The sequence below is a fragment of the Salinivibrio kushneri genome (assembly GCF_005280275.1).
Classification (GTDB): Bacteria; Pseudomonadota; Gammaproteobacteria; order Enterobacterales; family Vibrionaceae; genus Salinivibrio; species Salinivibrio kushneri.
Window position 1 is genome coordinate 2,614,391 of record NZ_CP040021.1, and the last position, 57,671, is coordinate 2,672,061.

The 57,671-nt window shown below is 51.1% G+C and carries 48 protein-coding genes (2 of these 48 running past the window's edge); 27 read left to right on the forward strand and 21 right to left on the reverse strand.

What is annotated here, in order from left to right:
• Positions 1–1,273: the 3' portion of an aspartate ammonia-lyase gene (gene aspA, locus FCN78_RS12035; protein WP_069361516.1), read on the forward strand. Its footprint begins 191 nt before the window's first position; 1,273 of the gene's 1,464 nt are visible here — the last part of the coding sequence; its start codon lies off the left edge, out of view; the stop codon is at positions 1,271–1,273.
• Between the two features lie 98 nt (positions 1,274–1,371).
• Here the strand turns inward: aspA and FCN78_RS12040 are convergent, their stop codons facing one another.
• Positions 1,372–2,682: an anaerobic C4-dicarboxylate transporter family protein gene (locus tag FCN78_RS12040; RefSeq protein ID WP_069361517.1), complete on the reverse strand. Its 1,311-nt coding sequence runs from the start codon at positions 2,680–2,682 to the stop codon at positions 1,372–1,374.
• Between the two features lie 355 nt (positions 2,683–3,037).
• Here FCN78_RS12040 and FCN78_RS12045 point away from each other — a divergent pair, with 355 nt between their 5' ends.
• Both FCN78_RS12045 and ykgO read left to right on the forward strand, forming a co-directional pair.
• Positions 3,038–3,307: a type B 50S ribosomal protein L31 gene (locus FCN78_RS12045; protein WP_069361518.1), complete on the forward strand. Its 270-nt coding sequence runs from the start codon at positions 3,038–3,040 to the stop codon at positions 3,305–3,307.
• Positions 3,304–3,447 carry a type B 50S ribosomal protein L36 gene (gene ykgO / locus FCN78_RS12050; protein WP_069361519.1) on the forward strand — a complete coding sequence of 48 codons (144 nt, stop codon included), beginning with the start codon at positions 3,304–3,306 and terminating at the stop codon, positions 3,445–3,447. The genes FCN78_RS12045 and ykgO overlap by 4 nt, the downstream gene beginning before the upstream one ends.
• Here ykgO and FCN78_RS12055 read toward each other — a convergent pair.
• Entirely contained in the window at positions 3,444–3,737 is a 294-nt protein-coding gene (locus FCN78_RS12055) for a DUF2218 domain-containing protein (protein ID WP_069361520.1), read from the reverse strand. The genes ykgO and FCN78_RS12055 overlap by 4 nt on opposite strands.
• Before the next feature lie 44 nt (positions 3,738–3,781).
• Positions 3,782–5,797, reverse strand: a complete 2,016-nt coding sequence (locus tag FCN78_RS12060) for a TonB-dependent receptor domain-containing protein (protein ID WP_077651198.1) — start codon at positions 5,795–5,797, stop codon at positions 3,782–3,784.
• A gap of 170 nt (positions 5,798–5,967) precedes the next feature.
• On the opposite strand from FCN78_RS12060, the gene FCN78_RS12065 reads away from it, so the two are divergent.
• The 7 genes from FCN78_RS12065 to FCN78_RS12095 all read left to right on the forward strand — a co-directional run bounded on the left by FCN78_RS12065 (position 5,968) and on the right by FCN78_RS12095 (position 11,634).
• A complete protein-coding gene (locus tag FCN78_RS12065; protein ID WP_069361522.1) occupies positions 5,968–6,942 on the forward strand; it encodes a helix-turn-helix transcriptional regulator in 975 nt (324 codons plus the stop codon).
• Between the two features lie 48 nt (positions 6,943–6,990).
• On the forward strand, positions 6,991–7,476 hold the full coding sequence (locus FCN78_RS12070) for a thioredoxin fold domain-containing protein (RefSeq protein ID WP_077659660.1): 486 nt from the start codon (positions 6,991–6,993) through the stop codon (positions 7,474–7,476).
• Between the two features lie 87 nt (positions 7,477–7,563).
• Positions 7,564–8,196: a response regulator gene (locus FCN78_RS12075; RefSeq protein ID WP_069361524.1), complete on the forward strand. Its 633-nt coding sequence runs from the start codon at positions 7,564–7,566 to the stop codon at positions 8,194–8,196.
• 36 nt (positions 8,197–8,232) lie between these two features.
• Complete coding sequence (locus FCN78_RS12080) at positions 8,233–8,865, forward strand: MarC family protein (RefSeq protein ID WP_077600591.1); 633 nt, start codon at positions 8,233–8,235, stop codon at positions 8,863–8,865.
• Between the two features lie 180 nt (positions 8,866–9,045).
• Positions 9,046–9,312 (forward strand): DUF4212 domain-containing protein, encoded by a 267-nt coding sequence (locus FCN78_RS12085; protein WP_046074540.1) that lies wholly within the window; start codon positions 9,046–9,048, stop codon positions 9,310–9,312.
• 12 nt (positions 9,313–9,324) lie between these two features.
• Entirely contained in the window at positions 9,325–11,052 is a 1,728-nt protein-coding gene (locus tag FCN78_RS12090) for a sodium:solute symporter family protein (protein WP_069361526.1), read from the forward strand.
• 69 nt (positions 11,053–11,121) lie between these two features.
• Positions 11,122–11,634 (forward strand): hypothetical protein, encoded by a 513-nt coding sequence (locus FCN78_RS12095; protein WP_235607603.1) that lies wholly within the window; start codon positions 11,122–11,124, stop codon positions 11,632–11,634.
• Positions 11,635–11,675: 41 nt separating this feature from the next.
• Here FCN78_RS12095 and FCN78_RS12100 read toward each other — a convergent pair whose 3' ends face one another.
• The 3 genes from FCN78_RS12100 to FCN78_RS12110 form a co-directional block, all read right to left on the reverse strand.
• Positions 11,676–11,900, reverse strand: a complete 225-nt coding sequence (locus FCN78_RS12100) for a hypothetical protein (protein ID WP_069361528.1) — start codon at positions 11,898–11,900, stop codon at positions 11,676–11,678.
• Positions 11,897–15,343: a PAS domain-containing hybrid sensor histidine kinase/response regulator gene (locus FCN78_RS12105; RefSeq protein WP_077659662.1), complete on the reverse strand. Its 3,447-nt coding sequence runs from the start codon at positions 15,341–15,343 to the stop codon at positions 11,897–11,899. The genes FCN78_RS12100 and FCN78_RS12105 overlap by 4 nt, the downstream gene beginning before the upstream one ends.
• 150 nt (positions 15,344–15,493) lie before the next feature.
• Positions 15,494–16,669, reverse strand: coding sequence for a 3-phenylpropionate MFS transporter (locus tag FCN78_RS12110; protein ID WP_069361530.1), 1,176 nt, complete (start codon positions 16,667–16,669; stop codon positions 15,494–15,496).
• 195 nt (positions 16,670–16,864) lie between these two features.
• Between FCN78_RS12110 and FCN78_RS12115 the strand changes: the two genes are divergently transcribed.
• The 10 genes from FCN78_RS12115 (at position 16,865) to FCN78_RS12160 (ending at position 29,291) form a co-directional block, all read left to right on the forward strand.
• Positions 16,865–18,661, forward strand: coding sequence for a DUF294 nucleotidyltransferase-like domain-containing protein (locus FCN78_RS12115; RefSeq protein ID WP_137317906.1), 1,797 nt, complete (start codon positions 16,865–16,867; stop codon positions 18,659–18,661).
• Position 18,662: 1 nt separating this feature from the next.
• Entirely contained in the window at positions 18,663–19,286 is a 624-nt protein-coding gene (locus FCN78_RS12120; protein ID WP_069361532.1) for a 3'-5' exonuclease, read from the forward strand.
• A 243-nt stretch (positions 19,287–19,529) separates the two neighbouring features.
• Positions 19,530–21,479: an acetate--CoA ligase gene (gene acs / locus FCN78_RS12125; RefSeq protein ID WP_077600597.1), complete on the forward strand. Its 1,950-nt coding sequence runs from the start codon at positions 19,530–19,532 to the stop codon at positions 21,477–21,479.
• Between the two features lie 340 nt (positions 21,480–21,819).
• Complete coding sequence (aroQ, locus tag FCN78_RS12130; protein ID WP_069361534.1) at positions 21,820–22,275, forward strand: type II 3-dehydroquinate dehydratase; 456 nt, start codon at positions 21,820–21,822, stop codon at positions 22,273–22,275.
• 26 nt (positions 22,276–22,301) lie between these two features.
• A complete protein-coding gene (accB, locus tag FCN78_RS12135) occupies positions 22,302–22,754 on the forward strand; it encodes an acetyl-CoA carboxylase biotin carboxyl carrier protein (protein ID WP_069361535.1) in 453 nt (150 codons plus the stop codon).
• A gap of 10 nt (positions 22,755–22,764) precedes the next feature.
• The gene (gene accC / locus FCN78_RS12140; RefSeq protein ID WP_069361536.1) at positions 22,765–24,108 is read left to right on the forward strand and encodes an acetyl-CoA carboxylase biotin carboxylase subunit; all 1,344 of its coding nucleotides are present in this window, start codon (positions 22,765–22,767) and stop codon (positions 24,106–24,108) included.
• A gap of 206 nt (positions 24,109–24,314) precedes the next feature.
• Entirely contained in the window at positions 24,315–25,202 is an 888-nt protein-coding gene (prmA, locus tag FCN78_RS12145) for a 50S ribosomal protein L11 methyltransferase (RefSeq protein WP_077651213.1), read from the forward strand.
• A 228-nt stretch (positions 25,203–25,430) separates the two neighbouring features.
• Entirely contained in the window at positions 25,431–26,396 is a 966-nt protein-coding gene (gene dusB, locus FCN78_RS12150) for a tRNA dihydrouridine synthase DusB (RefSeq protein ID WP_077459474.1), read from the forward strand.
• A gap of 22 nt (positions 26,397–26,418) precedes the next feature.
• Entirely contained in the window at positions 26,419–26,715 is a 297-nt protein-coding gene (gene fis, locus FCN78_RS12155; protein WP_021024113.1) for a DNA-binding transcriptional regulator Fis, read from the forward strand.
• 566 nt (positions 26,716–27,281) lie between these two features.
• Positions 27,282–29,291 carry an RNA-binding domain-containing protein gene (locus FCN78_RS12160; protein WP_077651204.1) on the forward strand — a complete coding sequence of 670 codons (2,010 nt, stop codon included), beginning with the start codon at positions 27,282–27,284 and terminating at the stop codon, positions 29,289–29,291.
• Between the two features lie 138 nt (positions 29,292–29,429).
• Here the strand turns inward: FCN78_RS12160 and zntR are convergent, their stop codons facing one another.
• Positions 29,430–29,864 (reverse strand): Zn(2+)-responsive transcriptional regulator, encoded by a 435-nt coding sequence (gene zntR / locus FCN78_RS12165; protein ID WP_077459473.1) that lies wholly within the window; start codon positions 29,862–29,864, stop codon positions 29,430–29,432.
• Positions 29,865–30,125: 261 nt separating this feature from the next.
• Here zntR and purH point away from each other — a divergent pair, with 261 nt between their 5' ends.
• Both purH and purD read left to right on the forward strand, forming a co-directional pair.
• Positions 30,126–31,715 carry a bifunctional phosphoribosylaminoimidazolecarboxamide formyltransferase/IMP cyclohydrolase gene (gene purH / locus FCN78_RS12170; RefSeq protein WP_077659663.1) on the forward strand — a complete coding sequence of 530 codons (1,590 nt, stop codon included), beginning with the start codon at positions 30,126–30,128 and terminating at the stop codon, positions 31,713–31,715.
• Between the two features lie 21 nt (positions 31,716–31,736).
• Positions 31,737–33,023, forward strand: a complete 1,287-nt coding sequence (gene purD, locus FCN78_RS12175) for a phosphoribosylamine--glycine ligase (protein WP_077659664.1) — start codon at positions 31,737–31,739, stop codon at positions 33,021–33,023.
• A 44-nt stretch (positions 33,024–33,067) separates the two neighbouring features.
• On the opposite strand, the gene FCN78_RS12180 is transcribed toward purD, so the two are convergent.
• Together FCN78_RS12180 and hupA are read right to left on the reverse strand one after the other, a co-directional pair.
• Positions 33,068–33,742 carry a DUF1481 domain-containing protein gene (locus FCN78_RS12180; RefSeq protein ID WP_077659665.1) on the reverse strand — a complete coding sequence of 225 codons (675 nt, stop codon included), beginning with the start codon at positions 33,740–33,742 and terminating at the stop codon, positions 33,068–33,070.
• 59 nt (positions 33,743–33,801) lie between these two features.
• Positions 33,802–34,074: a nucleoid-associated protein HU-alpha gene (hupA, locus tag FCN78_RS12185; RefSeq protein ID WP_046074522.1), complete on the reverse strand. Its 273-nt coding sequence runs from the start codon at positions 34,072–34,074 to the stop codon at positions 33,802–33,804.
• A 223-nt stretch (positions 34,075–34,297) separates the two neighbouring features.
• Between hupA and FCN78_RS12190 the strand changes: the two genes are divergently transcribed.
• Complete coding sequence (locus tag FCN78_RS12190; protein ID WP_077486498.1) at positions 34,298–35,386, forward strand: CNNM domain-containing protein; 1,089 nt, start codon at positions 34,298–34,300, stop codon at positions 35,384–35,386.
• 45 nt (positions 35,387–35,431) lie between these two features.
• On the opposite strand, the gene FCN78_RS12195 is transcribed toward FCN78_RS12190, so the two are convergent.
• Positions 35,432–36,022, reverse strand: a complete 591-nt coding sequence (locus FCN78_RS12195; protein WP_077659666.1) for a YjaG family protein — start codon at positions 36,020–36,022, stop codon at positions 35,432–35,434.
• Between the two features lie 91 nt (positions 36,023–36,113).
• Here FCN78_RS12195 and FCN78_RS12200 point away from each other — a divergent pair, with 91 nt between their 5' ends.
• Positions 36,114–37,019, forward strand: a complete 906-nt coding sequence (locus tag FCN78_RS12200; protein ID WP_077659667.1) for a D-2-hydroxyacid dehydrogenase — start codon at positions 36,114–36,116, stop codon at positions 37,017–37,019.
• Complete coding sequence (locus FCN78_RS12205; RefSeq protein WP_069361546.1) at positions 37,020–37,607, forward strand: uracil-DNA glycosylase family protein; 588 nt, start codon at positions 37,020–37,022, stop codon at positions 37,605–37,607.
• A gap of 42 nt (positions 37,608–37,649) precedes the next feature.
• Here the strand turns inward: FCN78_RS12205 and hemE are convergent, their stop codons facing one another.
• The 6 genes from hemE to FCN78_RS12235 all read right to left on the reverse strand — a co-directional run bounded on the left by hemE (position 37,650) and on the right by FCN78_RS12235 (position 45,244).
• Positions 37,650–38,714 carry a uroporphyrinogen decarboxylase gene (hemE, locus tag FCN78_RS12210; RefSeq protein ID WP_077659668.1) on the reverse strand — a complete coding sequence of 355 codons (1,065 nt, stop codon included), beginning with the start codon at positions 38,712–38,714 and terminating at the stop codon, positions 37,650–37,652.
• A 378-nt stretch (positions 38,715–39,092) separates the two neighbouring features.
• Entirely contained in the window at positions 39,093–40,103 is a 1,011-nt protein-coding gene (locus FCN78_RS12215) for a GlxA family transcriptional regulator (protein WP_077659669.1), read from the reverse strand.
• A gap of 7 nt (positions 40,104–40,110) precedes the next feature.
• Positions 40,111–40,851: a class II aldolase/adducin family protein gene (locus FCN78_RS12220; protein WP_077659670.1), complete on the reverse strand. Its 741-nt coding sequence runs from the start codon at positions 40,849–40,851 to the stop codon at positions 40,111–40,113.
• A gap of 17 nt (positions 40,852–40,868) precedes the next feature.
• Entirely contained in the window at positions 40,869–42,353 is a 1,485-nt protein-coding gene (locus FCN78_RS12225) for an aldehyde dehydrogenase family protein (RefSeq protein ID WP_077659671.1), read from the reverse strand.
• 60 nt (positions 42,354–42,413) lie between these two features.
• Positions 42,414–44,078 (reverse strand): choline dehydrogenase, encoded by a 1,665-nt coding sequence (locus FCN78_RS12230; protein ID WP_077459465.1) that lies wholly within the window; start codon positions 44,076–44,078, stop codon positions 42,414–42,416.
• Between the two features lie 17 nt (positions 44,079–44,095).
• Positions 44,096–45,244: an aromatic ring-hydroxylating oxygenase subunit alpha gene (locus FCN78_RS12235; RefSeq protein ID WP_069361552.1), complete on the reverse strand. Its 1,149-nt coding sequence runs from the start codon at positions 45,242–45,244 to the stop codon at positions 44,096–44,098.
• A 541-nt stretch (positions 45,245–45,785) separates the two neighbouring features.
• Here FCN78_RS12235 and FCN78_RS12240 point away from each other — a divergent pair.
• Complete coding sequence (locus FCN78_RS12240; RefSeq protein ID WP_069361553.1) at positions 45,786–46,712, forward strand: choline ABC transporter substrate-binding protein; 927 nt, start codon at positions 45,786–45,788, stop codon at positions 46,710–46,712.
• Positions 46,713–46,907: 195 nt separating this feature from the next.
• On the opposite strand, the gene FCN78_RS12245 is transcribed toward FCN78_RS12240, so the two are convergent.
• From FCN78_RS12245 to nudC, 3 genes are all read right to left on the reverse strand, one after another.
• On the reverse strand, positions 46,908–48,065 hold the full coding sequence (locus FCN78_RS12245) for an FAD-dependent oxidoreductase (protein WP_077459377.1): 1,158 nt from the start codon (positions 48,063–48,065) through the stop codon (positions 46,908–46,910).
• A gap of 43 nt (positions 48,066–48,108) precedes the next feature.
• Positions 48,109–48,276 (reverse strand): rubredoxin, encoded by a 168-nt coding sequence (locus FCN78_RS12250; protein WP_069361555.1) that lies wholly within the window; start codon positions 48,274–48,276, stop codon positions 48,109–48,111.
• Between the two features lie 212 nt (positions 48,277–48,488).
• The gene (gene nudC / locus FCN78_RS12255) at positions 48,489–49,259 is read right to left on the reverse strand and encodes an NAD(+) diphosphatase (RefSeq protein ID WP_077659672.1); all 771 of its coding nucleotides are present in this window, start codon (positions 49,257–49,259) and stop codon (positions 48,489–48,491) included.
• 144 nt (positions 49,260–49,403) lie between these two features.
• On the opposite strand from nudC, the gene FCN78_RS12260 reads away from it, so the two are divergent.
• Positions 49,404–49,889: an Rsd/AlgQ family anti-sigma factor gene (locus FCN78_RS12260; RefSeq protein WP_069361557.1), complete on the forward strand. Its 486-nt coding sequence runs from the start codon at positions 49,404–49,406 to the stop codon at positions 49,887–49,889.
• A gap of 157 nt (positions 49,890–50,046) precedes the next feature.
• On the opposite strand, the gene rpoC is transcribed toward FCN78_RS12260, so the two are convergent.
• On the reverse strand, positions 50,047–54,261 hold the full coding sequence (gene rpoC / locus FCN78_RS12265; RefSeq protein ID WP_069361558.1) for a DNA-directed RNA polymerase subunit beta': 4,215 nt from the start codon (positions 54,259–54,261) through the stop codon (positions 50,047–50,049).
• A gap of 83 nt (positions 54,262–54,344) precedes the next feature.
• Positions 54,345–57,671: the 3' portion of a DNA-directed RNA polymerase subunit beta gene (rpoB, locus tag FCN78_RS12270; RefSeq protein WP_069361559.1), read on the reverse strand. The gene runs 699 nt beyond the window's last position; 3,327 of the gene's 4,026 nt are visible here — the last part of the coding sequence; the start codon falls outside the window, past its right edge — the gene reads right to left on this strand; it ends in the stop codon at positions 54,345–54,347.

A 57,671-nucleotide genomic window follows, 5' to 3' on the forward strand; every position in this document is an offset into this window, starting at 1 on the left:
GGTTTACACCAAAAAAGCCGCTGCGATGGCAAACCAAGAGCTTGGTGTTATTCCTGCCGATGTCGGTGATTACATCATCAAAGCCTGTGACCAGATTTTAGAAACCGGCAAATGCATGGATCAGTTCCCCTCGGATGTCTTCCAAGGCGGCGCAGGCACCTCTGTCAACATGAATGCCAACGAGGTGATTGCCAACCTTGCGCTTGAACTGATGGGGCATGAGAAAGGTGACTATGATGTGATTAACCCCAACGATCACGTCAATAAGAGCCAATCCACCAACTGTGCGTACCCAACAGGCTTCCGTATTGCCGTTTACAACAGCATTCTCAAGCTGATGGATGCGATTGATTACCTGCAAAAAGAATTCGATGCCAAAGCTGAAGCCTATGCGCATGTCATCAAAATGGGCCGCACCCAGCTGCAAGACGCGGTACCGATGACGGTCGGGCAAGAATTCAAAGCGTTTTCAGTGCTACTGCGCGAAGAAATCAAAAACATTAAATATACCGCCGCGCTACTGTTAGAGGTCAACCTCGGCGCCACCGCGATTGGCACCAAACTGAATGCCGCAGAAGGCTATCAGCAACTGGCGGTGAAACGCCTAGCTGAAATCACAGGCTTGCCGTGTATCCCAGCAGAAGATTTGATTGAAGCCACGTCAGACTGTGGATCGTATGTGATGGTCCATGGCTCGCTAAAACGCCTGGCGGTGAAACTGTCGAAGATTTGTAACGACCTCCGACTGCTCTCCTCGGGCCCACGTGCCGGGCTCAATGAAATTAACCTACCTGAAATGCAGGCCGGTTCATCCATCATGCCCGCTAAGGTTAACCCGGTGATCCCAGAAGTGGTGAACCAGGTTTGCTATCGCGTGATGGGGAATGACACCACCATCACCTTTGCTGCCGAAGCCGGTCAATTGCAACTTAACGTGATGGAGCCGGTGATTGGCCAGGCGCTGTTTGAGTCTATCTCCATTCTGGCGAATGGCTGCCGGAACTTGGGTGAGAAGTGCGTGAGTGGGATCACCGTTAACCAAGCAGTGTGCGAACACTACGTGCTTAACTCGATTGGGATTATCACTTATCTTAACCCCTTTATCGGCCACCATGAAGGCGATATTGTCGGCAAGATTTGCGCCGAAACGGGCAAGAGCGTCAAAGAGGTGGTGCTCGAGCGTGGTTTAATGACCGAGGCGGAGCTGGACGAGATCTTCTCGGTGGAGAACCTGATGCATCCTAAGTATCGCGGTAAACGCTTTAACGCCTAGTGGGTCAGTCATCAGTGGGTCACTCACAACAGACACCAACCACCTACAGAGACAACAAGGGCGCTGATAGCGCCCTTCTTTTATACCTTCAATTGCCGTTACAACACCTGGGTAATCAGCAAACCACAAGCGATACTGAACACCATACTCAGCAAGCCTGGTGCCATAAAGCTGTGATTAAAAATATACTTACCAATCCGCGTGGTGCCGGTTCGGTCAAAGTCGATGGAGGCAATGATCGGCCCGTAGTTAGGAATAAAGAAGTAGCCATTCACCGCTACAAAGGTCGCAATAATCATCGAAGGCGGCAGCCCCAAGGTAATCGCCACAGGCACCAACACCGCTGTCGTCGCACCTTGGCTGTTCACCATGACTGACAAAGCGAACAGCGCAAATGCAAATGTCCACGGTGCCATCTCAACCAAGCCAGACACCGCCTCTTTGACCATCTCGCCATGGCCACCAATCAAGGTATCACCGAGCCAAGCAATACCAAAGATTGCGACAATCGCACGCATCCCGGCATGGAATACCGAACCTTGGCTAATCGCATTGCCGTCCGGCTTACAGGTCAAAATGATCAGTGCCCCCACTGACAACATCACGATTTCAATGGTATGCGCCATCCCCATTGGCTCGCCATCAAAGGCCGGTCGCAGGGTTGGGAATGCCCCCATTATGACCACGGCTAAGGCACCAAATAAGAACAAGCCAACCGATTTCTTCGCCTCCGGCGTGACTTCGATATCTTCAACGGCCAAATCCGCTTCCATTTCTCGACGAAAGTCGGGATCTTGTAAGCGGCGTTGATATTCAGGATCGTCTTTAAGCTCTTTACCCAGCTTATTAACAATCACACATGCCAAGGCAAGGCCAATAAAGGTGCTGGGAATGGTAACCGACAGCACATCAGTAAGGGTAATCCCTTGCGGCTCTAAAAAGGCCACACACGCCACCACCGCAGCGGCGATGGGGCTGGCCACAATCGCAAATTGCGAGGCAATGACCGCCATCCCTAACGGACGAGCCGGACGAATGCCACTTTTACGACTGACTTCAGCAATCACCGGCAATACCGAATAGGCAACGTGTCCGGTTCCCGCCATCATGGTGAATACATAAGTCACTAAAGGGGCAACAAAGGTAATGTGACGCGGGTTTTTACGTAATATATTGGTGGCAATTTTAATTAAAAAATCCAAGCCACCTGCTGCTTGCATCGTGGCTGCCGCGGCGACCACCGCCATGATCATTAATAAAACATCAATCGGCGGATGCGTGGGCTGTAAACCAAACCCAAAACTTAAGACAGCGAGCCCGACCCCGCCCATCACACCTAAACCAATGCCGCCGATACGGGCACCAATTAAGATGCAGCTGAGTACCACTAATAACTCAACCAAGAACATAACTTTCTCCTACTTTGGATAGACGTCCCCACGCGTCCGTTCACATGCATTCATTGTCTATGGCACGCCCATGGCGTATTGGGGGTAGATACGATATGACGGCTCCTCCGTCGGCCTATCGCCACTAATAAGCACCATCCTTGGTGGGAGATGTGAGCAACCGCGCTCAGCACCATGGCCAAATCCTAACCAGGTGCCGTCACGCGCATGTTGATTCAGGTAAGAAAAAGTAACACTTTTCGCGAACTGACAACAAAAAGTTCGGGAAATGAGATCTTTAACCTGGACGCTGATGGACTTTTCATTCCTTCCCCATGATGTTATGTTATATCATAACAAACAACGGAGAGTCGTTATGAAAGCCAATATCCATCCCGAATACCGTTCTGTCGTTTTTCATGACACCAGTGTTGACGCCTATTTTATTGTCGGCTCAACCTTGCAAACATCACGTACCATCGAGTGGCAAGATGGCAAAACCTATCCTTACTACCCACTGGATATCTCGAGCGCCTCACACCCGGTATATACCGGGAAGGCACGAGCGACGAACAAAGAAGGGCGCGCGGCACACTTCGCGCGTAAGTTTGGCCAAGTCGGCCGCCGCAAAAAGGCGTCGTCATGAAGGTCGTTAACTCACTAAAAAGCGCCCGCCAGCGCCATCCTGATTGTCAGGTTGTCCGTCGTCGCGGGCGCATGTTCGTCATTTGCAAAACCAATCCACGTTTTAAGGCGGTGCAAGGGCGCGCGAAAAAACACGCCTAAGCGTCGGCGACGCACTGCCACTGATGGGGCAGTGCTTCTCGGCGTGCAAACATCTTGATGTGGCTACTGACCGTCTCAGTCACCAAGGTTAAGCTCGCTTCATCATCGGCATGGCATGTAACACGCAACTGGGTTCCTTGCACCTGCATATCACACACTCCCGCAGGGAAATGTACGCGTCCTGTTTGCTCATCCCAGCTCGCCTCGACTTTGCGACCAAAGTGACGACACAAGGTCTGCAAGTAACGTGGGGCATGCTCGGAGTCAATCATCGTCGTCATACTAGGCATCAATGCTCCTTGATAGGTGGGCGCAAGCGCCCACCTCTTTGCGATTAAAATTGATAGGATGCCGTCAATTTAATATTGCGACCGGGCTCGTAATCGAGGATTTCTGCGCCTCGTTTACCTGAGGTTGACGCATGCGAGCGATAGCGACTGTCAAACAGGTTGTCGACCCCTGCCGTCAAAGTGAACCCGTCTACTGCCATCGGTTGCCACTGAGCGAACACGTTGTGGACTGTGTAGCCCGGCTTAGTCAAGTTGCTATCAGGAACGGTGGTCGATCGCTGAATTTGAGTGTTCCACCCCAGCAAAACATCCCAACGGGTCAACGCGTAATCCGCATTCAAAGCTACGGTATCGCCGAGGTGGCGGGCGCGACCAAAAATCTGATCCAGTTGATACGCCTCTGAATAACTCACATCCGTGCGACTGTAACTGGCTGACGCCGTCCACTGCTGCCATGCCCAATAGGCACTGGCTTCAAAGCCACGATAGGTGACATCGCCACGGTTGGTGGTTTCATAAGCCCAGTTGCCACCGCCATCTTTGTAGCTGCGCACCACAATTTCATCATCGAGTTCAGTGCGAAACACCGTCAAATTGGCGGTCAACAAGTAGTCTTTTTGCGCCGCTGCATTAGACAGGCGCACGCCAGTCTCATCGGTCCGGCCATGCTCGGCTTTCAAGTCTTTATCCGCGCTTTCACTCAGTGCTGTGGTGGTAAATGACTCGTTCAATGGTGGCGCTTTGTGCAGCTCCCGGCTATTGGCAAACACGGTGAGATAGTCGTTAGCGACAAACTCGGCCCCCAATGCCAACGACACATCATCATAACGCTGACTCGAGCTGGTCGCTCGGCGATCAAAGCTGTCATAACGCGCCGCGGGCGTCACCGAAAAACGTGGGGTCAGCGCTATCTTGTCTTCCACATACAGCGCAATCTTGTCGGCCGATTCCAAAATCTGTACACCCGGTTTGGCAAATTGGGTGTCGTTGTCTTGATTTTCATAGTGCGCACCGTACGCGAGTTGGTGATCGCCAATACGCTGTGACACACTGAGTTTTACCCCAAGGTTCGTGTCTTCCGCCACGTTGACGCCTTTGCGGTCAGCCAGAAATGGGTGGGTGGCAAATTCGGTTTCATCACGGGTGAGTGACAGCTGGTTATAATAGGCCAGCGCTTTCAATTCGATAGCTTGTGACGGGGTGTATTCGTAATTGATCGTGGCGGTATCGCGATCGTAGGTCACTGGCAGTATCATTTCACCGGTACGATTGCGGTTGAAGCTTACACCCATATCAGGACGCGGCAGATAGTCGCCCTTATCGCGATACTTATCATAACTGAGTTCAAAGCGATGCCCACTTGCAGGCTCCCAGCCTACTTTTACTAAGCCATTAGTGATCTCTCCCTCACCGCCAAAGGTGCGATTACCGTCACCATCTTTAAAGTTGTCCCGATCAAAACGGCTAATATATGCCATCGCATCCCATTCATCACTCAACAACCCATAAACGGTCAACGAGCCTTGTTGGGAGTCATTACTGCCCCAACCAGCACTTAGGCGTGCTCCAAATGTCTCATTAGCACGCAAGAGATCGTAGGGATCTTTGGTTTCAAACGCGACCGCACCCCCTAGCTCGCTGGTGAGAATCGACGAGGCGCCCACCGCGACATCAACACGCTGCAAAATGTCAGGACTTAAAGTGAGGTTGCTGATGTGGTGGAACATTTTACCGCCTTGAGAGGCGCCATCGACGGTGATATCCAGATCTTGTTCGGTAAAACCACGGATATTAATGCGCTGGGTGAGCGAGTGCGTGCCCCCCACATCCACACCGGGGATATCACGCAATAGATCAGAGAGGTGATCCGGTTGCTTGACGGTGAGATCCGTTTCTCCCAGGTAACGGGATGAGCTGGACACTTGCGTCCCCCATACTGAGACCGTTTCTATGCTTTCATCCTCAAGATTATCAGCAGCCACCGCAGGGGCACATAGAGCACTGGCTATACTAAGCGTCAGCAAGCCCAGACGTGCTGGGACAGGTAGTAACAACGTCATACTTCATTTCCTTCGTGGATAACCCAAACAACTAAATGATACTAATTCGCATTTATGTTACTATTTCAGTGCTTTTCAGGAAGAAAAAACAATTATGCGCACGCATCAAGCTTTTATGCGCAGAGCGTTTATGCATAGCACGTTTATGCGGCGTGTTACGGAGGAATACGATGGCAGCACCCGTCTCTGTTGTTTGCACACAGCGAGAGTCCAGCGCAGATGGTCACGCCGAGATCATGGCTAATCACTCAAAACGGACGCAATCCTTGGTACGGGGACAGTTTTCACATACTTCATGTCCGGGTGGGTTGCATATCGATAGCGGGATCACCGATGAATTATGTGATGCCAATGTCCTCCACCGTGCCCATCAGGGGATCATGCTAGTGATAGTCCTCGAGGGCGTGCTGGAGTTTGCCTACGATGACCACACGTATCGGTGCAATGCATGCCACCAGCCCCAAGCACTTGCCGTCTCCGTGTGCCGTGACAGCACTTTTCGTCGTCGCTTAATTGCAGGGAATCACCTTAAAAAAGTGAATATATTGCTTCCGCCCGAGTGGCTTGATGGGTATGCAGACGAGCAAGCCTTGCCACTGCTTAGTGCCTTGCATCGTCATCATTTAGGCTGTGTACGCTGGCAACCTAGTACCGCCATATTCGACCCCATTCACGCCTTATTACCCCGCTTTAGTAGGCAAAACGAGGCTGATCCCCTGACCCAGCACCTCCATGCACTCACCATCATCAAGCACCTGTGTGAGCAAGCCTCTCATCTCACCATTGAGTCTGTTACCGAACTCATCCCTGCCACCTATGAGCCACAAATCGCAAAAGCCGTCGCGTATATTGAAACTAAGCTGCACACCGCATTAACCTTATCGACCATTGCACACGCATGCGGCCTGAGTCGCAGCACACTGCAGCGCCGTTTTCGTACCCATCTAGGCGTGCCCGTTTCAGATTACATCCGTCGTCGTCGGTTGGTGGTGGTCAAAGAAAAGTTACTGCATGAGGCGATTTCAATTGGCGAAGCGGCTTACTGGGCGGGCTACCATCATCCCTCTAATTTTGTTACCGCCTTTAAGCGTCAGTTTGGCATGACCCCCGGCCAATTGATTCAATCGCAAACCCATACAATGTGATCATGGTATGCGTGTATACTCATCCTATTGGCATGAAAAGGAAAAAGTATGAGACAGGGTCGCCGCTTTGCACTAACGGCTGGGTTATTGATTGCCGCACTGGGTGCTGGTGCGCTTTACATCGTTCGCTCGCAACAAGTCACCGCACCGGCATTTATCACCGTCAACTCGCAAGCCGCGCTTGATGCAGAGCTCGCCAGCGCCGCGGCTAATCAACAAATCGCTTTGGTTGATTACTACGCCGATTGGTGCATCCCGTGTAAACAATTCGCGCAAAAAACCTTCACTGACCCGGCAGTGGCTCAGCAGCTTAGCCACATGCACCGGATTAAAGTGAACCTGAGTGATAATCGTCCGGAAGATTTTGCGTTAATGCGCAGCCAAGACGTGGCCGGGCTACCCACACTCGACTTTTGGTTAGCCAATGGAGAGCGTCATGCGACCGCCCGCATTACCGGCTTTTTAGCCCCTCAAGCTTTCATGGCGCACCTACGTCAGCATGGATTGCAGCATGAAGTAAAAAGCGAGCACTGATCAATCTCTTAGTTCTCTTGTTACAAAATTGATAAACCCCATATCTGGTGGTAGTTTTATTGAAAACAAAGGGAAGATAGCCGCATTATGGAAGCGCAACACACCATCGTTATCGCCGACGATCATCCACTGTTTCGGAATGCCCTCTTTCAATCCGTGCATATGGCGATAAGCGGTGCCAATCTGCTAGAGGCAGACAGCTTAGACAGTCTAAATCAGATCTTAGCGCGAGAGGCTGAGGTCGACTTGGTGCTACTGGATCTAAAAATGCCGGGCGCCAATGGCATGTCGGGCTTAATTGCGCTGCGTCACCATTATCCTACCCTGCCGATTGTGGTGATCTCTGCCAGTGAAGAGCCGAGCGTGATCCGCCAGGTACGCGCTCATGGTGCCTTTGGCTTTATTCCTAAATCCAGCGATATGCGTGCATTGGTACAATCGTTAACCCAAGTGCTCGAAGGCACCCCCTGCTTTCCTGATGATCTCGGCGAAGACGATGAAAGCGAGCGCTTATCTGACAAACTCGCCACACTGACGCCACAGCAGTACAAGGTGTTGCGGATGCTATGCGATGGGCTTCTGAACAAACAGATCGCCTACGACCTGTCGGTTTCCGAGGCGACTATTAAAGCGCACATGACGGCCATCTTTCGTAAGCTAGGAGTAAAAAACCGCACTCAAGCGGTGATTTTATTGCAGCAATCTAATATCGAACTTTGATACGCTAGCGCCCCAGACACCGACTTTGGAGCGCTTATGTTAAGTATTCTTGCTACGCAATTCGTGATTTTATGGGCCGTGATCGACCCTGTCGGTAGCGTGCCCATTTATCTCTCACAAACCAGCCACATGTCCACCAAACAAAAACGCCGTGTCGCGGTGAAAGCCGTGGCAATTGCCTTTGCTATTTTGCTGTTCTTTTTAATTGTCGGTCAGATTTTGCTCGAAGCCATGCAAATCCCCTTGCCCGCGTTCCAAGCAGCTGGTGGTTTGGTATTACTGTTGTTTTCGTTAACCATGATTTTCGGTGAAGGAAAACCCGGCCAAGAAGCCAAAATGCTGAGTGAAAACGTGGATAAAGCCGAAATTGCCGCCACCGCTGTTTATCCGCTCGCCGTCCCTTCCATTGCTTCCCCTGGTGCCATGATGGCGGTGGTCATGCTCACAGATAACAATCGGTACGCCATTGCTGAACAAGCGGTGACCGCTGGGGTGATGTTTTTTGTATTGGTCGCGACCTTGGTCTTACTCCTCGGGGCCAATGTGATTCACAAAGTCATTGGCAACGTCGGCGCGTCGATTATCAGCCGCGTCATGGGGCTGATACTTGCCTCGGTCGCCGTTGCTAATTTGCTCGAAGGGATCCAAAAGTTTTACCACTTAACTTAGACCTTTGGCGCAAATCTTGGCTGGCTCAACCCGAGCCAGCCGTACCTAGCTCACAAAAACCCTGCTTTTTCCGATCATTATCACTTACTGCGCTCGACTAAAGTTGCAATGTCGCGCTGTTCATCCCCTGCTATCGTCTTCAAGTAACATTCCATTAACGTGCTAAACAAGGAGAAGGCGATGGCGTTTCAAAGCAAGGAACACGCGAAAGCCTACTGGGACAGAAACGTAAAACTGATGATCAGTCTGCTGATTGTCTGGTTTGTTGTCTCATTCGGCTGTGGGATCTTATTCGTGGATGCCCTCAATACCATTCAAATTGGTGGCTATAAACTTGGATTCTGGTTTGCTCAGCAGGGATCGATTTATACCTTCCTCGGCATCATATTTGTGTATGCCAAACAAATGCGCAAACTCGATCGCGAGTTCGGCGTGGACGACGAGTAAGAGGACTAACACATGGATTTAAGAACCATTACTTATATTGTTGTCGGGTTCACGTTCGCCCTCTATATCGGGATTGCGATCTGGGCACGCGCAGGCTCCACCAAAGAGTTTTATGTCGCCGGTGGCGGGGTTAACCCTGTGGCCAACGGGATGGCAACCGCTGCCGACTGGATGTCAGCCGCGTCCTTTATCTCTATGGCTGGCTTGATCTCATTCATGGGCTATGGCGGTTCGGTGTTTTTGATGGGCTGGACCGGCGGTTTCGTGCTTCTCGCACTGTTGCTCGCCCCTTATCTACGTAAATTTGGCAAATTTACCGTGCCAGAGTTTGTCGGTGAACGCTTCTACTCAAAAACCGCGCGCATTGTTGCTGTCGTTTGCTTGATCATCGCCTCTGTCACCTATGTTATCGGCCAGATGAAAGGGGTCGGGGTGGCTTTTGGTCGCTTCCTAGAAGTGGACTATTCCACTGGGCTTTTAATCGGGATGGTGATTGTGTTTATGTATTCCGTGATGGGCGGGATGAAGGGCATTACCTACACCCAAATTGCTCAGTATTGCGTACTCATTTTGGCTTACACTATTCCCGCAATCTTCATCTCCCTCAAACTGACAGGTAACCCATTCCCACAGCTTGGTCTAGGCAGCACCATGGCAGGCACGGATCAGTACTTGCTCGACCGGCTTGATCAGGTGGTGACCGAACTCGGCTTTGTCGAATACACCACCGCGGTGCGCGGCAGTACACTCAACATGTTTGCCTACACCATGTCACTGATGATAGGTACCGCCGGTTTGCCCCACGTTATTATCCGCTTCTTTACGGTTCCTAAAGTGCGTGATGCACGGACATCCGCCGGTTGGGCGCTGTTCTTTATCGCGATTTTATACACCTCAGCACCTGCGGTGGCGGCGATGGCGCGCTTGAACTTAATGGACACCGTCAATCTGCCTAATGGCGACAACCTTGTCTATGACGAGCGTCCAGACTGGTTTAAAAACTGGGAAACCACCGGGCTTTTGGGCTTTGAAGACAAAAACGGTGACGACAAGATCCAATACACTTCGAACCCAGACACCAATGAGCTACGTGTTGACCGCGATATCATGGTGCTGGCAAACCCAGAGATTGCCAAACTCCCTAACTGGGTGATTGCCCTGGTCGCCGCCGGGGGCTTAGCCGCTGCCTTGTCGACCGCGGCTGGGCTGTTACTCGCGATCTCGTCAGCGATATCCCATGACTTGATTAAGGGGGTCGTCAATCCGAATATCAGTGAAAAAGGCGAGCTACTGGCAAGCCGGATATCCATGGCATTAGCGATAGCGGGTGCAGGCTACTTGGGGCTCAATCCACCAGGCTTTGCGGCCGGGACAGTGGCCCTGGCGTTCGGCTTGGCCGCATCATCGATTTTCCCGGTGCTGATGATGGGGATCTTCACCAAAACCATTAACAAGGAAGGGGCGATTGCAGGTATGGTCGCGGGGATCAGCGTCACCCTGTTCTATGTATTCCAGCATAAAGGGATTCTGTTTGTCGCTGATTGGACCTACTTAGAAAGCCTGGGTAGCAACTGGATACTGGGTATCGAGCCAAATGCCTTTGGCGCGGTGGGCGCTGTATGTAACTTTGTGGTGGCAATCATTGTTTCACGCCTGACCAAAGAAACACCGCAAGAGGTACAAGATTTGGTCGAGCACGTTCGTATGCCATCTGGAGCCGGTGATGCGCAATCACACTAATCCGGTGTTCATCTATCAAGCCCCTTCGGGGGCTTTTACACGGTTTGTAACTTCCAGCCAAGGAGAGGCATGATGTCAACGGTCACGCGTTTACTCACCAATAAACATGTGGTTATTGCGATGCTGGTTGCGCCAGTATTAGCGGTGATCACCTATTTTGCCGTCGATGCCAGTGTGTCTGAGCCGCCTAAAGCCGCTCAGCCAGGGCAGAGTTACCCGCTGGCGGTCCGTTCTAACTGTCGCTATACCAGTGGCTTCTGTCAGCTCGAAAATGGTGATATGAAACTCAAACTGGAATCGCAGGGGGTTGATAACAACCGGCTAACGCTGCGGTTAGTCAGCGAGCTGCCGTTGGAGGGCGCACAAATTGGCCTGACAGACATCACATCGCAAACCATGCAAATCCGCGATGAAACAGGCACGACCTGGACGGTTACCCTCCCTGCTCCAAGCAGTGAGGAGACGCAAATTCGTCTAGCCGTCAGTATGAAGGGGAGCCACTATTACGCAGAAACGCCAGTGACATTTATCGAGCATAAAACATTTTATACCGAGCACCAACAATCTCAGGACGCTTCATAGCGTCAGCCTCGGCATACGGCGTCAGTACGTTAGGTAACCACTTACGCATCAGGCGACATCAAGGATGCTCGGATCGCCGCCACGATGGTGGCGATTTTGTTTTCATACGCTTGCTCCGTGAGCCAATGACTGACATCCGCCCAGCCATCACCGTCCAGGTGAGCGAGCTCATCAAGGTCAATATGTCCATCAACCGGATTAAAGTGCCCTGCCACTTTAACGATGCCAACATCGGTTTCTAAACGGGGTAACGAAAAAGGGGTCATGATTTTCCTCGCTGTTGTAGTAACGCACGCAACTTGAGCGGCTTTACCGGTTTGGAGAGATACATAAAGCCTAGTCCAGTCACGGTCTGTTGTGTCTCGGCACTGCGGTCAGCACTGATGATCACTCCCTGAAAGCAACACCCTAGTTTTAATTGGCATTGTTGAAGCACTTGCAGCCCGGTTTGCTGGTTCGCCAAATGGTAATCGCTCAGCACAAACTCAGGCTGCCATTGGTCACCGATCGTCTTGATCGCGCCACTCACATCGGGGGCGCAGCGAACGTCGCATCCCCACCGTGATAAAAGCTGCGCCATTCCATCTAAGATCTCTTGTTCATTGTCTACACATAAGACACGGCAACCTTCGAGCTCTCGCGCCGAAGCGGTGGCAGGCACCACCGGGCTTAACTCAATCTTTTCCGCTTGGCTCGCATTCACTGTCATTGAGAACACCGTGCCCCGACCCGGCCAGGACTGCAATGCCAGAGGCTGAGAGAGGATTTGGCTAATGCCCTTCGCGATCGCCAACCCTAAGCCCAGCCCTTGCTCGGCCCCTTCGCGGTCAATGCGGGTGAACTCTTGAAAGATATCTTGCTGACGCTCAAGGGGGATCCCATCACCGTCGTCCCATACCTCAATACGGTAGTCGCGTCCTGCCCGTCGCACACCTAACACCACTCGGCCCTCAGGATTGTAGCGAAAGGCATTGGTCAAAAAGTTTTGTAGTACTCGGCGCAGCAAGTTCTTATCAGACTGAACCCAAACCTGGCTGGTCACAACGCGAAAGTCCAATCCTTGGCGACGCGCTAACACCCCAAATTCCGCTTCAAGCGCATCAAAGACTTCACACAATGGAAAGGATTCAATCCGTGCTTTCATTTTACCCGACTCCAGGCGCGAGATATCGAGCAAGTCACCAATCAACACTTCCGCACTTTCTAGTGCGCTCTCTATATGCTGAGCAACGGCTTCGGTATCTCGATTGGCCGCCATTTCACTGAGTGATGAAGCAAACAAACGTGCCGCGTTAAGTGGCTGCATCAAGTCGTGACTGACGGCGGCTAAAAAGCGACTCTTCGACTGTGAGGCGGATTCGGCCTTGCGGGTGGCATCAATCAACTGGCTATTCAGTCGCTCCAATTCCCGCGTTCGCGCTGTCACCCGCGCTTCAAGGGTTTCATTAGACTGCTTGAGCGCCGCTTCCGCATCCCGAAACGCGGTAATATCGGTGAAGGTCATGACAAACCCCCCGCCTGGCATCGGATTGCCCTGCAACTCAATGACCCGTCCGTCTGGATGCACACGCGAAGAGGTATGCGGCTTTCGTCGTGTTAAGTGCAGGACCCGCTTGCTGACATGTTCTTCCGGATCACCCGGCCCACAGAGTCCGCGCTGGGCATTGAATCGAATTAAGTCCGCGACCGGTCGCCCGACCTGGATAAGCCCGGGTGGAAACTGAAACATATCAATGTAGCGCTGATTCCATGCCACCAGCCGCAGTTGCTTATCCACCACAGAGATCCCTTGGTTGATATGCTCAATCGCCCCTTGCAGTAATCCCCGCGAGAAATCGAACAACTCAGAGGCTTCATCAACAATGGTGGCAATTTCTTCCAATTGCATGTTGCGCCCCTGCAGGGCTGATGAAAGGACTAAGCGTGCCGATGACGAGCCAAATACCCCAGCCAACACCCGCTCGGTGTGACGGATCAGCGGTGCACTGGCTTGTTGCTGGGGCATCAGCTCTTCACCACGCTGCTCGGCAAATTGGCTAAACGCCTGACGCATACGCCGACGGCCAACAAAGCGTGCCGCGAGCATTTCCAGCTCCGCCACGGTGACTCGGCTTTGATACAAGCGCGCGTCATCGTTTTCCGGCAGTGGCATGCCAACAAACGCAGCGGCCTGTAAACGCTCACTGAGTGAGGGGCGCGTGAGTAAAGACACCACCACAAAGCCAAGAGCATTCATTAACACACTGAAGGCCAGCCCCCAATCCACGGTATTTAGGTGAGTAAAAGGTGCAAAGTCGGGAGGGGTAATAAGCCAAATCAATAGATTAGATTGCCCATCCCCTGCCAGCATGCCGGTTTGAGTCATCATGGTCACCAGCCATAGTGAAAACCCTATCAGTAAGCCCGCATACACGCCTTTTTTGTTGCCTTGACGCCAGTACAAGGCACCAATCATCGCAGGGGCAAACTGCGCAATGGCCGCGAAGGAGAGAAAGCCGATTTCCGACAACGTGGGCACAGTGAGGATGAGGTGATAGAAGCCCCACGCTGCAATTAAGATCAAAAAGATCAGCGCACGGCGAACATTGAGTAACAGCCCAGAGAACTGCGCAAAGTTACGTGATTTCAGTTTCATGCGCCGCAACAACAGGGGCATCACCAAGTCATTGGATACCATTATCGCCAGCGCAATGGTGGAAACAATCACCATCCCGCTGGCAGCCGATGCCCCACCCATAAACGCCAGTAGCGCCACTCCCTCAGCTCCTACCGATAGCGGCAACCGAATCACGTGAGTATCGGCAGGCGCCCCAGGTAACAACGCTTGCCCCGCATAGGCGAGCGGCAGGACAAAAATCAACATCAGCAACAAGTAGGTCGGGAAGACTTTACGCGCGGTATTCAAATCACTCGCGCGCGTGTTCTCCACCACCATGGTGTGAAACTGGCGCGGCAAGCAAATGATCGCCGCGCCCGTCAAAAACGTGTGGATGATTAAGCTACCCACATCCGGGCGACCAATCACGCCTGAGTCCTCCAAACTCACAGGCAGGCTCGGCGCTTGAAATAACAGCCACACCACAAAGATCCCCACCCCCAGAAATGCGACCAGCTTGACGATCGACTCGAACGCGACTGCCATCATCATCCCTCGGTGGTGCTCCGTACTGTCGATATGCCGCGTACCAAATAACACGGTAAATACGGCCAAGGAGATACACACGAGCCAGGCGATTTGGGGTTGAGCCAAGCCAACGCTTTGCCCTAGCTCTGGGGAAAGCACATCAAGTCCCATGGCGATCCCGCGCAGTTGCAACGCGATATAAGGCAACACGCCCACCACGGCAATCAAGGTCACCATCACCGCCAAGCCCTGCGATTTGCCATATCGCGCCGCGATAAAGTCGGCAATAGAGGTAATGTGCTCGCGCTTGGCGATCAAAATCATGCGGGCAAGAAAACGCCACCCAAGGGTAAACACCAGAATAGGGGCAAGATAAATCGGCAGAAATGACCATGGCGAGCTGGACGCTTGCCCAACTGTGCCGAAAAAGGTCCAAGAGGTGCAATACACCGCGATAGAAAGGCTATAAATCCACGGACGCCATGAGCGTAACCAGCGCGGCTGACGATCACCATACCAAGCAATCGCAAACAGTGCGCCCATATAAAGCAGTGAAACAGAGACAATTACCCAGCCTTGTGTCATGGCTCCCTTCCTGACGCAATCCTTTGCCGAACCCTTGAGCTGGGTGTAACACGGTACCGGCGCCCACTCAATCGTCTCGTATTCGCTTTGTGGGCACCCTAGCTAACTTTACTGCAAGCCTAACCGTGCTTTATTACAGTTTAGGTCTGCCTATGCCACCTTAGCTTGCTTGGCACGCCAAAAGGCCGGTTCACGCAGCGGTAAAACAAAAACAGGCAGCGCGAGCAGTGCCATGGTATAGAAGGTGCCAGAGGGCGATACGGCATAAATCCACCCGCTTGCCGTGGTCAGCGCCGCCACCACTGCGCCCATTGGCAACGCATTGTACGCCGCTTGTGTGGCCACCAATCGCGCCCCACACTCGCGCTGAATATACTGCATCGCGCCCAGGTGCGCGCCGGCAAACGTAATGCCGTGGAGCAGTTGCACCAGGATCACTGGCACCGCGGCGGTCGTCGTCCCTGTGATCCCCCAACGCAGCAATACACCCACAGCCGCCAATTGGAACAAGGCTTTGGATGACCAGCCATTAAAAAGCCGCGCGCCTAAGGCAAAGACGGCTACTTCCGCCACCACCCCGAGGCTCCACAAATAGCCGACAATGCTCTCGCTATATCCAGCCTGCTTCCAGTAGATCGCACTAAAACTGTAATACGCTGCGTGGCTGCCTTGCAGCAGGGAGGCGATTAACAAGAACACGACCACCTGACGGTCGCGGAAAAGCTGACGCATCGAGACTTTGCTATTGGTCATATCGCGCTCGCTTTGTGGCATCAATGTCGGCCGACGCAACGTCAGCAACAAACAGGCAGACAAGCCGCCAATCGCGACCCAAGGAATAATCGCCGCCGATTGCTCGGTCACCAGCCACCCGGTCAAACTCGACCCAACAATAAAGGCGATCGATCCCCAAAGACGGGTTCGACCATAGTCGATAACTTTATGGCGCGCATAATAGTTGGCAAGCGCATCTGACAGCGGGACGGAGGGACCAATGGCAAGATTAAACAACACAGTCACCAACGCCAGCCACCACACATTGGCTCCCATTAAGGGGTGCAATACACACGTCACTAACGCCATGAGCGTCAATGCCCTCAGAGCGGGCAGCAAGGCTTCAACCTGTTGCACACGCGGTGTAAAGACTAAATTAGCCACACAACGGGTCGCGAAACCGAGTCCTATCAAGGTGCCGATCACACCTGAATTTAGGCCTAGGTACTCAAACCATACCGCCCAAAACGGCAGATACACACCATAGGAAAAAAAGAAGCCACCAAAGTATTCTGACAGCCAGCGAAACGGAGAACATTGGGTTACGGTCATCTCATTACTTCACATTAAGATAGATACTCGCTAAGTGTCGCAGCTCTGTGCGAGGAAAAAAAGACACGTGCACCACGAATGTCGACAAATGCGTGGGGGTGGCCAATCCGTATACGTCCTTGGCTAGACTAAAGTCGGCTAGCGAGATCGAAAAGGGTGAGACACACTGTGAATACCACAGTGAGGAGTTCGACTATGCCTGAACCTTTTGACACCTCTCATGCGCCCTTTGACTGCCTAACCGCATCACAAGTCAAACAATGCCGCCAAGCACTCGACGTTGCCTACTTTCGCCGTGGCGACACCCTGATCCAACCCGGTGATACGGGCGAGCAGCTCTTTATCATTATTAAAGGCAGCGTGGAAGAAGTGTCAGAAGACGGTAAGGAAGTATTTTCTCATTATACCACCGACGACTTATTTGACGTGCCAGCGCTGCTTAATGGCACCGCCAAACATCGATACCGTGCGCTAGAAGATACCCTCTGTCATTTATTGCCTGCTGAGGTGTTTCTCGCCATTTATCATCATAATCACGCGTTTCGAGGCTACTTTGATACCAACCTTCAGCGCCGACAAACGCTGATGGTGCAAGCGCGTCAGCAGCAAAACCTCGCCGAGTTTATGCTCACTCGGATTGATGACAGCAATATTCAACCTGCCTTGTGTGTCGCCTCCGACGTACCCCTGCATGTTGCCACCGCCCAGATGAAAGCCGAGCGCTGCGACTGCGCCTTGGTAGATGATGAAAAGGGCGACTGCGGCATTATCACCCGCACCAATTTGCTTCATGCGCTCGTGCTAGAGGGCTACGATCAATCCGTGCCTGTTGGCGAGGTGGCCACACGTCCGGTGATCAGTGTCGAACGCGGCGACTTTCTCTTTCACGCCATGATTAAGATGACACGCCAGCGCGTAAAACGTGTCCGGGTCGTCAATGAACACGGAAACACTGCAGGGATGCTCGATCTTCCTCAGGTACTGAGCCTCTTTTCCACTCACTCTCACGTACTTAACTTACAGATTGCCCGCGCACAAACCATTGACGAACTGGTGATCGCCGCAAACAGCCAGAGCAAGCTGGTACACACCTTATTTAATAATGGCATTCACACCCGCTTTGTAATGCAGCTTATCGCCACCGTGAATGAGCAAATCATGGAAAAAGCCTTCCGCTTGTTAGTGCCCGAGGCTTACCAAAGCCAGTGCTGCTTGGTGGTAATGGGCTCTGAAGGACGCGGCGAGCAAGTGCTTAAAACCGACCAAGACAACGCCTTGATTCTCGCCGACGATCTCAACTGGCCCGATTGCCAACAAGTGATGGAGACCTTTTCACACACGCTCTATCAACTCGGTTACCCGCCCTGTCCGGGTCACGTGATGGTCAGTAACCCCAAATGGGTGAAAACCGCCACGCAATGGCAGCAAACCGTGCGTAATCTGGCACAAAGTGCCAATCATCAAAGTGTCATGGACTTGGCGATCCTCGCTGACAGCCAGCCGATCGCCGGCGATCTGAGTCTGATTGATGCGATCCACCCCCCCCTCAACGACACCTTGACCGACAATATGTTGACGCTCAACACCTTTGTCCGCCCTGCACTCGCCTTTCGCGTCCCTCTCACCGTGTTTGGCTCGCTCAAAAGCAGTAAAGAAGGGCTAGATATCAAAAAAGGCGGGATTTTCCCCATCGTCCATGGCGTGAGAACCATGAGTTTAGAAAAGGGCGTGCGCCACACCAACACCTTTGAGCGGCTGGAGCAGCTTGCCAACCTAGGGGCACTGGCGGAAGAAACGGCGGAAAACCTCTCCGAGGCCTTGAAGCTGTTTATCCGATTACGTTTAAGGCAACAATTGAGTGGCGAGCCACAAAGCAATTACCTCGACGTGGCACACCTCCCTTCGAGCGAACGCGACTTGCTACGCCACGGGCTGCATGTGGTGAAAAAGTTTAAAGAGTCACTCGCTTTCCATTATCACGTGAGGGACTAATTTGAATTGGCTGACTCGGCATTGGTACCGTCATCGTCTACGACACTCACCCTATCGGGACTTATTTTTGCCCCCCGACTCAAACACGCTGATTTCACTGGACTGTGAGACCACCAGCTTGGATCCGCATCGTGCAGAGTTGGTTACGATTGCGGCCACCCCGATCAAAGGCAACCGGATCCTCACCAGTCACGCCCTCACCTTGACGCTGGCCGCGCCAGAAAGTCTGAGCGCCGGCTCGGTCAGAATTCACCAACTCCGCCACCAAGATCTCACCCATGGAGTCAGTGGGGAACAGGCGATCACTGCGCTGGTCGACTTTATTGGTAACCACCCCTTAGTTGGTTACCATATCCGTTACGATAAATGCATTCTTGATCGTTACGCGCGCCAGTACCTTGGCTTTCCACTGCCCAATCCTCTGATTGAAGTCAGTGATATTTATCAACGCAAACTCGAGCGCCTGCTCCCTAATGCCTATCACGACATCAGCATGGAAGCCATTAGTCGTCACCTCGATGTCCCTTTGCCGGCCCGGCATGATGCGTTGGATGATGCGCTCGCCGCGGCATTGATTTACGTCCGCCTCACCCAAGGTGAGATGCCCATGCTGCAATCCAAATAACGCATCGAAGCCGCAACTGGCGCACAAACGCAAAGACAAAGTGGGATCCAGCCCCCACTATCTGGCCTGACAACTGCGCAAATCGCTTAAAAATCAATGGGGTCATCCTAAAGTCTAATTGTCGGACGACCCGATATGTCACACCTTTACTGCATGGTTTTCGTTTGCCAGGCAGCGGTAACGCCTGACATCTCATGACATGGAAGCGCCGCGTGGAGCATCGCGGACACGAGGAGAAACAGGATGAGCGATAGTCACGTATACCCCGTCATGCCTTCAATTGCACAAAAGGCACACGCGGATGAAGCCAAGTATCAAGCACTCTATCAGCAGTCAGTGACCGACCCGGAAGGCTTTTGGCGCGAGCACGGGCAAATTCTGGATTGGATGGCGCCTTATACCAAAGTCAAACACACCTCGTTTGATACCGGCCATGTGGATATCCGCTGGTTTGAAGATGGTACCTTGAACGTGGCAGCCAACTGTATTGACCGTCATCTTAAAGACAAAGGCGACCAGGTTGCCTTAATTTGGGAAGGCGACGATCCAAAGGACGATGCCACGCTCACTTATCACCAACTCCACCAGCAAGTATGCCAATTTGCCAATGTCTTAAAAGACAACGGTGTCAGAAAAGGCGATGTGGTGTGTCTGTACATGCCAATGGTGATGGAAGCGGCGGTGGCGATGCTGGCCTGTGCCCGTATTGGTGCCGTGCATACCGTGGTGTTTGGCGGCTTTTCTCCCGAAGCACTGGCAGGCCGGATTATTGATTCCAATGCCAAGGTAGTGGTGACCGCCGATGAAGGAATACGTGGTGGCCGTGCGGTGCCCCTGAAGAAAAACGTCGATGATGCCCTCGCCAATCCCAATGTGAAGTCGATTGAAAAAGTGGTGGTCTACCAACGCACCGGCGGCGATATTGACTGGCACAATCATCGTGATGTCTGGTGGCACGAGGCCACTGCGAAGGTGTCTGATAACTGCCCTGCTGAAGAGATGAAAGCCGAAGATCCTTTGTTTATTCTCTATACATCTGGCTCCACAGGCACGCCAAAAGGGGTACTGCATACGACCGGTGGCTATCTGGTGTATGCGGCGATGACCTTTAAGTATGTCTTCGACTATCAAGAGGGAGACGTGTTCTGGTGTACAGCGGATGTTGGTTGGATCACCGGCCACAGCTACTTGGTATACGGGCCGCTGGCCAACGGCGCGAAAACAATCTTATTTGAAGGCGTCCCCACTTATCCAAGCACCGCACGAATGAGTGAAGTCGTCGATAAGCACCAAGTGAATATTCTTTACACCGCGCCGACCGCCATCCGTGCATTGATGGCCAAAGGCAATGAAGCCGTCGCTGGCACCCAACGCGACTCACTGCGGATCATGGGCTCGGTGGGTGAACCCATTAACCCAGAGGCATGGGAGTGGTATCACAGCACCATTGGCAACCAAGCCTGTCCGATTGTCGACACCTGGTGGCAAACGGAAACCGGTGGGATCTTGATCACCCCACTGCCCGGTGCCACCGCACTAAAACCGGGCTCGGCAACGCGTCCTTTCTTTGGCGTACAGCCGGCCTTGGTGGATAACATGGGCCATATACTCGAGGGCGCCACCGAGGGTAACCTCGTGATGCTCGACTCGTGGCCAGGACAGATGCGTACCGTCTTTGGCGATCACGACCGCTTCGAGCAAACTTATTTCTCCACCTTTAAAGGCATGTACTTTACCGGTGACGGGGCGCGTCGTGATGAAGACGGCTATTACTGGATCACCGGGCGCGTCGATGATGTCCTCAATATCTCGGGTCACCGAATGGGTACCGCCGAAGTCGAATCCGCGCTCGTCGCATTCGATAAAATTGCCGAAGCCGCGATTGTTGGTGTGCCACACGATATCAAAGGCCAAGCGATCTATGCCTATATCACCCTTAATGCCGGTGAAGTGCCCAGTGCCGAACTCCACAAGGAAGTCAAAGAGTGGGTGCGCAAAGAAATTGGCCCGATTGCGACGCCCGACTTCATCCACTGGACGGATGCACTGCCTAAAACCCGTTCAGGCAAAATCATGCGTCGCATTCTGCGCAAAATCGCCACCGGTGATACCGGTAGTCTGGGCGATACCTCGACATTGGCCGATCCCAGTGTGGTGGATAAGCTTATCGCAGAAAAAGAAAGTGTGGTCTAACCCTCACGAAAGATTGCTTAGCAACCTTTGCCGCCTGCGGGCGGCTTTTTTGATCCCCAGCACACGGGAAACGGAACTCTTTCCCTCCCTCGCAATCACACAAAAAGTAGGGGCATGAGGGGTCACCTCGCGTCAAACCGCCCGTCACTCACCATTTTTTGATAGCAAAAGGACAAAGTGTGCTGATTAGACCAGTATTTTGCTGCGATTTGCGCTGAAGTCTCTATAATTGCTGTCAGTAAGGACAAATTTGCATGGTATGCGCCGTCATAACATGCCCACCGGCTGGAATCCGCATTAAGCTGCACAATAACAGCGAATAGGAGAAGTAAGCGTCAAGATGTCTACAAAAAACCAAGTTTTAGTTTTAAATGGCCCAAACCTTAATTTGCTTGGCAAGCGTGAGCCCGAGCATTACGGCGCCCAGACCCTTAGCCAAATCATGGCGGGCTTAGAGGCACAAGCCGCTACCTTGGGTCTCAGTCTTGAACACTTTCAATCCAATAGCGAAGCTAGCCTCATCGATAAAGTCCACCAAGCCATGGAGACCGTAGACTTTATCATTATCAACCCAGCAGCGCTGACCCATACCTCTGTCGCCCTGCGTGACGCCCTATTAGGGGTCGACATCCCTTTTATCGAAGTGCACTTGTCGAATGTCTACGCACGTGAGTCCTTCCGGCATCACTCGTACTTTTCGGATAAAGCCGTCGGGGTGCTCAGCGGCTTTGGTGCTGATGGTTATGAATTCGCCTTAACAGCGGCCGCGCGTCATTTGGCGTTTGCGGCTGAGTAAAACAAAACATAAAGAAGAGACCTATCATGGATATCCGTAAGATTAAGAAACTGATCGAGCTTGTTGAAGAGTCAGGCATCTCTGAGCTAGAGATTGCCGAAGGCGAAGAGTCAGTTCGTATCAGCCGCTCTTCCCCAGCGGCGCCTGCGCAAATGGCTGCGCCACAATACGCACCGGCACCCGCCCCGGCACCCGCCGCGCCTGAAGCGCCGGCCGCCGAACCTGCAAGCGCACCGCAACCGAGCGGGCATCAAGTGCTTTCACCGATGGTCGGTACCTTCTATCGTGCACCAAGCCCAGAATCGGCCGCATTTGTCGAAGTCGGTAGCCACGTGCAAGAAGGCGACGCCTTGTGTATTGTCGAAGCGATGAAGATGATGAACCAAATCCAAGCCGACAAGAGCGGTGTGGTCAAAGCGATTCTCTGTGAAGACGGTCAGCCCGTTGAATTCGACGAACCACTCGTGATCATCGAATAAGCGAGGGCGCATGTTAGATAAAATTGTAATTGCTAACCGCGGTGAAATTGCATTGCGCATTTTGCGTGCGTGCAAAGAGCTGGGGATTAAAACCGTCGCGGTACACTCGACCGCTGACCGCGATCTTAAACACGTGTTGCTCGCCGATGAAACCGTCTGTATCGGCCCTGCACCGAGTAACCAAAGCTATCTGAATATTCCTCGCATCATCAGCGCCGCTGAAATTACCGGCGCGGTGGCCATTCACCCCGGTTACGGCTTCCTATCCGAAAACGCTGATTTTGCCGAGCAGGTTGAGCGTTCAGGGTTTGTCTTTGTCGGCCCCAAAGCCGAGACCATCCGCCTGATGGGCGATAAGGTATCGGCGATTGAAGCGATGAAGAAAGCAGGGGTGCCCTGTGTCCCCGGTTCAGATGGCCCGCTGGGTAGCGATCAGGAAAAAAACAAAACCATTGCCAAACGTATTGGCTATCCGGTGATCATCAAAGCATCCGGTGGCGGCGGTGGCCGGGGGATGCGCGTGGTGCGCTCTGAAGCGGAGCTTATCGATGCGATTGCCATGACCCGCGCCGAAGCCAAATCTGCATTTAGCAACGACATGGTTTACATGGAAAAATTCCTTGAGAACCCTCGCCATGTTGAAGTGCAAGTCTTGGCCGACGGTCAAGGCGGGGCGATTCACCTGGGTGAACGCGATTGCTCAATGCAGCGCCGTCACCAAAAAGTGGTTGAAGAAGCGCCAGCCCCTGGAATTACCGCAGAGATGCGTAAATTCATTGGCGAGCGCTGCTGCCGCGCATGTGTTGAGATTGGTTATCGCGGCGCAGGTACCTTTGAGTTCTTATATGAAAACGGCGAGTTCTACTTTATTGAGATGAACACTCGCATCCAGGTCGAGCACCCCGTTACCGAAATGGTGACTGGCGTCGACTTGGTCAAAGAACAACTCCGCATTGCGGCGGGTCAGCCACTGTCGTTCACCCAAGACGACATCCAAATTCGCGGCCACGCGGTGGAATGCCGGATCAACGCTGAAGATCCAGAGCGCTTTATCCCGAGCCCAGGCAAAATTGAACGCTTCCACTCTCCAGGCGGAATGGGCGTGCGTTGGGAGTCACACGTGTACGCGGGCTATCAGGTTCCGCCCCATTATGACTCCATGGTTGGCAAGCTTATCTGTTACGGCGAGAACCGTGACGTCGCGATTGCGCGTATGCGGAATGCCCTCGCGGAAACCGTGATTGATGGGATTAAAACCAACATTCCTCTCCAGCTCGATATTATGAATGACGAGCACTTCCAACACGGCGGTGCCAACATTCATTATCTCGAGAAGAAACTCGGCTTGTCGTAATCATGCCGCTGGCCATCATCGAGGCCATGCCATCAACGTTAGCAACCAAACCGCCGTTAATCGGCGGTTTTTTGCATAAAACCCGCGCTAACTGGCAAAAAATCCCACCCACCCTCAATGCTCATCATGCTGTCATCATCTTGTGCAGCGAGCACAGTATGGATCTGGTAAAATCGCCGTATTCCTTTTCCGACACGAGACTCACCATGCCTTGGATCCAACTCAAATTGAATGCGACGTCTGATAACGCCGAAGCGATTGGCGACCTGCTAATGGAAGAAACCGGCGCGCTGTCTGTCACCTTCTTAGACGCTAAAGACACACCGGTTTTTGAGCCCTTACCCGGTGAAACCCGCTTATGGGGCGAGACAGATATCATGGCCTTGTATGATGCGCACACTGACATGAGTGATGTATTGGCCATGATCAGCACCAGCCCACTGCTCGCTGATGACTTTGCCCATAAAGTAGAGCAACTGGAAGACAAAGACTGGACGCGCGCATGGATGGATAACTTTAAGCCCATTCAATGTGGCCAGCGACTTTGGATCTGTCCAACCTGGTGTGAAGTGCCTGATGATAAAGCTGTGAACGTGATGCTCGACCCGGGCCTCGCCTTTGGCACCGGCTCACACCCAACTACCGCACTGTGCTTGGAATGGCTTGATAGCCTAGATCTAAGTGGCAAAACCGTGGTCGATTTTGGCTGTGGATCCGGCATTCTCGCGATTGCGGCGATTAAACTGGGTGCCGAGCGTGTGATTGGTATTGATATTGACCCACAAGCGCTGTTGGCATCAAAAGACAACGCCGAGCGCAATGGTGTCGCCGACCAACTTCACCTCTATCTTCCTAAGGACCAACCGGCCGATCTCAAAGCCGATGTGGTGGTTGCTAACATTCTTGCCGGACCGTTGCGTGAATTATCGAGTGTCATCAAAGGCCTGATCAAACCCGGCGGTCAGCTAGCGATGTCTGGCGTGCTAGAAACTCAAGCGGATGATGTGGCGAACCATTACCGTGACAGTCTCACTATCGACCCGATTGTCGAGCGCGAAGAGTGGTGCCGCATAAGCGGGAATTTACCTGCTTAAACAGCTCATTGGCACCCATAAAGCCTGACACACTCGCCACGCCAGTGCATCAGGCTTATTTAATGAGCATACCGAACTGCTTGATTAATCAGCGAAACGCCATCGATACAAAAAGAACTGTAAAAATCAAGCCATCAATGCTCAAATATTGTCCTTTTCAGATACTGAAAAAATGCGTAAAATGCGCGCCCTTGCTGACTCAGAGCGGCTGAAGAGGATTTAGAGCTTTTGCGTATCGGACCCTACACCCTGGATGTCCCCTTGATCGTGGCCCCAATGGCCGGCGTGACAGATAGACCATTTCGTGAGTTATGCCTTGCATATGGTGCGGGCATGGCGATCAGTGAAATGATGTCGTCGAATCCGGCGTTGTGGCGAACGAGCAAGTCGCAAAAGCGCATGGTTCATATTGACGAATCCGGTCTGCGTTCAGTGCAAATCGCGGGGGCTGAACCCGAGCTTATGGCTGACGCGGCGCAGTTTTGTGTGGAGAACGGGGCGCAAATTATTGACATCAACATGGGTTGTCCAATGAAAAAGGTCAACAAAAAGTTAGCAGGCTCTGCCTTGCTAACGCGGCCTGATCTCATTGAACAAATCCTCAAAGCCACGGTAAACGCGGTGGATGTTCCCGTGACACTCAAAACGCGCACAGGCTGGGATCCGGACAATAAGAATTGTGTTGAGATCGCCCGGATGGCGGAAGATTGTGGCATCCAAGCCCTTGCACTGCATGGCCGCACGCGTGCCTGTATGTACAAAGGTGAAGCAGAATACGACAGCATTAAGGCTGCCAAGGCAGCGGTATCCATTCCGGTGATTGCCAATGGCGACATTGACTCACCAGAAAAAGCTCAGTATGTCCTCGACTACACGGGTGCGGATGCGGTAATGATTGGTCGCCCTGCTCAGGGACGCCCGTGGATTTTTCGCGAAATCCACCACTATCTCACCACAGGTGAGCACTTGCCTGCCCCTTCGTTAGAAGAGGTTAGGACGATTTTGTTGGGTCATGTTCAAGAGCTTCATCAGTTTTATGGGGAGCTCAAAGGGTTACGTATTGCCCGTAAACACGTGGGCTGGTACCTAAAAGAGCATGACCAAATTGGCGACTTTCGCCGCACCTTCAACGCAATCGAAGATGCACCACAGCAGATCGATGCGCTGCAAGGCTACTTCGACAACGTTGCATAAATACGAGAAGAGCTGACAGAATATGTTCGAACAAAACCTGACTTCCGAAACATTGACAGTAACGACTGTAACTTCACAAGATCAAATTACGCAAAAGCCACTTCGTGACTCTGTAAAAGCGTCCTTGAAGAACTACCTCGCGCAATTGAATGGCCAGGAAGTCAACGATCTGTATGAGCTTGTCCTCGCAGAAGTTGAGCAGCCACTGCTGGATACCATCATGCAATACACGCGCGGCAACCAAACCCGCGCAGCCACCATGATGGGCATCAACCGCGGTACATTGCGTAAGAAACTGAAAAAATACGGCATGAACTGATTGCCGAGGAATAAATCCTTGATAATAAAGCCGTGCCACCTTCTTGGGGACACGGCTTTTTTGTTATCTGTTCCCCTAACATGTCCATTCGATAAAGGCTTAAGGCTTTGCATATCAACCAATTAACCCTGACCGGCTACAATAACTGTTTTACTGCTTCGGCTTTTAATGGTTTGGGATCACGTTTATGCTCATAGACACCTCTTTTAGCGAGTTTAGATAACTAAAAGCAGCCTAACAAATCAGTGGCGATTCAGGCACAAGCATGACACTCAGACTGAAGTTGACCATTTAAGATAACTCCATGCACCTCAGCTGGCGTTTCATGTCTCTGCGCTTAGCTTTGTCTCCCAGAAGTTTTTCGGACCGCTGTCAGCCTCTCATAAAGAATAATCTAGATCGTTGATTTGAAGAACATCACTTGTGGCACGCAAGCTATTTCAGTTGGTCATAACGACAGAGATCATACAATCTGCTGCTTCACCAGCAGATCGAGCCTTTAAAAAACAGTATCATATTAAGTCTTATCAAGCTGAACAGACACCACCATACGCAGCGGCGAGCAAATGAACATAGCTATCGAGGATATCCTAGACCTTAAAACCCTGGTTGAGTCTGACCAAGTCGAGTTCAAACTGGCTGGCGGTAAAGACGGTAAAGGAGCATTGCCCAAAGACTTCTGGTCATCCTACTCGGCCATGGCCAACGGCCGTGGCGGGTGGGTTATACTCGGTGTTCTAGAAAAACATGGTGAGTTCACTCCTGTTGGCGTCAGCGAACCCGAAAAATTGAAAACAGACCTTTTCAATCAACTCAATGATCGCGACAAGGTCAGTAGCAATGTAATATCCAATCAGGATGTACAACATGTAATGCTACAGGATAAGCCTGTACTGGCTGTTCACGTTCCACCTGCATCTCGCAAGCAAAAGCCTGTTCATCTGAAGAAAACGCCTTTCGGAAATACTTACTTACGTATACACGAGGGAGATCGTCGCTGTGACGATGAAACAGTCAAGCGCATGCTCGCTGAACAGCTCTATGACAGTCGCGACAATGAAGTTCTTTCGGATCATTACAGTTTTGCTGATGATATCAGCATTGATAGCTTGAAGACCTACCGCAACCTGCTCGCAGCACATAGTCCCCAGCATCCATACCTTGAATATGAACTCTTCGAATTATTCAAAAAGATAGGTGGATGGCGAAAAGACCGTGAAACAGGCAAGCAAGGGATCACCATAGCAGGCATACTCATGTTCGGTAATTGGGAAGCTATTACCGCAGCAGCGCCTAATTACTTTGTCGATTATCAAGAACGACCCGAAGCCAAGACTGAACTACGATGGATTGATCGTGTCTGCCCTGATGGCACTTGGTCAGGCAACCTTTTTGATTTCTATCGCAAAGTCTACCAAAAGCTTACAGCCGAACTAAAAGTACCATTCACGCTAGAACAAGGACAACGCAAAGCTGATACGCCTGTTCACACTGCACTTCGTGAAGCACTAGTCAATTGTATCGTCCATGCAGACTTTACTGAGCGCGTTTCTATTTTAGTCGTCAAACGGCCGGATATGTTCGGTTTTCGAAATCCCGGTCTAATGCGAATACCTCTGGAAGAGGTAATTGCAGGGGGAACCAGTGATTGTCGCAACCGTCTGCTACATCAGATGTTTCTTCTGATAGGCTTAGGCGAACGAGCGGGTTCTGGTATGCCAAAAATCTTTAGTGGGTGGAAATCCGTAAACTGGCGCACTCCAAAGCTCTGGGAGAAAATGCCGCCGGCTCAAACATTATTAGAGCTATCTACAGCGAGTTTAATCCCAAATGACATTCGTAAGCTTCTACACCAACAATTTGGTGAGAGCTTTAACAGATTGGATGACTTTGAACAACTCATTGTGACAACCGCAGCGGTGGAAGGGTGGATCAATCATGAACGTGCTTGTCAGCTTACAACTCGTCACTCAAGGGAAGTGACACTCGCTTTACCTCGTTTAGAAGCTAAAGGGTTTCTTGTTTCAAATGGGGAGCAGAAACAAAAGACCTACACATTGCCCGGCGTAACGCTACCTACTCCAGACGAAGTATTTGCCTCTATTAGTACTAGAAATATTGCAAGCTCTCTCGAAACCTCCACATATAGCAAGCCTAGCTCCACACATAACGGTTTTAACTCCACATATAACGAAGAGAGCTCCAAACATAGTGCCCCCCCATCAAATAGAGATAACCACGGCCGTCTCATCGCTCTAGAGCATTTTGACTTACCATTTATAGACAGAGTGGAAGAATTGAGCAGTAGCCTCAGAGAAGAGCTAATGGCTTTTGCTCAAGCACCTAGAAAGAAAAAGCGTCTCAGAAAAGAACAGATGACCTCTGCTATCGCCAATGTATGCCAGGGGCACTACGTTTCCGCCGCTGCCTTAGCTGTCATTTTAGATAGAGACCAACAATCAATACGGCAGCAGTACCTTAAGGCTATGGTAGACAATGAGCAGCTTGGTCTGGCCTTCCCTCAGTACAAAAATCATCCAAGACAAGGCTATACCTCATTAGTCCAAGAGGACTAAGGTAAAAGCCAAACAAACACAAGAAACCTGACAATATGGCACGAGCTAATCAATCATTCGTTTGGTTATGATAAAACGGGCTAGCCGTCAATCGGTTAGCCCGTTTTAGTTATCTATGAGCGCACAAAGCGCCCCACCCTAGCAACATGAATTGGAGTCTTCGCTGTCCGCCAGGGTTTCTAATATCGAGCAATGGGTCGCGTCATCGTCGTCCATACCGCAGCAGGCGGCATTTAAACGTGTCAGTGCATGCTTGACCCGCTCAAGCGCCGCTATCTTCTCTGAGACCTCATTCAGGCGTCGCTGGGTGATCCCCTTCACTTCTGCACAAGTGTGTAAGGTCGCTTCTTCGCGAATGTCGGACAACTCGTGAATTTCATCAAGCGATAACCCCATCTCTTTGCCGCGCAAAATGAACATCACTTGGCTAATGTCCTCATCGGCATAAAGCCGGTATCCACCTTCGGTGCGCGCACTCGGCGCCAGCAAGCCTGATTTTTCATAAAAACGCAGTGTATCGGTGGAGACACCACAGTGCTTGGCTAGCTCACCTATTTGCAGCAACTTGGTCATCACCGCTCCTTTTCATGTTGGATGAACTCTCTTTTTGTAGCAAAGGCGGGCCCTTATGACCAGCGTTGCATGAGAGCCAGAAAGCACTGAGGTGTAAAAACAATAAAAATGTCGCCATCAGCAAATAGCAATCGATTGCGTAGACAAAATCAGATAGAATGGCGCCGTTTTGGCGCTTGCTGGTTTAATAAAGCTCACCCCTGTTGTTATACATAGTGAGCTTTGATAAGCATTCAATCTGTCAGTGAAGAGAACTAAGCCATGGAAAATCTGCGTCCTATTCGTCGCGCGTTACTGAGCGTGTCTGATAAAACCGGTGTGGTCGAGTTTGCCCAAGCACTCGCCCAACGCGGTGTCGAACTGCTATCGACCGGCGGCACGGCCCGTTTACTCGCAGAAAACGGCCTTGCGGTCACCGAAGTCTCCGAGCATACCGGCTTCCCAGAAATGATGGATGGCCGCGTGAAAACCCTCCACCCGAAAATTCACGGCGGCATTTTGGGCCGACGCGGGCAAGACGATGCAGTGATGGAACAGCATCAGATCGCACCGATTGATATGGTGGTAGTGAATCTCTACCCGTTCGCACAAACCGTTGCCAACCCAGATTGCACACGCGAGCAAGCCATCGAAAATATCGATATCGGCGGTCCGACCATGGTGCGCTCAGCGGCGAAAAACCATGCCGACGTCACCATTGTGGTGAACAGCCAAGACTATGATCGCGTGCTCACCGAGATGGATCAGCACCAGCAGTCTTTGACACATGCCACGCGCTTTGATTTAGCGATTGCCGCGTTTGAGCACACCGCGGCCTACGATGCCATGATTGCAAATTACTTTGGCACCCAAGTCCCTACCTACCATCACGCCGAAGACAGCCAAGACTCGCCATTCCCACGTACCCTGACGCAACACTGGGTCAAAAAGCAAGACATGCGCTATGGCGAGAACAGCCATCAGGCAGGCGCGTTTTATACTGAAGCCCAACCGCAAGAGGCCTCGGTGGCGACGGCGACCCAGCTACAGGGCAAGGCGCTGTCTTATAACAATATCGCTGACACCGATGCGGCACTGGAGTGCGTGAAAGAGTTTGAACAGCCTGCCTGCGTGATTGTAAAACACGCCAACCCCTGTGGCGTTGCCATTGGCGAAGACTTACTCAGTGCCTATCAGCGTGCGTATCAAACCGATCCGACCTCAGCATTTGGCGGCATTATTGCCTTTAACCGTGAGCTGGACGGCGACACGGCACACGCCATTGTTGAACGTCAATTTGTTGAAGTGATCATCGCACCTCGCGTCAGTGAGGCCGCCAAAGCGGTGGTTGCGGCAAAGAAAAACGTCCGTCTTCTCGAGTGTGCCCAATGGCAAGCGCGCACCACAGGGTGGGATAGCAAGCGCGTCAATGGCGGCTTGTTAGTCCAAGCCCGCGACCAAGGTATGGTCGGTTTAGACGATTTGCGTATTGTCACTGAGCGTCAGCCCACAGACAAAGAGCTAAGCGATGCGCTATTTTGCTGGAAAGTGGCAAAATACGTGAAATCAAACGCGATTGTGTATGCCAAAGACAGCATGACCATCGGCGTGGGCGCCGGTCAAATGAGCCGCGTCTACTCGGCAAAAATAGCCGGCATCAAAGCGGCCGATGAGCAGCTCGAAGTGGCCGGTAGCGTGATGGCTTCTGATGCCTTCTTCCCTTTCCGTGACGGCATTGATGCTGCGGCAAAAGCCGGGATCACCTGCGTGATCCAGCCGGGTGGCTCGATGCGTGATGAAGAAGTGATTGCCGCCGCCAATGAGCATGGCATGGCGATGGTCTTTACCGGTATGCGCCATTTCCGCCACTAAGTGGGTGATGAAGGAGAAAACATGAAGGTTTTAGTGATTGGTGGCGGTGGCCGCGAACATGCCCTAGCGTGGAAAGCCGCGCAGTCATCGAACGTCGACACCGTTTACTGCGCACCGGGTAATGCCGGCACCGCCCATGAGAAAAAAGTCAGCAATATTGCCATCGCCGCTGATGACGTCGAGGGGTTGCTGGCCTTTGCCCGCGAGCAACAGATTGATTTAACCATCGTCGGCCCTGAAGCGCCCTTGGTGTTGGGCGTGGTCGATGCCTTCCGTGAACACGGCTTGGCCATTTTTGGCCCCACCCAAGCAGCGGCGCAACTTGAAGGCTCCAAAGCCTTCAGCAAAGACTTTTTGGCGCGTCACGGCATTCCCACTGCCGCCTACCGAACCTTTTCGACGGTTGAGCCCGCGCTAGCCTACATCGCGGAAAAAGGTGCGCCCATTGTGGTCAAAGCCGATGGCTTGGCCGCCGGGAAAGGGGTCATTGTGGCGATGACCGAGCAAGAAGCCACCGAGGCGGTGCGCGATATGCTCTCAGGCAATGCGTTTGGTGAAGCCGGCCACCGCGTGGTCATCGAGGAATTCCTGCAAGGTGAAGAAGCAAGCTTTATCGTCATGGTCGATGGTGAGCATGTGCTCCCCATGGCCACCAGCCAAGACCACAAACGGGTTGGAGAGGGCGATACTGGCCTCAATACCGGCGGGATGGGCGCATACTCGCCTGCTCCTGTGGTCACCGATGCGATTCACCAACGCGTGATGGACGAGGTGATTATGCCCACCGTAGAGGGAATGCATGCAGATGGCACCCCCTACACCGGCTTTTTGTACGCAGGACTTATGATTACCGCCGATGGCACGCCAAAAGTGATTGAGTTTAACTGTCGCTTTGGCGATCCGGAAACCCAGCCGATTATGATGCGCTTGCAATCAGACTTGGTTGCGCTTTGCTTGGCAGGTAGCGAAGGGCGTCTTGATAAGGTCGAGTCTCACTGGGATCCGCGTGCAGCCGTGGGTGTGGTCTTAGCCGCTGGCGGCTATCCAGGTGAGTATCGAAAAGGCGATCGCATCACGGGTTTACCCACCGATAGTGAGACGGCCAAAGTGTTTCATGCCGGTACCGCGCTGAAAGACGGTGATATCGTGACCGCTGGCGGACGTGTGCTCTGTGCGACCGCATTAGGTGAGAATGTTACTACGGCAAAACAAGGGGCTGACGCGCTCGCGGCCTTGATTCATTGGCCAGGTTGCTTCTACCGCAATGACATCGCCCACCGCGCCGTTTCCCGCGAGCAAACGGCATAATTGTCGCAACATGATTTAAAAAATGCGCCCTATTGGCGCATTTTTTATTCATCCAATAAGCGAGGGCGCTGTAAACAACGCTTTTCCCCCTCGACATGCACCAAAAAGTCTATCTGGTCGCGACCGATACTAGGGCTGCCTCCCGCAATCACAAAGGTGCCAGGCTGGTTAATACGTTGCACCAAAGACGGTGTCATCGTCTCGGGCAATGCCCAACGCTGACGCTCGCCGTCGCAATCAACCCAATGTTCACCTTGTCGCTGCGCTTGCAGCACCGAGACATTGTTGGCTAGTTGCGCCTGTGCTTGGCGCTCAATGTGATTCGCTTCTTGATACAAGCGGGATAACGTCGCACTGTCTAAAGGCAACAGCGCATCACCTTGATGATAGCGCTGGAACACCGGCTCACCATTGGCGTCAAACCGTACGTGCATCGAAAAGGGCACCAAGCGGTTATCGACCCGCTTTTTTCCTTCACGCTTTAACGCACGCAGACTACCCGCTCGCCAAGCATATTCGCTGCGGTACTGGCCGTAATCGCCTTGCCACGCTCTCTCCGCTAAGCCGATAACCTGCCCCTGTTGGCTATCTAGCCAATAAACGGCGCGATAATCGCCCGCGGCGAATGCGGTGGTATGAGTGACGGGCTTTGGCGGCTTACCACTAGAACAGCCTGTCAGTGCCATCACTAAGGCAAGTATACAGAGGTGAAAGCGCATGGCGGGCTCAGAGACAAAAACGCCATAGCGGGAGGCTATGGCGACATCAGCATGCGTGCTTACTTAACAGCGTCTTTTAACGCTTTACCTGCGACAAACGCAGGGACGTTTGCAGCAGCGATTTGAATTTCTTGACCCGTTTGTGGGTTACGACCGGTGCGTGCTGCACGGTGGTTAAGCTTAAACGTACCGAAGCCAATCAGTTGTACCTGCTCGCCTTCTTTCAAGGCGCCTTCTATACCGCCCAAAGTCGCTTCCAAAGCTGTTTTCGCTTGTGCTTTTGAAAGGTCCGCTTTTTCTGCGATCAGGTCGATCAGTTGGGTCTTGTTCATTATGTCTTCCCTTCTAGGTTTTTTAGAGACGAAGTCACTCTAATTCAAAAGAAGCCCGGCTGGCAAAGGTTTGTGGCGATGAGTGTGGCTGTATGGAGGCTCTTTAACCACAAACTGAGCGCGATCTCACAATTTGTTGCGTTTTTTCTCAGTTGAATGGTTGTAAAAGCCCGCCAATGGCCTGATCTTTAGGGTGTTGATTGGCTTTTAACTCCGGAAATCTATGCTCATTCTGGTTCTTTTTATCTCGCTTTCGATTGGCGTCTCCTTCATTTGCTCCGTACTTGAGGCGGTACTGCTCAGTATCACACCCAGCTACATTGCGAATCTCCGCCACCAAGGGCACCCTGCGGCCGAGCGCCTCAATGCGCTTAAAAAGGATATTGATCGCCCCTTGGCCTCGATTCTGACCCTCAACACCATTGCACATACTGTGGGGGCAGCCGGCGCGGGGGCACAAGCGGCTCACGTGTTTGGTGACGCGTGGGTCGGCGTATTCTCCGCCGTATTGACGCTTGCCATTCTGCTTCTCTCAGAAATCATTCCCAAAACCATTGGCGCCAACTTCTGGCCCCAATTAGCCCCTGGCGCGGCACTGGTACTCAAGTGGATGGTGTGGGCACTGACGCCATTCGTTTGGCTGTCTGAGCAGATCACCAAGCGGCTCAGCGCGGATACCACCCATGTCAAACTACGTGATGAAATCTCAGCGATGGCAATGCTGGCATCAGAAAGTGGGGAAATGGGGGAAGACGAAACACAAATGCTTCATAACATGCTGAAGTTACGTGACCTGCCCGCAACACAGCTGATGACACCGCGCCCGGTCCTGTTTCGCATTCCTGCCGAGATGGATGTGAATACCTTCCTTGACGAGCACGGTGACTGCCCGTTCTCTCGCCCGCTGGTTTACGGTGAGCAGCGTGACGATATTCTAGGCTTTGTCCACAAGTCCAATATCTATGAAGCCAAAACCCAAGGCGCTGGCCAAACGCCGATAGGCAATCTTATGCGCCCCCTCGCGGTGATCCTTCCCGGGAACAGTGTTTTGCAAGCATTTGATATCTTAATGATCCGCCGCGCTCAGTTGGCGATGATTGTCGATGAATATGGCACGGTGCAAGGTATTATCACCTTGGAGGATGTGTTTGAGTACTTAACCGGGCGAGAAATTATCGATGAGGCGGACACGGTCACTGATATGCAACAGCTCGCTTATCAACGTTGGGATGCTTGGAAGAAGCAGCACAACATGATTGAAAGCCAAGATGACGATGAACCACCGGTCCAGCGACATACGGATGAGTCATGATCAGAAAAGGCGGCGCGCGCCGCCTTTTTATCGGGTGACGCGTGCTTACTCGACACCTAATCCAAGGTTACTGACGCCCGCCTCACGCAGCTCTTGGCGGATGCTTTTGATCATCTCCACATCACGGCTTTCCGCACTTTTTAGCACACGGAAAATCGCCCATTGGGCATCCCACTCTTCACAAACCGCTTCAAACCTCTTTTGATTCTCATCCGTCACCGCCTCACCGGTCTGTGCTTCTTCTAGCTGCGCTACGCTGTGGATAGATTGCTGGGAGACTTTCAGGGTAATAGGGAGTATTTCATCACGATCCAATAAGGCGTGAAGAAGCTGAGACAAGGCGATGCAGGCATCAATCGCCGGATAAGTCAGATAAATGGCATCCTCATCAGCGACCGGAATTAATGGCTCTAGCTTTTCCAATTGCCGTTCGAAGTCAATTTTGGCACTTTTAACCGTCTGCGATTCCCATACCGCATCGAGAATATTGCGAAACGCTTGCGGGTCGGCAAATTCAGTTTGGGCACAGTAGAGCGCATAGTTAGGGACCATACGTTCCACCAGCGCAGCCATAAAACTAATGTGCTGCCAGTTTTCACATTTTTCCAAACGCAGTTGTAAAGGGTTTCGTAACATAGTCAGTGAGTCTTTAATAACGGGAAGGTATGTTGTCCTCATGGAATGCGGCCAGTGTACTTGATTCCCCTCACCATAAAAAGGAGCCTTTGTGGATAAAATCTACGTTATCAGCGAGCATGTCGAGACGTATCACCAGTTGCTTGAAACGGCTCAACTTCCCGATCTCGCTATCACCTCATCCGCAGAGGAGGCCAGTGTCTGGTTGGCCGATCCGCCGCTTGCGGCCCCGCTATTACCCAACGCCAAGGCATTGCGTTGGCTTCAGTCGACCTTTGCCGGTACCGATGCCCTGATTAAAGCCCCTTTCCGCGACTATCAGCTCACCAATGTGCGAGGTATTTTCGGCGCATTGATGGCCGAATATGTCTTCGGGTTTGTGCTCAATGAAAGCCGGCATATAAGCCAGTATGCCGAACAGCAAGCACAGCGTTGCTGGCAGCCTCAGCCCTATCAGTCGTTGCGAAGACAAACGCTCGCCCTCTTAGGCACCGGGGCGATTGGCCAGCATATCGCGACCGTCGCACACGCCTTTGGCATGACCGTACTTGGCGTCAACCAAGATGGGCGGCCCGTCGATAGTTTTGATCACACTCTGACACTACCAGCATTAGAGCAACGCTTAGACAAGGTGGATGTGCTGGTCAGTACCTTGCCCGCCACGCCTGAGACGGATAAATGTTTGAATGCGGATTTTTGGCGACAGGCACAAGACCTCATATTCATCAACGTTGGACGGGGTGCCACCTTGGATGAGGCCGCCCTGCTCCACGCGTTAGATAACAAAAAACTCGGCTTGGCGGTCTTGGATGTAATGCAACAAGAGCCACTGCCGAAGCAGCATCCCTTTTGGACACACCCCAACGTGAGAGTGACTCCCCATATTGCGGCGGTCAGTTTTCCTGAGCAGGTGTTTGCGCTATTTGCCGATAACTATCGCCGCTGGCATGCAGGCGAACCGCTCATGCACTCAGTCGATTTTGACAAAGGTTACTAGATGCTTTTCGAGGATTTAGACACGGCTTTAGCCGCGGCCCGAGCGTGTCGGTTATGCCAACACTGGCTACCCGATGGACCTCGCCCTGTTATCCAAGCCAGTGCTAACGCGCGAGTACTGATTATCGGCCAAGCACCAGGACAACGTGTGCATGAGAGTGGGCTGCCATTTAATGACCCTAGTGGTGATCGTTTGCGGGAATGGCTGGGGGTCACTCGCGAGCAGTTTTACCAGCCAGATTTATTTGCCATCATGCCCATGGGTTTTTGTTATCCCGGCAAAGGTCAATCGGGCGATTTACCGCCGGCACGTATCTGCGCGCCTGTTTGGCACCAGGCAATCAAAGCGCATCTTCCTCACGTTGCGGTAACCTTGCTGATTGGCCAATATGCACAGCGGTACTATTTAGCCAATAAACCAAAAACATTGACCGAGACCGTCAAGCACTGGCAAAAGTGGGCGCCTCACACCTTTGCGCTGCCTCACCCTTCCCCCAGAAACACCTTGTGGTTACGTCGCAATCCGTGGTTTGAAGAGGAGGTGGTGCCCGCCATGCGCTATCACGTTCAACAGGCTTTATACGATTGAGGCTAAAAAGAACAACGCTCGCCAACTGGCGAGCGTGTTTTACTAATCGTGGTAAGGGCGCGAGAGTTCATGCACCGCATCAATGAAGGCACCTGCGTTTTCTGGCGGCACATCCAAATGAATGCCATGTCCAAGGTTAAACACATGGCCCGTGCTTTCGCCAAACCCTTCTAGGATGGTAGCAACCTCTTGGCGAATGCGTTCTGGGCTCGCATAGAGCATTGATGGATCCATATTGCCTTGCAGCGCCACTTTGTCGCCAATTCGCGCTTTGGCATCCGCGATGTTAATGGTCCAATCAAGCCCCACACCGTCACACCCTGTGGCCGCAATACGCTCTAACCACATGCCGGCATTTTTGGTAAACAGCGTCACTGGAACACGACGACCGTCGTTTTCGCGAATAAGACCATCCACGATTTTCTGCATATACTGCAAAGAAAAGTCGTTATAGTCGCGTGGCGTGAGCACGCCCCCCCAGGTATCAAACACCATGACCGACTGAGCGCCGGCTTTAATTTGGGCATTCAAATAGCTGATCACGCTATCGGCAAGTTTATCGAGCAAGGCATGCAGCGTTTGAGGCTCGGCATACATCATCTTTTTGATTTTGGTAAAGGCTTTTGAGGTTCCCCCTTCCACCATGTAGGTCGCCAGCGTCCACGGACTTCCCGAAAAACCAATCAAGGGCACGTCACCATTTAACTCGCGACGGATGGTACGCACAGCGTTCATCACATACTGCAACTCCCCTTCGGGATCGGGTATGCCAATTTTATCCACATCAGCTTTACAGGTGATGGGGCGGGAAAACTTGGGGCCCTCGCCCGTTTCAAAGTACAGCCCGAGCCCCATCGCATCAGGAATGGTGAGGATGTCTGAGAACAAGATCGCCGCATCTAAATCGAAACGACGCAGTGGCTGCATGGTGACTTCGCAAGCCAGCTCGGCGTTTTTACACAATGACAAAAAGTCCCCCGCTTGCGCGCGCAGTTCACGATACTCCGGCAGATAACGACCCGCTTGACGCATCATCCATACCGGCGTGCAATCGACTGGTTGCTTGTAGAGGGCGCGTAAATAACGATCGTTTTTTAATTCGGTCATTGTGTTAAACCTGTATGCGAATAGTGGCGCTCATTGTATCACTGTGCGACAGCAACAACAGCCAAGCTTTGTTAACAGGATCATAAAACTGTCACCTAGGGACGGCAAAGGATTGCTGATCATTTAACCACATGTTACAACCAACCTATAACGACAATAGGTCTACGAAAGACAACATGTTCGCATCTTACCCCGGCTCCCCTACGGCCGGGTTTTTTTATGCCTGTGCCAAGGTGCAGCTGGCCTCAATCAAGCGTCAGGCTTTACTTTATTAGCTCCTAAGAAGCAATGTAAAAATTTAGTACGGTCATCAGCCCTGGATGGAAATAGTCATCACTTACTTGAAAAATATTGACCTTCGCATCCCATAGTAAGGCCTCAACACGATCCTTTCTCGGCCCACATTCGACTGACTGGAAACACAGGAGCATCGCGCGATTGAATCCTATCTTCACTCGGTGCACAATCGAAGAATCGGCGATAAGTTCTTGAAAAGTGCTCCTGCGAGGTAAAGCCGCTACTCACGGCTACATCTGAAACACTCAAGTCAGTTTGCTGTAGAAGACGATGAGCCCGATTAATTCGAAGCTTTAGATAATACTGTTTTGGAGAGAGACCAACTTCTTTTCGGAAGCGTCGCTCTAGCTGGCGAACCGATAGTCCAACAAACTCAGCCAGCGCTTTTGCATTTAAAGGTGACTCAAGTGTCTGGTGCATCATTCTGACTAGACGCCGCATCTGAGCTGAAGTAGCCACGTGATGTTCTGGCGCATGGGAAAGCTGCTTCGCATCACTACGGCGCTGACGCCGCTCAAGTAGATGGTCTCGTAATGTATCAACCAACGCTACCTCAATTTTCGTCACCAGCCAGGCCAGCATCATGTCTATTACAGCCGTTCCCCCAGCACAGGTCATGCGATCCCCTGATAGGTTATATAGCTCGCTGACTGGTTCAATTTTTGGGTAAAGCTCTTGAAAAGCCTCAAGATTATCCCAGTGCACTGCGGCTCTATGTCCATCCAGTAATCCTGCTGCGGCGAGAACATCGACGCCCATTTCTATACCGACAAGCCTAACGCCCGCTGTATCACAATGTCTCAACCACATACTGATCTGTCGATCGCTACGAAAAGCCTTAGTTTCAAAACTGGCTAATACAAATACAGTATCGAACTCGCTCGGCGCGGGCCACTCTGTTTCAACTGCAATGGGAACACCGTTTGAGGCCGGAACAGTAGGCTCAATACCTAAAAGGCTCCATTCGAAGCGCGTTTCTTGCGCCAACCAATTAACAATAAAAAGCGGATCCAAAAGACAGCCGAGACCAGAAAAAGAAAACTCAGGAAACAGCAATATACCAATACGATGAGTAGAGCTTTTTAGAGGCATCCGTTATTTAGCTCCGGTAATCGCTTTCTTCCCGATCAAGGACTCGCATCAAAGCAGCAAGGTGGGCCTGCGGTGAGCCCATTTTTATATAGTCATCCCACTGCTCTGCTGTAAGTCGCGCCACCTCTTTAGAAACAGGAGATAACGGCAAACCACTGGCACGGGCCACTAAATAATAACGGCAGGCTCGCTCAAAATAGTAGAGGTTATCGAAAGCGGTAGCCACGTCCGGGCCGATTGCAATGACACCGTGATTACCGAGTAATAAGATCGGTTTTCGATTATCAGCCATAGCAGCTAAACGTTCTGCTTCATCGCCCAGCCCCATCCCCTCAAAGTTGTGATCAACGCTGAATCGTTCAAAAAAACGCATAGAACTCTGCTCAATCGGAGGAAGCTCTGGGTTATCAAGACAAGATAAAGCAGTAGCATAAAGACTGTGGCAATGTAGAATGCAGCCTATATCTCTATTTTGCCGATGCATTGCACCATGTATCGCCCACGCTGTAGGATCTATATCAGCAGGTTCAGCTTCCGTGTTTGCCGCAACTTCGAGCAAATCACTCGCTTTTATCTCGGAAAAATGCCTACCGGCAGGATTTATCAAAAATTTTTTTTCTCGGTAGTTGGTCATCACACTACAGTGGTTCGCTGCTGCCTCATGCAAGTCTAAACGCGCCATCCAGCGAAACACACATGCTAGCTGCTCACGCAATGTTCCTAAAGTACCCTCCTGATTCAATGTCATTGTGCTGTCCTTAATCATTAATAATGAATCCAGCGTGTTTTCAACGCCATATATTTGTGCATACCAGCTAGACCATAGTCTCTACCAATCCCTGACTGTTTCATACCTCCAAAGGTCGTTTGTGGACTAACCGCATCAACACCGTTGACTGTAATCGTCCCTGCTTGAATTAAGTCGCAAAGACGGTGAGCTCGGCTAAGTCGTTGCGTCCATAGAGAGGCAGCGAGGCCGTAGCAACTATTATTCGCTAAAGCCACTGAATCCATATCCTTTTGAAAGCGCGTAACTGTCAAAACCGGGCCAAATATCTCTTCTTGGAAGATTCGATGCTTCGCTTCTACCTCAGTAAAAATGGTGGGCATGACAAAAAGAGAGCCCTCACCTACAGTGACCACATCACCACCGACTAGCAAGTTTGCCTCATGCTTTCCCACCTTAAGATAGTCTATGAATTGTTCAAATTGCGACCTGCTCACGATAGGTCCAAGATTTGTGTCAGGGTTTAGTGGATGACCAGGGATCAATTGCTTAATTTTTTTTTGAAGTAAGGTGAGAAACTCTTCGGCTATACCGTCTTGAAGTAAAAGTCGAGAATGCGCAGAGCATACTTGTCCCGCGTTGGTAAAAACGCCTGAAATAACCGCGTCTGCTGCTGCATCAAGATCTGCGCAGTCGTCAAAAACGATATGAGGACTCTTACCGCCACATTCGAGCCAAACGGGTTTCATGTTGGACTCACCAGCGTACACTAGGAATCGTTTTCCTATTTCTGTTGAACCAGTAAACCCGATAGCGTCAATATCTGGATGACGACCTAATGCTTCGCCGGTAACGTGACCATATCCAGGTAAAACATGAAGTACTCCGCGGGGTAATCCTGCCTCCTCACAAAGCTCCGCTAGCCGCAATGCTGACAAAGAAGACTCCTCAGATGGCTTGAGTACCACACTATTCCCACCCGCTAATGCTGGCGCGAGTTTTACCGAAGCATTATGTAAAGGATAATTCCAAGGAACGATAGCACCAATAACGCCTAATGGCTCGTAAGAGACGGTCGCCTGCACGCCATCAGGAGAAGCTGCGACTTGATCGTAGTGTTTATCTTGCAACTCACCATACCAATCAAACAAAACCGCTGACTCTTCGACATCTTCTAAAGCTTCGCTAATACATTTTCCTACTTCCAAACAATCTAATAGCGCCAGCTCTTGTTGATGTTCTCGGATTGTTTGAGCAATATTTTTCATAATTACGCGACGTTCACTTGGAGCAAGTCCAGACCATAGCCGCCTTTCAAAAGCATTTCTCGCTGAAGCAACCGCGTGATCAACATCTTGAGTACTGGTCGCGGCAATCTGAGCTAATGGTTGCTCTGTCATTGGGTTAATAGTAGGTAGTGTCGTACCATCGCTAGAAGGGCAACGAACGCCATCTATCCAAGCATTTCCATTAACGCGAATTTCGGCAGCTCGAGCCTGCCACTCCTGAAATGTAAAAGACATGTCAACTCACCATTGTAACCTGGTTTAAAAAATATACGCTTACGCAAATGGGCTTTACAGCTAACGCTGTTTATTCTGCCATTCTGGGTGAACCCAAGTAGGTGCGTCTGATAGAGGTAAAGGAGGACGGCCTAAAATTAGGTCTGCCGCTTTTTCAGCAATCATGATCGTGGGGGCATTCGTATTCCCGCTTACAATCACTGGCATAATGGAAGCGTCAATCACACGCAAGCCTTCAACGCCATAAACTCGAAGATTAGGATCAACAACCGCTTCGTGATCTTCCGCCCCTCCCATTTTACAAGTACCTGCCGCATGATAACCGGTTTCGGTCGTTTGGCGTGCCCAATTATCTAACTCATCATCACTTTGATATTCGACGCCAGGTGATATCTCTTTTCCTCTAAAGACATCAAATGCCGGCTGCGATACTAATTCACGCACTAGTCTGACGGCCGAGCGCATATCTGCGCGATCACGCTCAGTACTTAAATAGTTAAAAACAATCTCTGGTGCGTCTGCTGGATCCTTGCTATTTAAGCGTACTCGGCCCAGACTTGTTGGCCGCATGAGATCGATATGTATTTGAAAGGCGTGTTCTTTTAACGTATCTACGGTTCCCGGTTTAACCGCCAGCGACATAAATGTAAGTTGAATATCAGGGTACTGAACCCCTTTTCGCGAGCGGATAAAAGCACCAGCCTCGAACTGATTGCTCGCTGCCAGACCCGTTTTTTGAGCGAACCAGCGCAGACCCGTCCATGCTTTGAGAGGGAATCGTGTCCAAGGGGCATTGGATACCGGCTTGGGGCATCGGTAAGCGATAACCGTATCAGGATGATCACTTAGTCGGCGACCAACACCTTCCAGTGAGCACTGAACAGGAATTGACCAACGTGCTAACTCTTCTTTCGGTCCAATACCAGACAACATTAGCAGTTGCGGTGTGTTGATTGCACCACCACAAAGTAACACTTCACGCTTGGCCATTATTTCGTGGGACTCGCCACTTCGCTGGTAACGAATACCAACCGCACGTCCCTTTGAAACTAATACTCTCTCCGCAAGCGCACCTGTGATAACGGTCAAGTTGTTCCGTTGGCTAGCACGTCTTAAGTATCCTCTCGCAGTACTCCAGCGGCGCCCCTGCCAAGTCGTCTTGTCGACTCGTCCGAAACCTTCTTGACAATAACCGTTGACATCATCAGACAACACATATCCCGCCTGCTCTCCAGCAGCGAGAAAAGCCTGAGAGAGAGGGTCATGTGGTTGTCCTGCGCTAACTTTTAAGGGCCCACGGTCACCGTGGTAATGATCTGCGCCTAACTCATGACATTCCGCGCGCATGAAATAAGGCAAGACTTCTCGATAGCTCCAACCATCACATCCACTAGCGGACCAGGTATCATAATCAAGCGCATGCCCCCTAATATAGACCATACCATTAATGGACGACGAGCCTCCTAAGGCTTTTCCTCTAGGTGTAGCAACGGACCGCTGGTTAAGCCAAGGCTCTGGTCCCGACCAGTAATGCCAATTAAAACGATCAGAATCAATTGCAGCTCCCATAGCAGCTGGCATATCGATTTTCCAAGATTTATCACGTGGCCCCGCTTCCAACAGTAAAACTTTATTTTTGCCATCTTCCGTGAGTCGGTCAGCAAGAACGCAGCCAGCCGAACCTGCACCGACAATGATGTAGTCATATTCAAACTCATTGCGCATAGCGCGTTCGTCCCTTTTTACTGGTGTGACTGATTAATGCCATGAAGAGCTCGGAAAACGAGCCGATGAAAGTGTAAAACTAAATGCTCACTTTCATTACTGCGCTCACTATCAATCATATAGCGCCCCTGATCATAACCCAGAGAGTGAAGGCCTTTCTGAACCGAAATATTAAGATCAATGTCTTCTGGACCAAGGTCATTATTCATCCAGTCAATTGCCGCACGCGATACCTCAGGGAGTTCATCGTATGGTGTATAATAACCAAAGCGTAAGATCGTGTGCTCCTCATCCAAAGGAATCATCATAAACGTGCCCATACACTTTGAGTAAGGAAATTGATAAAAGGTGTTATGAGGCCAAAGACCTATATTGAAGAAATCACTTGCATCAATATCGCTATCAACAGGCACGCCATATGCTGATTTGGCTTCTCTGTTAGCAGGAGCTGAATACGTCCACCAGTTATCCTTATGAACTAAATTGTATTCCGAGAAATCAATTAATGAGGCTAGGTCAACGTGATGCGGGCCGGATAACTGAAAATGGTATCCTTCAATAGAGTTATCCATGATGACTTTCCAGTTCGCTGGAATAATTACATCATCCTCTTGGACCAGCTTCATTTCATCCATCTTAGGAATTGACTGACGAATTGCGGCTTCCGCATCGGGAAAAAGCGTCTCCATATCAATTGCATTACTGTCTAAATTGAAGAAGACAGAGCCTGCAAACTCTTGCACACGCACGGGCGGAATCCGATGCTCGTCAATATTGAACGTTGGAATATTCTGGCTACGAGGAGCCCCTTTAAGCGCGCCGTTTTGACCATAGCACCACGAGTGATAGGCACAGCGAATTAAACCTTTTTGCACACCTCGAGTTTCATTGAGTAGGCGATTTCCTCGATGCTGACAAACATTGTGAAATCCATGAATATCCCCTGCCTTATCGCGCATCAGAATCACACTCTGATCAAATATGTCGCGCACAACATATGCACCTGGCTCGGACAATTCATTAACGTGACAGCCAAAGTGCCACGCCCCCATGAAAATGCGGTCTCTCTCGGCTTCAAAGATAGTTCGGTCATAAAAATAGCGTGAAGGAAGTGTAAGTGCCTGCTCAGGGATCTGCTCATCCCAACTGGTTTGACTCTGTGACATGTTTTACCTCTCACTATTTAATAGAAAAGGGAATTATAAAGATGCCACACGAAAGAGCATGATTAAAAACGACACTCAATCCAAAGATATATGGTTATTACGGGCAAAATATTGTCGATTAAAATCATAAGACTCGGTAAGGCACATAAAAAGCAATTGACTAAAAACGACATATAGACAAATTTTACCACCTTGAATATGGTCACCCTCACTTAAAGCTACTATCCATATCTCGATAGAAAGCAGTCGATACGAAAGCATTAGAAACACGCACCGACAACCAACCATTTTAATAGTCATTGATGAAGAGCTCGGTGAATAACTTGCAAACAACCGCTAGAGCATATAGGGTTCGAAATTGTTACAAGTCAGCAAATTTAAGATATTGAAAAAGAGCCACAATAAAATTGTGCACTCAAAAAAATCTGTATGTGTGGGTTAGGATATCCCATCACACATGGATAGCCATTGCTGACTTCCCATTGAGGGATTAGGCCCTGCGCCTCTTTATTTTAATAATACACATGGAAAGGAAAGCATTATGAAATTACGTTCGATTATTGCTATGAGTATGTTGGTAAGTAACGGCGCGCTAGCCCAGCCTGAACGATGTGAGACCATTAGTTTTGCTGATGTAGGCTGGACAGATATTACTGCTACGACTGCATTGGCCTCAGTAGTTCTAGATAGCATCGGCTATAAAACTGAGAGTAAGCTACTTACCATTCCAGTAACTTTGAAGTCATTAGCAAATGGAGACGTTGACGTTTTTCTTGGCAACTGGATGCCAACAATGGAGGCTGATATTGCGCCTTACCGCGATGCGAACTCTATAGACTTGCTAGGTAAAAACCTTGATGGTGCCAAATATACATTATCAGTGCCTCAATATGTCTACGATGCAGGAGTGACCAATTTCAAAGACATCTCCGAGTATGCTGATAAATTTGAAGAGAATATTTACGGTATTGAGCCTGGCAATGATGGTAATCGCCTCATTCAATCTATGATCGATAAAAATGCTTTTGGGCTTAAGGACTTCGAACTCGTATCCTCTTCTGAAGCGGGAATGCTTTCTCAGGTCAGTCGCGCCGTGAAGCGAGGCGATTGGATCGTTTTCCTAGGGTGGGAGCCTCATCCGATGAATGCCCGCTTCGATCTGGCATACCTTGATGGCGGAGATGATTATTTTGGCCCTAATTATGGCGGAGCCACGGTACATACCAATACGAGGAAAAACTTCACAAAGGAATGCCCTAACGCTGGCCGCTTCATAGATAATATCCAATTTACACTTACCATGGAAAACGAGGTGATGACAATGATACTTGACGACGGACAGAAACCCGAAGCCGCTGCCAGAGCGTGGCTAGCTAAACATCCCAAAACCTTAAATACATGGCTTGAAGGTATTAAAACTACCAAAGGTCAACCAGCAATAGAGGTCGCAAAGTCCTCATTAAAATAAGTATAGGATATAGACTTGAACAGAGAGAATTTTAGTTTATCCTCGACCCGAGTACCTTGATCGAAGGTGCTCTCCCTTAACCATTTTCTATTAACTCACTTTGAGTCTATGCTAGGCATAAAATCGAGATAGCTCGATTTTGTGCCTAGCATTCACAGCTTATCGGTGACGAATAATATCAATCAATAATATCAGTTAGTTATGAATTGGTGGCAGTTCTTTCGTCAGAGCTTGCTTCTCATTCATGAACTCTCCCGTAATGGCAAACCCTAGAAGCTTGTCATCATCTCCTCGAAATAACGCCTTGATATCTTCACTCGCTCGCTCGACATGCCAGCTCCCGTGTACATCGGCTGGGGGTGGATAAGCAGCTGTGGGACAACAAGGTGTTTTTACCATTACTGGCATCGCGCCATATGAGATATCGGTAGGCTCTCCAGTCAAGGTTTTCGCTAGCGCACGCGCGCAGCTCATCAATGGTTGAACGTAAGGCAATACATGGCCATCAACCTCAGCACAATCTCCGAGTGCATAGATATCTGGTAGGCTTGTCTCCAATCGACGATTGACACAAATACCATGAGCAACATCCAGTCCCGCTTCCGCAGCAATAACAGTATTGGGTCGCAAGCCCACGGCCGAAATCACACGATCGACTTCGAGTATTTCACCACTATTTAAGTAAAGAGAGAGTCCGTCACTTGTCTCATCAATGCGCTCTACAACTACTCCAAGATGAAAACAAACCCCCTCGTCACGGAGGCTCTGAATAACACGATCTCCTACTATCGGTGGCAACAATCCCGGCATAACACTCTCGCTAGGCGCTATCACATTGACATTGTAACCGCCACTTCGTAGATCATTGGCGAACTCACAACCGATTAACCCTGCCCCCATTATAGCGACTCTATCCACGCCTACGAGCGCATGTCGGAAAGCTCTATAATCCATTAAGTTATTGATAGAGTATACATGCTTGAGACCATCGCCGCTAAGATTCAGACGAATAGCACTTGCCCCGCAGGCAAGAATCAAACGGTTATAACTCACACGCTCATCATCAAGTAGAACCTGTTTCGACTCGGAATCAATGCCCGTCACACATGATCGAGTTAACAACTCGACGTCTAACCGCTCAGCCATTACATCTGCCTGGAACTGAACTAACTCATCTGGTGTCTTTTCTTTTTGGAAGCCGGTTGAAAGTATTGGCTTGGAGTAGCTGTTACCATCGTCGGCAGTAATCATAAGTATCGATGTGCTTTTGTCATACTTTCGAATTTCCCGAGCAAGCGTATAACCAGCTAGACCGGTACCAACGATCACGATCGGCGCTTCACTAGTGCTCATGCCGAAACCTCCTAATCCATTAAACGTTATTGCCGAACACTGGTTAGCCAATCTCAACCATCTCAAAGTCCTCTTTGCCTACGCCACAGTCTGGGCAAACAAAGTCTTCTGGGACATCTTCCCAAGCCGTACCCGGCTCTATCCCCTCGTCGGGCCATCCTTTAGCTTCATCATAAATCCAGTCACAAACTAGGCATTGCCACTTTTTCATTGATACCTCCAAACAACAAAATTGGAAGGAAAGCATAATTGTTGAAGATCTCACATGCAAACATCGTTCACATTGTCGACTCTCTTGTTGGGTAAAGTTTATTTTTCAAACAATGTAATCGGGTAACTTTTTAATAGGCGACTGATGTTGGCAGCCGTATTCATAAAAGATATGTTCGCATCTTACCCCGGCTCCCCTACGGCCGGGTTTTTTTATGCCTGTGCCAAGGTGCAGCTGGCTTCAATAAGACGTCGAGCAATGGTGCCTTTAGGCGCGACTGGCGGTAGGGCGTCGCTGTCAAACCATTGTGCATCCCTCAATTCCTCATAATCTGGCCTTAGCTGACCGTCCGCATAGTCCGCCAAGAAGCCCATCATCAGATTGGAGGGAAACGCCCAAGGCTGGCTATCCATATAACGGATATTTTTAACACGAATGCCCGTCTCTTCCTCGACCTCACGCGCCACACACTGTTCGAGTGTTTCTCCGGGCTCGACGAACCCAGCAATCACGGTGTACATCCCCGTTTTATGCCTTGGATGTTGTGCGAGTAGTAACCGCTTATCATCACGTACCGCCACAATCACACAAGGCGACACACGCGGATAATCGTGACGCTGACAGTTGGCACACCGCATCGCTACCGCCTGAGCGTCAAACTCCGTACGCTGACCACAGCGACCACAATAGGCTTGCTGCTGGCGCATATAATCGAGCTGAACCACACGCCCCACTAATGCAAACAAGTCGGCTGACAGGCTGGGGAGTAAGTCTCGTAAACCGGCCATCTCATCATCCGGAAGCACCGGGTTACAATTAAATATCCCGACCACAGGCAGCTGCTGATAGTCACCGACAGTCACCATATCACCGCCAGAAAAGGGCAACTGCGACAAGGGGATACATGGCAGCTCACCCTCTGGTAGCCACAGTTTGCCCTTGGTCATCGCGCACACATAGACGGCTTGTTGATTCTGAGACATGGTCACTTCCTTAGCCTTGCAGCTATACTTGAATACTGGCAATCTAGCTTTATAACGTGATGCAAAGGATTGAGCAGCCCGTTAATTTTCAGCCGGCCTTATATAGTGCCATTCATTCGCTGGTCGATCACGAGGATACCGATCATGCTGAGACAACTCGAACGAACCAAAGCACAATGGAGCGGTTACGACGAGGTTATCGATTACTGGCTCGAGCTACGTCGCCAACTGTTGGTGGAATATTACAATGTGGCTGGCGTGGCCGCGAAAAAGAAGCAAACCTTGCCAACCAAAGCGGAGCTTGACCGCTTCTGTGACTACCTAGTCGATTACATCTCCACCGGTCACTTCAAAATTTATAATATGGTCATGGAACGTTGGCAGTCGACAGGCTTCTCTGCCACAAAAGAGACAGACAACCTCTATTTCCGTATTGTCGACACGACTGATCCACTGTTGGACTACAACGATAAGTTTAGCGCGGTCGACCTCGACGATGATGATTATGACGCCACGGATTTCGACCAAGACATGTCTGCGATTGGTGAGTGGCTAGAGCAGCGTTTTGAGTTAGAAGATACCCTGATTCGCGTCATTGCCGACAGCCTTGCTCATCCACCCGGTGCGTAACTCAACCTGCCGGTTAGCCGTATAACGCCGCCAACCTGGGCGGCTTTTTTGTTGCTGTCATCACTGACAACCCCACACGCCAGATAAACAAAAGGCACCTCCGAAGAGGTGCCTTTTTATTTCGCTGTGGGCGTTGATGTTATCAACGCTTCCACGCTTAGCTGTCGTCGTTCAGACCTGCATTTAGCAGTGCAGCAAGATCTTGCGAGGCTTGCTCAGCATCGACCTGAGGTGCCACAGGCTGCTCTGGCTCGGCACGTTTCGCTTGGCGATCTTTGTGATACGCGAAGCCAGTACCGGCTGGGATCAGACGACCCACAATCACGTTCTCTTTCAGACCACGCAAGTCATCACGCTTACCGGCCACGGCTGCTTCAGTCAGCACGCGCGTCGTTTCCTGGAACGATGCCGCTGAGATGAATGACTCAGTCGCCAACGAGGCTTTGGTGATACCCAGCAGATCACGACCAAAGGTCGCCGGCTGCTTGCCTTCCGCTTCCAGATCGCGGTTAGCAATCATCACACGTGAGTATTCCACCTGCTCGCCTTCCAAGAACTCTGTATCACCGGCAGACTTAATGGTCACCTTACGCAGCATCTGACGCACGATGGTCTCGATGTGCTTATCGTTGATCTTAACGCCCTGCAGACGGTAAACGTCTTGGACTTCGTTAGTGATGTATTCTGCTACCGCGTGAATGCCACGCAAGCGCAGAATGTCGTGTGGTGATTCAGGACCGTCTGCGATCACATCACCTTTCTCGACTTTTTCACCTTCGAATACGTTGAGCTGACGCCATTTTGGAATCATCTCTTCGTAAGCTTTACCCTCTTCTGGCGTGATAATCAGGCGGCGCTTACCTTTGGTTTCTTTACCGAAGGAAACAGTGCCTGTGATCTCTGCCAAGATAGCAGGCTCTTTTGGCTTACGTGCTTCAAACAGGTCAGCAACACGTGGTAGACCACCAGTAATATCCTTGGTACCGCCGCTTTCTTGCGGGATACGAGCAAGGGTGTCACCAATACCAACGCTTGCACCATCGTCTAGTTGAACAATCGCTTTACCTGGCAAGAAGTACTGAACCGGCATATCAGTGCCAGGTACCATCACGTCGTTGCCTTGAGCATCCACCAACTTCACTGCAGGACGCTTGTCTTTACCGGATGATGGGCGCTCAGACGCATCCATAACCACAATAGAAGACAGACCAGTTAGCTCGTCCGTTTGACGCTGCATAGTCGCACCATCAATCATATCCACGAAGCGAAGGCTACCTTCTACCTCAGTGATGATTGGCATGGTGTGTGGGTCCCAGTTAGCCACCACGTCGCCGGCTTCAACGGCTTCACCGTCTTGCTTACCAAGCATGGCACCGTAAGGGACTTTGTAGCTCTCTTTGGTACGGCCAAACTCATCCACAATGGTCATTTCTGTGGCACGCGAGGTAATCACTAGCTTACCATCGCTGTTAGTCACAGACTTGGCATTGTGTAGGTGCATAGAACCTTTGTTCTTCACCTGGATGTTGTTTTCTGCTGCTGCACGCGATGCCGCACCACCGATGTGGAAGGTACGCATGGTCAGCTGTGTACCTGGCTCACCGATAGACTGAGCGGCGATAACACCCACAGACTCACCGTGGTTAACCAAGTGACCACGTGCCAAGTCACGCCCGTAACAGTTCGCACAGCAACCAAAGTCAGTTTCACAGGTCACGACAGAGCGCACTTTGACCTTGTCGACAGAGTGGTGCTCAAGGATGTCACACCATTTCTCGTCCAACAGAGTATTGCGTGGTGCCAGCACTTCTTCTGTACCCGGCTTAAGCACATCTTCGGCCACCACACGGCCCAGCACACGCTCACGCAGCGCTTCTTTTACGTCACCGCCTTCGATAACCGCCATCATGTGGATACCGCCTTCGGTACCACAATCGGTTTCGGTCACGACCACGTCTTGGGCAACGTCAACCAGACGACGCGTCAGGTAACCTGAGTTCGCCGTCTTCAATGCGGTATCCGCGAGACCTTTACGCGCACCGTGCGTGGAAATAAAGTACTGAAGTACGTTCAGACCTTCACGGAAGTTCGCGGTGATTGGCGTTTCGATGATCGAGCCATCCGGTTTAGCCATCAGGCCACGCATACCAGCGAGCTGACGGATCTGTGCAGCAGAACCACGTGCACCTGAATCGGCCATCATGTATACGCTGTTGAACGAGCTTTGCGTCTCTTCTTCACCGTCACGGTTAATCACTGTCTCGTTAGACAGATTATCCATCATGGCTTTCGCGACTTGCTCGTTCGCCGCCGCCCAAATATCGATCACTTTGTTATAGCGCTCACCAGCGGTCACCAGACCCGACTGGAATTGCTCTTGGATTTCCGCAACTTCACTCTCAGCCGCTTCAATCAGATCGTATTTCGCTTGTGGGATCACCATGTCGTCGATACCGACAGAGGTGCCCGATAGCGCTGAGTAAGCAAAACCTGTGTACATGATTTGGTCAGCAAAGATAACCGTATCTTTCAGACCCAACTTACGGTAACAGGTGTTGAGCAAGTTAGAGATTTGCTTTTTGCCCAGCGGCTGGTTAACCAAGTCAAATGACAGGCCTTCCGGCACGATGGTCCACAGCATGGCACGGCCAACTGTGGTATCGACTAGCTCTACTTTCTCAGTGCGAGCGCCCATCTCATCGATATCGATTTGCTTGATGCGCACTTTTACACGGCTATGCAGTTCAGCATGACCGGTACGGTAAACTTTTTCAGCTTCACCTGGACCAGCCAAGTACATACCTTCGCCTTTACCGTTCACCTTCTCACGGGTCATGTAGTAAAGACCCAGTACCACGTCCTGAGACGGTACGATGATAGGATCACCGGATGCTGGCGATAGGATGTTGTTGGTCGACATCATCAACGCACGCGCTTCGAGCTGGGCTTCCAGCGTCAGCGGTACGTGAACAGCCATCTGGTCACCATCGAAGTCAGCGTTATAGGCCGCACACACCAATGGGTGTAGCTGAATCGCTTTACCTTCGATAAGCACAGGTTCAAACGCTTGGATACCCAAACGGTGAAGCGTTGGTGCACGGTTCAGCAGGACAGGGTGTTCACGGATGACTTCATCCAAGATATCCCATACCACAGCTTCTTCGCGCTCAACCATCTTCTTGGCGGCTTTGATAGTGGTCGCCAGACCACGGGTCTCAAGCTTGCCGTAGATAAACGGCTTAAACAGCTCGAGTGCCATTTTCTTTGGCAGACCACACTGATGCAGACGCAAGTATGGACCCACGGTAATCACCGAACGGCCAGAATAATCAACACGTTTACCCAGCAGGTTCTGACGGAAACGACCCTGCTTACCTTTGATCATGTCAGCCAGCGATTTCAGCGGACGCTTGTTCGAACCGGTGATCGCTCGGCCACGACGGCCGTTATCCAGCATTGCATCCACAGACTCTTGCAGCATGCGCTTTTCGTTGCGCACGATGATGTCTGGGGCCGCAAGATCAAGCAGGCGCTTCAAACGGTTGTTACGGTTGATCACGCGGCGATACAGGTCGTTAAGATCTGATGTCGCAAAGCGGCCACCATCCAACGGCACCAATGGACGTAGATCCGGCGGCAACACAGGCAGCACGGTCAGGATCATCCATTCAGGGTTGTTACCTGATTGCAAGAAGGATTCAACCAGCTTCAAACGCTTGGTGATCTTCTTACGCTTGGTCTCAGAGTTGGTCTCTTCGAGCTGCTCACGCATTTGTTCTGTCTCAACCGACAGATCCATGTTCGCCAGCAGTGCTTTGACTGCTTCAGCGCCCATGCGCGCGTCAAATTCGTCGCCCCACTCTTCGAGTGCGTCTAGGTATTGTTCCTCAGACATCATCTGACCACGCTCGAGGTTGGTCATGCCGGGTTCAATCACAATATACGACTCAAAGTAAAGCACACGCTCGATGTCACGCAGTGGCATGTCCATCAGCAAGCCGATGCGCGATGGCAGCGACTTCAGGAACCAAATGTGGGCAACAGGAGAAGCCAGCTCAATGTGACCCATACGCTCACGGCGTACTTTGGTCTGAGTAACTTCAACGCCACATTTTTCACAAATGACGCCGCGGTGCTTGAGGCGCTTGTACTTACCGCAAAGACACTCATAGTCTTTGACCGGGCCAAAGATACGTGCACAGAACAAACCGTCACGTTCAGGCTTAAAGGTACGGTAGTTAATGGTTTCTGGCTTTTTCACCTCACCAAACGACCATGAGCGAATCATGTCAGGTGAGGCAAGACCGATTTTGATCGAATCAAATTCTTCGGTCTTATGTTGTGCTTTCAGAAACTTAAGTAAGTCTTTCACAATCGGCTCCTGTGAGGAGTTGACCCATAAAGGCGCTGACAGGCAGCGCCTTCATATTCTTACCGGAGAGAGTAGCGCGTGGCTTACTCGTCTTCCAGCTCGATGTTGATACCCAACGAGCGGATTTCTTTCAGCAATACGTTGAAAGATTCCGGCATGCCCGGCTCCATACGATGGTCGCCATCCACGATGTTTTTATACATCTTGGTACGGCCATTAACGTCATCCGACTTCACGGTGAGCATTTCTTGCAGGGTATAAGCAGCACCGTATGCTTCCAGTGCCCATACTTCCATCTCACCGAAGCGCTGACCACCGAACTGTGCCTTACCACCCAGCGGCTGCTGCGTGACCAAGCTGTAAGAGCCTGTTGAACGGGCGTGCATCTTGTCGTCAACAAGGTGGTTCAGTTTCAGCATGTACATGTAACCCACGGTTACTGGACGCTCAAACTTCTCACCCGTGCGGCCATCGTAAAGGTCAAGCTGACCTGACTCTGGCAAATCACCCAGTTTCAATAGCTCTTTGACAACCGGCTCAGGCGCACCATCAAAGACAGGAGATGCGGTTGGCAGACCATCACGCAGGTTATTGATCAACGTGCGAACTTCCTCGTCAGTCAGTTTACTGATGTCCACTTCCTGACGGGTCTCACCCAAATCATAGACCTTCTGCAAGAACTCACGGAATTTCGCCAGTTCCTGCTGCTCTTTGAGCATGCGGTTGATCTTGTCACCAATACCTTTCGCCGCCAGACCCAAGTGCGTTTCTAGGATCTGACCGATGTTCATCCGCGAAGGTACACCCAATGGGTTCAGTACCAAGTCAACAGGCTCGCCTGACTCATCGTAAGGCATATCTTCGATCGGGTTGATCTTAGAGATAACACCTTTGTTACCGTGACGACCGGCCATCTTATCGCCTGGCTGAATGCGACGTTTCACCGCAAGGTAGACTTTAACAATCTTCAACACGCCTGGGGCAAGGTCATCACCTTGAGTGATCTTGCGACGCTTGGTATCGAATTTCTTATCAAAGTCGGCTTTGATTTCGTCGTATTGCTCAGCCAATTGCTCAAGCTGGGTTTGCTGTGCTTCATCATCCAGCGTTTGCGTCAACATGGTCTGACGATCCATGCCGTCGAGCTGGTTGTCGGTATAACCGGCTTGAGAAAGCAGTGTGCGAACACGTGCCATCAGACCGCCTTCAAGGATAGAGAACTCCTCGGTCAGGTCTTTTTTGGCTTCTTTTAACTGCATTTCTTCGATTTCGAGTGCACGCTTGTCTTTTTCTACGCCATCGCGAGTAAAGACTTGTACATCGATAACCGTACCAGACACACCATTCGGTACACGCAGTGACGAGTCTTTCACGTCAGACGCTTTTTCACCGAAAATGGCACGCAGCAGCTTCTCTTCTGGTGTCAGTTGCGTTTCGCCTTTTGGCGTCACTTTGCCGACCATGATATCGCCGCCTTTCACTTCGGCACCGATATACACAACCCCTGACTCATCCAGCTTAGACAGCGCCGCTTCACCCACGTTTGGAATATCCGCGGTGATTTCTTCGCTACCCAGCTTAGTGTCACGCGCCACACAAGACAGCTCTTGGATGTGGATAGTGGTCAAACGGTCTTCCTGAGCCACTCGCTCAGAAATAAGGATGGAATCCTCAAAGTTGTAACCGTTCCACGGCATAAACGCGATACGCATGTTCTGACCCAGTGCTAGCTCGCCCAAGTCAGTCGATGGGCCGTCAGCCAGTACGTCACCTTTTGCCACTTCGTGGCCCGGCATCACGGTTGGACGCTGGTTAATACAGGTGTTCTGGTTAGAACGTGTGTATTTGATCAAGCTGTAGATGTCGATACCGGCTTCGCCTGGTACCAATTCATCTTCATTCACTTTCACCACAATACGTGAGGCGTCAACCGACTGAATGGTACCGCCACGTTTGGCTACCGCGGTCACCCCTGAGTCAACCGCTACATTACGCTCGATACCCGTACCCACTAGCGGCTTTTGCGCACGCAATGTTGGTACAGCTTGACGTTGCATGTTCGCACCCATCAAGGCACGGTTCGCATCATCATGCTCAAGGAATGGGATCAGCGACGCAGCCACGGAAACGACCTGGTTAGTCGCAACGTCCATATACTGAACATGGTCGCGTGGGTGCAAACCTGACTCACCCGTTTCACGCGCGGTGATCAGCTCATCGGTGAAAGACCCATCTTCGTTCAACGCAGCGTTAGCCTGCGCGATAACATAATGGCCTTCTTCAATCGCCGACAGATAATCAATTTGGTCCGTCACTTTACCGTCAACCACTTTACGGTAAGGTGTTTCCAGGAAGCCATAAGCGTTGCAGCGCGCAAACGCAGACAGTGAGTTAATCAGACCGATGTTCGGCCCTTCCGGTGTTTCGATCGGACATAGGCGACCATAGTGCGTTGCGTGTACGTCACGCACTTCGAAACCAGCACGCTCACGTGTCAGACCACCTGGACCCAAGGCAGAGATACGACGCTTGTGCGTGACCTCAGACAATGGGTTGTTTTGATCCATAAACTGTGACAGCTGAGACGAACCAAAGAACTCTTTCACCGCCGCAGAGATAGGCTTGGCATTAATCAAGTCTTGTGGCATCACGTTATCGAGATCGCCCAAGCTCAAACGCTCTTTTACTGCACGCTCTACACGTACCAAGCCCACACGGAACTGGTTTTCTGCCATTTCACCCACAGAGCGAATACGGCGGTTACCGAGGTGATCAATATCGTCCACTTCGCCAATACCGTTACGGATATGGATCAGTTTACGCATCACCTCAATGATGTCTTCTTTGCTCAGTACGCCAGGTCCAGTGAGATCGTCACGACCCAACGAGCTGTTGAACTTCATACGACCCACAGATGATAAATCATAGCGGTCTTCGGAGAAGAACAGACTCTCAAACAGTTGCTCGGCGGCTTCACGCGTTGGTGGCTCGCCAGGACGCATCATGCGATAGATTTCAACTAGCGCCGTCAGACGGTCCGTGGTGTTGTCGATACGCAAGGTATCTGACATGTACGGGCCATGGTCCAGATCATTGGTAAACAGGGTTTCGATACGTTTATGACCTGCTTGCGACAACTGCGCCAGTGTCTCCAGGCTGACCTCTTGGTTAGCCGAGACAATCACTTCGCCAGTGTCCTGATTGACGTACTCACGTGCAGAGATCTTGCCCGCAATGTACTCAACTGGTACTTCGATGTGATCAACGTTATCTTTCGTCAACTGACGGATATGACGCGCAGTGATTCGACGACCCTGCTCCACGTAGACTTTGCCATCCGCTTCGATATCAAAGCTCGCGGTTTCACCACGTAGGCGATCAGGTACCAACTCCATCACTAGAGATTTACC

Coding starts and splice junctions, on each gene's coding strand:
- FCN78_RS12110 (WP_069361530.1), bottom strand. CDS start 16,669: ATGACCGTAACCCAATGTTCTCCGTTTCGCTGGCTGTCAGAATACTTT.
- FCN78_RS12180 (WP_077659665.1), bottom strand. CDS start 33,742: ATGCGCTTTCACCTCTGTATACTTGCCTTAGTGATGGCACTGACAGGC.
- purD (WP_077659664.1), top strand. CDS start 31,737: ATGAAGGTTTTAGTGATTGGTGGCGGTGGCCGCGAACATGCCCTAGCG.
- FCN78_RS12045 (WP_069361518.1), top strand. CDS start 3,038: ATGAAAGCCAATATCCATCCCGAATACCGTTCTGTCGTTTTTCATGAC.
- FCN78_RS12040 (WP_069361517.1), bottom strand. CDS start 2,682: ATGTTCTTGGTTGAGTTATTAGTGGTACTCAGCTGCATCTTAATTGGT.
- FCN78_RS12260 (WP_069361557.1), top strand. CDS start 49,404: ATGCTGAGACAACTCGAACGAACCAAAGCACAATGGAGCGGTTACGAC.
- zntR (WP_077459473.1), bottom strand. CDS start 29,864: ATGACCAAGTTGCTGCAAATAGGTGAGCTAGCCAAGCACTGTGGTGTC.
- purH (WP_077659663.1), top strand. CDS start 30,126: ATGGAAAATCTGCGTCCTATTCGTCGCGCGTTACTGAGCGTGTCTGAT.
- aroQ (WP_069361534.1), top strand. CDS start 21,820: ATGTCTACAAAAAACCAAGTTTTAGTTTTAAATGGCCCAAACCTTAAT.
- accC (WP_069361536.1), top strand. CDS start 22,765: ATGTTAGATAAAATTGTAATTGCTAACCGCGGTGAAATTGCATTGCGC.
- FCN78_RS12080 (WP_077600591.1), top strand. CDS start 8,233: ATGTTAAGTATTCTTGCTACGCAATTCGTGATTTTATGGGCCGTGATC.
- FCN78_RS12055 (WP_069361520.1), bottom strand. CDS start 3,737: ATGCCTAGTATGACGACGATGATTGACTCCGAGCATGCCCCACGTTAC.
- FCN78_RS12160 (WP_077651204.1), top strand. CDS start 27,282: ATGAACATAGCTATCGAGGATATCCTAGACCTTAAAACCCTGGTTGAG.
- acs (WP_077600597.1), top strand. CDS start 19,530: ATGAGCGATAGTCACGTATACCCCGTCATGCCTTCAATTGCACAAAAG.
- FCN78_RS12240 (WP_069361553.1), top strand. CDS start 45,786: ATGAAATTACGTTCGATTATTGCTATGAGTATGTTGGTAAGTAACGGC.
- nudC (WP_077659672.1), bottom strand. CDS start 49,259: ATGTCTCAGAATCAACAAGCCGTCTATGTGTGCGCGATGACCAAGGGC.
- FCN78_RS12115 (WP_137317906.1), top strand. CDS start 16,865: ATGCCTGAACCTTTTGACACCTCTCATGCGCCCTTTGACTGCCTAACC.
- hupA (WP_046074522.1), bottom strand. CDS start 34,074: ATGAACAAGACCCAACTGATCGACCTGATCGCAGAAAAAGCGGACCTT.
- FCN78_RS12235 (WP_069361552.1), bottom strand. CDS start 45,244: ATGTCACAGAGTCAAACCAGTTGGGATGAGCAGATCCCTGAGCAGGCA.
- hemE (WP_077659668.1), bottom strand. CDS start 38,714: ATGACCGAATTAAAAAACGATCGTTATTTACGCGCCCTCTACAAGCAA.
- FCN78_RS12220 (WP_077659670.1), bottom strand. CDS start 40,851: ATGACATTGAATCAGGAGGGTACTTTAGGAACATTGCGTGAGCAGCTA.
- FCN78_RS12205 (WP_069361546.1), top strand. CDS start 37,020: ATGCTTTTCGAGGATTTAGACACGGCTTTAGCCGCGGCCCGAGCGTGT.
- accB (WP_069361535.1), top strand. CDS start 22,302: ATGGATATCCGTAAGATTAAGAAACTGATCGAGCTTGTTGAAGAGTCA.
- ykgO (WP_069361519.1), top strand. CDS start 3,304: ATGAAGGTCGTTAACTCACTAAAAAGCGCCCGCCAGCGCCATCCTGAT.
- FCN78_RS12095 (WP_235607603.1), top strand. CDS start 11,122: ATGATGTCAACGGTCACGCGTTTACTCACCAATAAACATGTGGTTATT.
- FCN78_RS12060 (WP_077651198.1), bottom strand. CDS start 5,797: ATGACGTTGTTACTACCTGTCCCAGCACGTCTGGGCTTGCTGACGCTT.
- FCN78_RS12090 (WP_069361526.1), top strand. CDS start 9,325: ATGGATTTAAGAACCATTACTTATATTGTTGTCGGGTTCACGTTCGCC.
- FCN78_RS12100 (WP_069361528.1), bottom strand. CDS start 11,900: ATGACCCCTTTTTCGTTACCCCGTTTAGAAACCGATGTTGGCATCGTT.
- FCN78_RS12215 (WP_077659669.1), bottom strand. CDS start 40,103: ATGCCTCTAAAAAGCTCTACTCATCGTATTGGTATATTGCTGTTTCCT.
- FCN78_RS12075 (WP_069361524.1), top strand. CDS start 7,564: ATGGAAGCGCAACACACCATCGTTATCGCCGACGATCATCCACTGTTT.
- FCN78_RS12245 (WP_077459377.1), bottom strand. CDS start 48,065: ATGAGCACTAGTGAAGCGCCGATCGTGATCGTTGGTACCGGTCTAGCT.
- FCN78_RS12070 (WP_077659660.1), top strand. CDS start 6,991: ATGAGACAGGGTCGCCGCTTTGCACTAACGGCTGGGTTATTGATTGCC.
- FCN78_RS12190 (WP_077486498.1), top strand. CDS start 34,298: ATGCTCATTCTGGTTCTTTTTATCTCGCTTTCGATTGGCGTCTCCTTC.
- FCN78_RS12225 (WP_077659671.1), bottom strand. CDS start 42,353: ATGTCTTTTACATTTCAGGAGTGGCAGGCTCGAGCTGCCGAAATTCGC.
- prmA (WP_077651213.1), top strand. CDS start 24,315: ATGCCTTGGATCCAACTCAAATTGAATGCGACGTCTGATAACGCCGAA.
- FCN78_RS12105 (WP_077659662.1), bottom strand. CDS start 15,343: ATGACACAAGGCTGGGTAATTGTCTCTGTTTCACTGCTTTATATGGGC.
- FCN78_RS12250 (WP_069361555.1), bottom strand. CDS start 48,276: ATGAAAAAGTGGCAATGCCTAGTTTGTGACTGGATTTATGATGAAGCT.
- FCN78_RS12085 (WP_046074540.1), top strand. CDS start 9,046: ATGGCGTTTCAAAGCAAGGAACACGCGAAAGCCTACTGGGACAGAAAC.
- FCN78_RS12195 (WP_077659666.1), bottom strand. CDS start 36,022: ATGTTACGAAACCCTTTACAACTGCGTTTGGAAAAATGTGAAAACTGG.
- FCN78_RS12065 (WP_069361522.1), top strand. CDS start 5,968: ATGGCAGCACCCGTCTCTGTTGTTTGCACACAGCGAGAGTCCAGCGCA.
- FCN78_RS12230 (WP_077459465.1), bottom strand. CDS start 44,078: ATGCGCAATGAGTTTGAATATGACTACATCATTGTCGGTGCAGGTTCG.
- fis (WP_021024113.1), top strand. CDS start 26,419: ATGTTCGAACAAAACCTGACTTCCGAAACATTGACAGTAACGACTGTA.